Source organism: Halonatronomonas betaini (genome assembly GCF_015666175.1).
Taxonomy (GTDB): domain Bacteria; phylum Bacillota; class Halanaerobiia; order Halanaerobiales; family Halarsenatibacteraceae; genus Halonatronomonas; species Halonatronomonas betaini.
This window is the reverse complement of the sequence record NZ_JADPIE010000002.1, coordinates 403,700-461,370: the sequence shown is the minus strand read 5'-3', so window position 1 is coordinate 461,370 and position 57,671 is coordinate 403,700. Positions and strand designations below refer to the sequence as shown.

Annotated in this window: 53 protein-coding genes and 6 tRNA genes (2 of these 59 running past the window's edge); 44 read left to right on the top strand and 15 right to left on the bottom strand. The window is 38.8% G+C overall.

Features of this window, described 5'->3' with window-relative positions; all coding sequences use genetic code 11:
* From I0Q91_RS05305 to I0Q91_RS05205, 21 genes are all read left to right on the top strand, one after another.
* Positions 1–995: the final stretch of a valine--tRNA ligase gene (locus tag I0Q91_RS05305; RefSeq protein ID WP_270453367.1), read on the top strand. It extends 1,654 nt beyond the left edge of the window; the window shows 995 of its 2,649 coding nt (coding positions 1,655–2,649); the start codon falls outside the window, past its left edge; it ends in the stop codon at positions 993–995.
* A gap of 15 nt (positions 996–1,010) precedes the next feature.
* On the top strand, positions 1,011–1,499 hold the full coding sequence (nuoE, locus tag I0Q91_RS05300; RefSeq protein ID WP_270453366.1) for an NADH-quinone oxidoreductase subunit NuoE: 489 nt from the start codon (positions 1,011–1,013) through the stop codon (positions 1,497–1,499).
* A 45-nt stretch (positions 1,500–1,544) separates the two neighbouring features.
* Entirely contained in the window at positions 1,545–3,419 is a 1,875-nt protein-coding gene (gene nuoF / locus I0Q91_RS05295; RefSeq protein ID WP_345790939.1) for an NADH-quinone oxidoreductase subunit NuoF, read from the top strand.
* An 18-nt stretch (positions 3,420–3,437) separates the two neighbouring features.
* Positions 3,438–6,140 (top strand): formate dehydrogenase subunit alpha, encoded by a 2,703-nt coding sequence (gene fdhF, locus I0Q91_RS05290; protein ID WP_270453365.1) that lies wholly within the window; start codon positions 3,438–3,440, stop codon positions 6,138–6,140.
* Positions 6,141–6,370: 230 nt separating this feature from the next.
* Positions 6,371–7,222, top strand: a complete 852-nt coding sequence (gene panB, locus I0Q91_RS05285; protein WP_270453364.1) for a 3-methyl-2-oxobutanoate hydroxymethyltransferase — start codon at positions 6,371–6,373, stop codon at positions 7,220–7,222.
* A 32-nt stretch (positions 7,223–7,254) separates the two neighbouring features.
* Complete coding sequence (locus tag I0Q91_RS05280) at positions 7,255–8,205, top strand: hypothetical protein (RefSeq protein WP_270453363.1); 951 nt, start codon at positions 7,255–7,257, stop codon at positions 8,203–8,205.
* 63 nt (positions 8,206–8,268) lie between these two features.
* Positions 8,269–9,504, top strand: coding sequence for a Glu/Leu/Phe/Val family dehydrogenase (locus I0Q91_RS05275; protein ID WP_270453362.1), 1,236 nt, complete (start codon positions 8,269–8,271; stop codon positions 9,502–9,504).
* Positions 9,505–9,506: 2 nt separating this feature from the next.
* The gene (locus tag I0Q91_RS05270; protein WP_270453361.1) at positions 9,507–10,703 is read left to right on the top strand and encodes a M24 family metallopeptidase; all 1,197 of its coding nucleotides are present in this window, start codon (positions 9,507–9,509) and stop codon (positions 10,701–10,703) included.
* A gap of 89 nt (positions 10,704–10,792) precedes the next feature.
* Positions 10,793–11,479, top strand: coding sequence for a GntR family transcriptional regulator (locus I0Q91_RS05265; protein WP_270453360.1), 687 nt, complete (start codon positions 10,793–10,795; stop codon positions 11,477–11,479).
* 35 nt (positions 11,480–11,514) lie between these two features.
* On the top strand, positions 11,515–12,096 hold the full coding sequence (locus tag I0Q91_RS05260; protein ID WP_270453359.1) for a TRAP transporter small permease: 582 nt from the start codon (positions 11,515–11,517) through the stop codon (positions 12,094–12,096).
* Between the two features lie 33 nt (positions 12,097–12,129).
* Positions 12,130–13,416: a TRAP transporter large permease gene (locus I0Q91_RS05255; RefSeq protein ID WP_270453358.1), complete on the top strand. Its 1,287-nt coding sequence runs from the start codon at positions 12,130–12,132 to the stop codon at positions 13,414–13,416.
* 138 nt (positions 13,417–13,554) lie between these two features.
* Entirely contained in the window at positions 13,555–14,604 is a 1,050-nt protein-coding gene (gene dctP / locus I0Q91_RS05250; protein ID WP_270453357.1) for a TRAP transporter substrate-binding protein DctP, read from the top strand.
* Between the two features lie 106 nt (positions 14,605–14,710).
* A complete protein-coding gene (locus I0Q91_RS05245; RefSeq protein WP_270453356.1) occupies positions 14,711–15,883 on the top strand; it encodes a M24 family metallopeptidase in 1,173 nt (390 codons plus the stop codon).
* Positions 15,884–15,903: 20 nt separating this feature from the next.
* Positions 15,904–17,079 carry a M20 metallopeptidase family protein gene (locus I0Q91_RS05240; RefSeq protein WP_270453355.1) on the top strand — a complete coding sequence of 392 codons (1,176 nt, stop codon included), beginning with the start codon at positions 15,904–15,906 and terminating at the stop codon, positions 17,077–17,079.
* Positions 17,080–17,106: 27 nt separating this feature from the next.
* On the top strand, positions 17,107–18,372 hold the full coding sequence (locus tag I0Q91_RS05235) for a PLP-dependent aminotransferase family protein (protein WP_270453354.1): 1,266 nt from the start codon (positions 17,107–17,109) through the stop codon (positions 18,370–18,372).
* A 30-nt stretch (positions 18,373–18,402) separates the two neighbouring features.
* On the top strand, positions 18,403–19,284 hold the full coding sequence (locus tag I0Q91_RS05230; protein WP_270453353.1) for a DMT family transporter: 882 nt from the start codon (positions 18,403–18,405) through the stop codon (positions 19,282–19,284).
* A gap of 107 nt (positions 19,285–19,391) precedes the next feature.
* On the top strand, positions 19,392–20,078 hold the full coding sequence (locus I0Q91_RS05225) for an FMN-binding protein (protein WP_270453352.1): 687 nt from the start codon (positions 19,392–19,394) through the stop codon (positions 20,076–20,078).
* 191 nt (positions 20,079–20,269) lie between these two features.
* Positions 20,270–20,956, top strand: a complete 687-nt coding sequence (locus tag I0Q91_RS05220) for an FMN-binding protein (RefSeq protein ID WP_270453351.1) — start codon at positions 20,270–20,272, stop codon at positions 20,954–20,956.
* Between the two features lie 573 nt (positions 20,957–21,529).
* Entirely contained in the window at positions 21,530–24,637 is a 3,108-nt protein-coding gene (gene ileS / locus I0Q91_RS05215; protein ID WP_270453350.1) for an isoleucine--tRNA ligase, read from the top strand.
* A 130-nt stretch (positions 24,638–24,767) separates the two neighbouring features.
* Positions 24,768–25,664 (top strand): mechanosensitive ion channel family protein, encoded by an 897-nt coding sequence (locus I0Q91_RS05210; RefSeq protein ID WP_270453349.1) that lies wholly within the window; start codon positions 24,768–24,770, stop codon positions 25,662–25,664.
* A gap of 197 nt (positions 25,665–25,861) precedes the next feature.
* The gene (locus tag I0Q91_RS05205; RefSeq protein WP_270453348.1) at positions 25,862–26,062 is read left to right on the top strand and encodes a hypothetical protein; all 201 of its coding nucleotides are present in this window, start codon (positions 25,862–25,864) and stop codon (positions 26,060–26,062) included.
* A 76-nt stretch (positions 26,063–26,138) separates the two neighbouring features.
* Here I0Q91_RS05205 and I0Q91_RS05200 read toward each other — a convergent pair whose 3' ends face one another.
* The 3 genes from I0Q91_RS05200 to I0Q91_RS05190 all read right to left on the bottom strand — a co-directional run bounded on the left by I0Q91_RS05200 (position 26,139) and on the right by I0Q91_RS05190 (position 27,622).
* Positions 26,139–26,468, bottom strand: coding sequence for a tRNA-binding protein (locus I0Q91_RS05200; RefSeq protein ID WP_270453347.1), 330 nt, complete (start codon positions 26,466–26,468; stop codon positions 26,139–26,141).
* 123 nt (positions 26,469–26,591) lie between these two features.
* Positions 26,592–27,263: a DUF3159 domain-containing protein gene (locus tag I0Q91_RS05195; RefSeq protein WP_270453346.1), complete on the bottom strand. Its 672-nt coding sequence runs from the start codon at positions 27,261–27,263 to the stop codon at positions 26,592–26,594.
* Entirely contained in the window at positions 27,263–27,622 is a 360-nt protein-coding gene (locus I0Q91_RS05190; protein ID WP_270453345.1) for a DUF1475 family protein, read from the bottom strand. The genes I0Q91_RS05195 and I0Q91_RS05190 overlap by 1 nt, the downstream gene beginning before the upstream one ends.
* Before the next feature lie 123 nt (positions 27,623–27,745).
* Between I0Q91_RS05190 and gloA the strand changes: the two genes are divergently transcribed.
* From gloA to I0Q91_RS05175, 3 genes are all read left to right on the top strand, one after another.
* The gene (gene gloA, locus I0Q91_RS05185; protein ID WP_270453343.1) at positions 27,746–28,135 is read left to right on the top strand and encodes a lactoylglutathione lyase; all 390 of its coding nucleotides are present in this window, start codon (positions 27,746–27,748) and stop codon (positions 28,133–28,135) included.
* Positions 28,136–28,260: 125 nt separating this feature from the next.
* Positions 28,261–29,697 (top strand): TldD/PmbA family protein, encoded by a 1,437-nt coding sequence (locus tag I0Q91_RS05180; RefSeq protein WP_270453342.1) that lies wholly within the window; start codon positions 28,261–28,263, stop codon positions 29,695–29,697.
* Entirely contained in the window at positions 29,697–31,031 is a 1,335-nt protein-coding gene (locus tag I0Q91_RS05175) for a TldD/PmbA family protein (RefSeq protein ID WP_270453341.1), read from the top strand. Before I0Q91_RS05180 ends, I0Q91_RS05175 begins: the two co-directional genes overlap by 1 nt.
* Positions 31,032–31,065: 34 nt before the next feature.
* On the opposite strand, the gene I0Q91_RS05170 is transcribed toward I0Q91_RS05175, so the two are convergent.
* The 4 genes from I0Q91_RS05170 to I0Q91_RS05155 form a co-directional block, all read right to left on the bottom strand.
* The gene (locus I0Q91_RS05170) at positions 31,066–31,635 is read right to left on the bottom strand and encodes a permease (protein ID WP_270453340.1); all 570 of its coding nucleotides are present in this window, start codon (positions 31,633–31,635) and stop codon (positions 31,066–31,068) included.
* Positions 31,636–31,645: 10 nt separating this feature from the next.
* Complete coding sequence (locus tag I0Q91_RS05165) at positions 31,646–32,125, bottom strand: permease (RefSeq protein ID WP_270453339.1); 480 nt, start codon at positions 32,123–32,125, stop codon at positions 31,646–31,648.
* Positions 32,126–32,155: 30 nt separating this feature from the next.
* Positions 32,156–32,473: a cupin domain-containing protein gene (locus I0Q91_RS05160; RefSeq protein WP_270453338.1), complete on the bottom strand. Its 318-nt coding sequence runs from the start codon at positions 32,471–32,473 to the stop codon at positions 32,156–32,158.
* A 107-nt stretch (positions 32,474–32,580) separates the two neighbouring features.
* Positions 32,581–33,093, bottom strand: a complete 513-nt coding sequence (locus I0Q91_RS05155) for a cyclodeaminase/cyclohydrolase family protein (RefSeq protein WP_270453336.1) — start codon at positions 33,091–33,093, stop codon at positions 32,581–32,583.
* Between the two features lie 250 nt (positions 33,094–33,343).
* Between I0Q91_RS05155 and I0Q91_RS05150 the strand changes: the two genes are divergently transcribed.
* The 7 genes from I0Q91_RS05150 to I0Q91_RS05120 all read left to right on the top strand — a co-directional run bounded on the left by I0Q91_RS05150 (position 33,344) and on the right by I0Q91_RS05120 (position 40,744).
* Positions 33,344–34,516, top strand: coding sequence for an FprA family A-type flavoprotein (locus tag I0Q91_RS05150; protein ID WP_270453335.1), 1,173 nt, complete (start codon positions 33,344–33,346; stop codon positions 34,514–34,516).
* A 268-nt stretch (positions 34,517–34,784) separates the two neighbouring features.
* Entirely contained in the window at positions 34,785–37,019 is a 2,235-nt protein-coding gene (locus tag I0Q91_RS05145; protein ID WP_270453333.1) for an efflux RND transporter permease subunit, read from the top strand.
* A 5-nt stretch (positions 37,020–37,024) separates the two neighbouring features.
* Positions 37,025–37,798 carry an outer membrane lipoprotein-sorting protein gene (locus I0Q91_RS05140; protein ID WP_270453331.1) on the top strand — a complete coding sequence of 258 codons (774 nt, stop codon included), beginning with the start codon at positions 37,025–37,027 and terminating at the stop codon, positions 37,796–37,798.
* A gap of 3 nt (positions 37,799–37,801) precedes the next feature.
* Positions 37,802–38,935, top strand: coding sequence for a hypothetical protein (locus I0Q91_RS05135; protein WP_270453330.1), 1,134 nt, complete (start codon positions 37,802–37,804; stop codon positions 38,933–38,935).
* 74 nt (positions 38,936–39,009) lie between these two features.
* Positions 39,010–39,579 (top strand): TetR/AcrR family transcriptional regulator, encoded by a 570-nt coding sequence (locus tag I0Q91_RS05130; RefSeq protein ID WP_270453329.1) that lies wholly within the window; start codon positions 39,010–39,012, stop codon positions 39,577–39,579.
* An 88-nt stretch (positions 39,580–39,667) separates the two neighbouring features.
* The gene (locus I0Q91_RS05125; protein WP_270453327.1) at positions 39,668–40,057 is read left to right on the top strand and encodes an OsmC family protein; all 390 of its coding nucleotides are present in this window, start codon (positions 39,668–39,670) and stop codon (positions 40,055–40,057) included.
* Positions 40,058–40,120: 63 nt separating this feature from the next.
* Positions 40,121–40,744 carry a 4Fe-4S binding protein gene (locus tag I0Q91_RS05120; protein WP_270453325.1) on the top strand — a complete coding sequence of 208 codons (624 nt, stop codon included), beginning with the start codon at positions 40,121–40,123 and terminating at the stop codon, positions 40,742–40,744.
* Between the two features lie 47 nt (positions 40,745–40,791).
* On the opposite strand, the gene I0Q91_RS05115 is transcribed toward I0Q91_RS05120, so the two are convergent.
* On the bottom strand, positions 40,792–41,103 hold the full coding sequence (locus tag I0Q91_RS05115; protein ID WP_270453323.1) for a nitrous oxide-stimulated promoter family protein: 312 nt from the start codon (positions 41,101–41,103) through the stop codon (positions 40,792–40,794).
* A 213-nt stretch (positions 41,104–41,316) separates the two neighbouring features.
* Here I0Q91_RS05115 and I0Q91_RS05110 point away from each other — a divergent pair, with 213 nt between their 5' ends.
* Together I0Q91_RS05110 and I0Q91_RS05105 are read left to right on the top strand one after the other, a co-directional pair.
* The gene (locus I0Q91_RS05110) at positions 41,317–42,162 is read left to right on the top strand and encodes a VOC family protein (protein ID WP_270453321.1); all 846 of its coding nucleotides are present in this window, start codon (positions 41,317–41,319) and stop codon (positions 42,160–42,162) included.
* Positions 42,163–42,346: 184 nt separating this feature from the next.
* A complete protein-coding gene (locus I0Q91_RS05105; RefSeq protein ID WP_270453320.1) occupies positions 42,347–42,595 on the top strand; it encodes an AbrB/MazE/SpoVT family DNA-binding domain-containing protein in 249 nt (82 codons plus the stop codon).
* Positions 42,596–42,778: 183 nt separating this feature from the next.
* Here the strand turns inward: I0Q91_RS05105 and I0Q91_RS05100 are convergent.
* The 7 genes from I0Q91_RS05100 to I0Q91_RS05070 form a co-directional block, all read right to left on the bottom strand.
* A tRNA-Val gene (locus I0Q91_RS05100) sits at positions 42,779–42,855 on the bottom strand.
* A 28-nt stretch (positions 42,856–42,883) separates the two neighbouring features.
* Positions 42,884–42,972 (bottom strand) — tRNA-Leu (locus I0Q91_RS05095).
* Positions 42,973–42,997: 25 nt separating this feature from the next.
* A tRNA-Cys gene (locus tag I0Q91_RS05090) sits at positions 42,998–43,071 on the bottom strand.
* A 31-nt stretch (positions 43,072–43,102) separates the two neighbouring features.
* Positions 43,103–43,177, bottom strand: a tRNA-Gly gene (locus tag I0Q91_RS05085).
* A gap of 8 nt (positions 43,178–43,185) precedes the next feature.
* Positions 43,186–43,261, bottom strand: a tRNA-Phe gene (locus I0Q91_RS05080).
* A gap of 5 nt (positions 43,262–43,266) precedes the next feature.
* Positions 43,267–43,343: transfer RNA gene (locus I0Q91_RS05075), tRNA-Asp, on the bottom strand.
* A gap of 145 nt (positions 43,344–43,488) precedes the next feature.
* Complete coding sequence (locus I0Q91_RS05070) at positions 43,489–44,742, bottom strand: LCP family protein (RefSeq protein WP_270453318.1); 1,254 nt, start codon at positions 44,740–44,742, stop codon at positions 43,489–43,491.
* 167 nt (positions 44,743–44,909) lie between these two features.
* Here I0Q91_RS05070 and I0Q91_RS05065 point away from each other — a divergent pair, with 167 nt between their 5' ends.
* The 11 genes from I0Q91_RS05065 to I0Q91_RS05015 form a co-directional block, all read left to right on the top strand.
* A complete protein-coding gene (locus I0Q91_RS05065; protein WP_270453316.1) occupies positions 44,910–45,227 on the top strand; it encodes an ArsR/SmtB family transcription factor in 318 nt (105 codons plus the stop codon).
* Positions 45,228–45,241: 14 nt separating this feature from the next.
* Positions 45,242–46,426, top strand: coding sequence for a permease (locus I0Q91_RS05060; protein WP_270453314.1), 1,185 nt, complete (start codon positions 45,242–45,244; stop codon positions 46,424–46,426).
* Positions 46,427–46,450: 24 nt separating this feature from the next.
* Positions 46,451–46,681, top strand: coding sequence for a thioredoxin family protein (locus I0Q91_RS05055; RefSeq protein ID WP_270453312.1), 231 nt, complete (start codon positions 46,451–46,453; stop codon positions 46,679–46,681).
* A 343-nt stretch (positions 46,682–47,024) separates the two neighbouring features.
* The gene (locus I0Q91_RS05050; protein WP_270453310.1) at positions 47,025–49,037 is read left to right on the top strand and encodes a UvrD-helicase domain-containing protein; all 2,013 of its coding nucleotides are present in this window, start codon (positions 47,025–47,027) and stop codon (positions 49,035–49,037) included.
* Positions 49,038–49,052: 15 nt separating this feature from the next.
* Positions 49,053–51,368, top strand: a complete 2,316-nt coding sequence (locus tag I0Q91_RS05045) for an ATP-dependent helicase (RefSeq protein WP_270453308.1) — start codon at positions 49,053–49,055, stop codon at positions 51,366–51,368.
* On the top strand, positions 51,358–52,170 hold the full coding sequence (locus I0Q91_RS05040) for a PD-(D/E)XK nuclease family protein (RefSeq protein WP_270453307.1): 813 nt from the start codon (positions 51,358–51,360) through the stop codon (positions 52,168–52,170). Before I0Q91_RS05045 ends, I0Q91_RS05040 begins: the two co-directional genes overlap by 11 nt.
* A gap of 20 nt (positions 52,171–52,190) precedes the next feature.
* The gene (recJ, locus tag I0Q91_RS05035) at positions 52,191–54,518 is read left to right on the top strand and encodes a single-stranded-DNA-specific exonuclease RecJ (protein WP_270453305.1); all 2,328 of its coding nucleotides are present in this window, start codon (positions 52,191–52,193) and stop codon (positions 54,516–54,518) included.
* A gap of 20 nt (positions 54,519–54,538) precedes the next feature.
* Positions 54,539–55,771, top strand: a complete 1,233-nt coding sequence (locus tag I0Q91_RS05030) for a GNAT family N-acetyltransferase (RefSeq protein WP_270453303.1) — start codon at positions 54,539–54,541, stop codon at positions 55,769–55,771.
* A 13-nt stretch (positions 55,772–55,784) separates the two neighbouring features.
* Positions 55,785–56,669 (top strand): YegS/Rv2252/BmrU family lipid kinase, encoded by an 885-nt coding sequence (locus I0Q91_RS05025; RefSeq protein WP_270453302.1) that lies wholly within the window; start codon positions 55,785–55,787, stop codon positions 56,667–56,669.
* A 24-nt stretch (positions 56,670–56,693) separates the two neighbouring features.
* A complete protein-coding gene (gene deoD, locus I0Q91_RS05020; RefSeq protein ID WP_270453300.1) occupies positions 56,694–57,392 on the top strand; it encodes a purine-nucleoside phosphorylase in 699 nt (232 codons plus the stop codon).
* Between the two features lie 82 nt (positions 57,393–57,474).
* On the top strand, positions 57,475–57,671 hold the 5' portion of the coding sequence (locus I0Q91_RS05015) for a DUF4652 domain-containing protein (protein ID WP_270453299.1). The gene runs 433 nt beyond the window's last position; only the first 197 of its 630 coding nucleotides appear in the window; it begins with the start codon at positions 57,475–57,477; its stop codon lies off the right edge, out of view.

The window sequence follows — 57,671 nt, the reverse complement described above, 5'->3', positions numbered from 1 at the left end:
TGATTACAGGGAATACACCTGGTAATGACATGAGGTTTAGAGATGAGCGTTTAAATGCCAGCAGGAACTTTGCCAATAAGATCTGGAATGCTGCCCGTTTTATGTTAATGCATGTTAAAGAAGATGATGGGCTTGATATTGAAGAGTATTATAATGATTTAAACTTATCAGAAAATTGGATTTTAAGTCGACTCAATGATACAATTAAAAAAGTAGATGAAAATATGGAGAGATATCTTTTTGGTGAGGTAAGCAAACATCTTTATGATTTTATCTGGAGTGAATTCTGTGACTGGTACCTTGAACTTATTAAACCAGAGCTCTATGATGACGAGAATCCGGAAAGACAGAGGAAAGCTGCTAGAGTTGGACAGTATTTATTAAGCAGGATACTGCAATTATTACATCCAATTATGCCCTTTATTACTGAGGAAATCTGGAATAAGTTGCCTGGGACTGATGGGAGTATCATGTTAAGTGACTGGCCAGAGGTAACTGAAAACTATCATGATGAGGATTCTCTGATTCAGATGGGTAAAGTTCAGGAGATTATTAGAGAGATTCGGAATATCCGGAATGAATTTAAAGTAAATCCTGGAAAGAAGATTACAGCTATTTTTGAGACTGAGGATAAAAATGGCATCTTAACTGATGAATCAATCAGTTATATTAAAGATCTTGCTTCTGTTGAAAGTTTAGAAATTGAAGCCAGTGTTTCAGATAAGCCTGCTAAAGCTGCTTCTGCTGTAGTTGAAGATATTGATATTATCCTGCCTTTAGAGGGGATGATTGATATAGACAAAGAGATAAAAAGGCTGGAAAAAGAGGCTGATGAGATAAGAGCTGAAATTAAGCGTTCTGAAGGTAAACTGGCTAATGAGGGTTTTGTTAATCAAGCCCCTGAGAAATTAGTTCAGGCTGAAAGGGAGAAGTTGCCTCAGTTTGAGGAGAAATTGGAAAAAGTATTAAAGAGAATAGAAGAATTAAAAAATTAGTCAGGAGGAATATTTATGACATGTGCCTGTAATGGAGAGAAGACTGATGAGAAATTTTTTGAACCATTATATAAGGTCTTTGAAGAGTATGAAACTGATGAGAAAAATTTAATACCGGTTTTGCAGAATGCTCAGGATGCATATGGGTATCTCCCTGAGGAAGTCCTCAAGGAGATATCCTCCTATATGAAAATTCCACTATGTAAAGTTTATGGAGTTGTAACTTTTTATACTCAGTTTCACCTTGAACCTAGAGGGGATAATATTATCCGGGTCTGTATGGGAACTGCCTGTCATGTTCGTGGAGCCGGTGATGTTTATGATGTTATTCAGGAAGAGCTTGGAATTAATGATGGTGAGACTACTGAAGACCTAAAATTTACACTTGAAAGGGTAGCCTGTATCGGTGCCTGTGGACTTGCTCCAGTAATAATGGTGAATGATAATACACATGGAAGGTTAACCCCTGATAAAACCAGGGAGGTACTGGATACTTACAGGTAAATATTAATTTTAATTTCTTTGAATTTTAGAGGAGGGAAGAAATTTGTGAAATCTTTAGAAGAATTAAAAGAGATTAGGGATAAGTATAGAGATGAAATTCAGATAAGAAAGAAGGATTCGGGCAAAGAACATATTCATAAAGCCCATGTTATGGTCTGTACCGGTACAGGCTGTGTATCATCAGGGGCTAGAGATGTTGTTGATGAGTTTAATGAAGAGCTTGGAAGTAGAAATCTTAAAGATGAAGTTAAAGTGGTCGGGACAGGCTGTCATGGGCTCTGTGAACGGGGTCCACTGGTAATTGTTTATCCAGAGGGCACATTTTATTCTGAGATTACAAGAGATGATGTGGCTGAGATAGTTGAAGAACATATTATTGATGGTGAAATTGTTGAAAGATTATTATATGAAGATAAATCTGGCAAGAAGATTGCCGGATATAGTGATATTGATTTTTATAAGCAGCAGAAACGGATTGCTCTAAAAAACTGTGGTAAGATTGACCCTGAAAGCATAGAAGAATATTTTGCTGAAGGTGGATATGAAGCTTTAGGAAAAGTTATCAATGAGTTAAGTCCCGGGGAAGTTATTGAAATGGTAAAGGATTCTGGTCTCAGAGGACGAGGTGGCGGCGGTTTTCCGACTGGTTTGAAATGGTCATTTGCTGCTGAAGCTCCTGGTGATAAGAAGTATGTTATCTGTAATGCAGATGAAGGTGATCCTGGAGCTTTTATGGACCGGAGTGTTTTAGAAGGTGATCCCCATGGAATTATAGAAGGAATGGTAATCTCTGCTTATGCTATCGGTGCTGATGAAGGTTATATTTATGTCAGGGCTGAATATCCACTGGCTGTTAAGCGACTTAAAAAAGCGATAAAAGATGCTGAAGAATATGGAATTTTAGGAGATAATATATATGGTTCAGATTTCTCCTTTAAATTACATGTCAAAGAGGGTGCTGGAGCCTTTGTTTGTGGTGAAGAGACTGCTTTAATGGAGTCTATAGAAGGCAATAGGGGTATGCCTACACCTCGTCCTCCATATCCAGCGACAAAGGGTCTCTGGGGTAAACCTACTAATATAAATAATGTTGAGACTCTGGTTAATGTGCCCTATATAATATTAGAAGGTCCTGAGAAATTTGCTGAAGTCGGTACCGAGGGTAGCAAAGGAACTAAAGTATTTGCTTTAACTGGAAAAGTTAATAATACTGGTCTAGTTGAAATTGCAATGGGTACAACTTTAAGAGAAATTATATTTGATATTGGTGGCGGTGTTCAGGGTGGCAAGGAATTTAAAGCTGTCCAGACTGGTGGCCCATCAGGTGGTTGTGTTCCTAAAGAGCATCTTGATTTAAGTATTGATTATGAATCTTTATTAGATGTTGGCGCTATGATGGGTTCTGGTGGTATGGTTGTTATGGATGAAGATACCTGTATGGTTGATGTTGCAAGGTTCTTTTTAGATTTCACCCAGAGTGAATCCTGTGGAAAATGTACTCCCTGTAGAATAGGTACTAAAAGAATGTTACAGATTTTAGAGAGGATTACCCAGGGAGATGGCCAGGAAGGTGATATTGATCTGCTTCTTGAATTAGGAGATAGAATTAAAGAGACATCATTATGTGGATTGGGCCAGACAGCACCTAATCCTGTTTTAAGTACGATAAAATTCTTTAGAGATGAATATGAGGCTCATATAAATGATAATGTCTGTCCTACAGGGAGCTGTGATGATTTGGCTCTTCCTTATTGGATAGATAAAGATATTTGTATTGGTTGTACAGCCTGTGTAAATGAATGTCCTGTTGATGCTATTAGTGGTGAGAGAAAAGAACCCCATGTTATAGATGAAGATGTATGTATTTCATGTGGAGCATGCGCTGAGATCTGTCCAGTTGATGCTATTTTTCAAAAATAAATTTAAGGGGATGTGAATATGACCTTAATAAAAATAAATGGTAAAGAACATGAGGTGGAATCCGACCTTTCAATTCTTGAAGCTGTAAGGGGAGAAGGCTATGAGATTCCAACTTTATGTTATCATCCAGATTTAAGTATAAGTGGTGGCTGTAGATTATGTATTGTTGAAGATGTTGATTCAGGTCAATTAATAACTTCCTGCTCTACTGGTGTGACTGATGGTTTAAAGATTAAAACTGCCAGTGAAAGGGTTGAAAGGGCAAGAAAGAGTGTTGTTGATCTCTTATTAAGTGATCATCCTCTGGATTGTATGGTCTGTGAGGCTGATGGTAATTGTACTCTGCAGGATTTAGCATATAGATATGGGTTGCAGGAATCAACATTAGGCAGTAAAGTTGATCCAAGATTTGAAATTGAACATGATAATCCGTTTATAGTTCATGATCCAGATAAATGTATTTTATGTGGTCGATGTATCAGGGTTGATAATGAGATTCAGTGTTCTGATGCTATAGATTTTATTAATCGAGGGTTCACTACTAGAGTTGCTGCAGCATTAGAGAAAGATTTAGGTGATGATGATTCTAATTGTGTTTTTTGTGGCCAGTGTGTTGAAATGTGCCCGACTGGTGCATTAACATATAAACCTTCAATTGGTGAAGGAAGAGAATATAATTTTGAACATACTGAAACAACCTGTGGCTATTGTGGAGTTGGTTGTAAGTTAGATCTTAAAACTAGAGATAATAAGGTTGTTGAAGTTGGTTCAGTTTATAGAGATGGTCTTCCTAATCCAGTTGGTGAGGCCTGTGTTAAAGGCCGGTTTGGTTATGAATTTATTGATCATCCTGATCGCTTAAAGACTCCTTTAATAAAGGATAAAGAGACTGGTGAATTTAATGAAGTTGGCTGGGATGAAGCTCTAAGCTATATTGGCGATAAGTTTAATCAGATAAAAGAAGAGTCTGGTGGAGATGCTTTTGGAGCTTTATGTTCAGCTCGTTGCAGTAATGAAGATAATTATTTAATGCAGAAATTAATGAGAGCAGCTTTAGGAACTCATACTATTGATCACTGTGCTCGATTGTGACACTCCTCTACTGTGGCCGGTCTGGCCAAAAGTTTTGGTAGTGGAGCAATGACTAATTCAATTGCAGAGATAGACGATTTAGATGTTATTTTTGTTACTGGATCTAATCCAGTTGAAAACCATCCAGTAATTGGAAGCAGAATGAAAAAAGCGATTAGAAATGGTGCGAAATTGATTCTAGCTGATCCAAGAAAAATTGAAATGGCTGAAGAAGCTGATGTATTTATACAGCAAAAACCTGGTTCTGATATTGCTTTAATTAATGGTATGATGAATGTGATTTTAGAAGAGGGTTTACAGGATGATAAATTCATTAAAGAAAGAACAGAGAATTATGAAGCTGTAGAAGAGGTGGTCAGTCAGTATCCACCTGAGAGAGCTGAAGAGATTACAGGTGTTCCTGCTGATGATATTAGAAAGGCTGCAAGAATATTTGCTAAGGCTGAAAATGGTGCTATTTATTATGCTATGGGAATTACCCAGCATACCAGTGGTACTGCAAATGTAACATCACTGACTTCCCTTGCTTTATTAACAGGTAATGTTGGTAAAGAAGCAAGTGGAGTTAATCCGTTAAGAGGGCAGAGCAATGTTCAGGGAGCCTGTGATTTAGGTGGTTTACCTAATGTATTCCCAGGTTATCAGAAAGTTATTGATCCTGATATTAGAGATAAATTTGCTAAAGCCTGGAATGTGGATGGTTTTCCTGATGAGCCTGGCTATACTGTTGTCGAATTATTTAAAGCAGCTGAGAAAGGCGATGTTAGGGCATTATATATTATGGGAGAAAATCCTGTTATTTCTGATCCAGATCAGAAGCATATTATTGAAGCATTGGAAAAGACAGAGTTTACAATAGTGCAGGATATCTTCTTTAATGATACAGCAGAATATGCTGATGTTGTTCTGCCAGCTGCTTGCTTTGCTGAAAAAGAGGGCACATTTACGAATACTGAACGAAGAGTACAAAAGATAGAAAAAGCAGTTGAACCTCCAGGGGAAGCCTGGCCTGATTGGAAGATTATTGCTGAGATTTCTAAACAGGTTGGATATGATATGGATTATGATAATGTTGAAGAAATAATGGCAGAGATAGCTGAATTAACACCTATTTATGGTGGTATTTATTATGATCGATTAGGTGATCTGGGTTTGCAGTGGCCATGTACTGATAGAGATCACCCAGGCACTAAGTTTTTACATGATGGGGAATTTGCCAGGGGTAAAGGTAAATTTTATCCAGTTCATTATACTCCCCCAGTCGAAGAAATGGATGATGATTATCAATATATTATGATGACAGGAAGAATGTTATATCACTATCATTCAGGTACAATGACTAGAAATTCTGCAGCTATTGATGAATTTGAACCAGATGCTTATATTGAAATTAGTTATGAAGATGCAGAAAAACTGGGAGTTGAAGATGGTGATAGAGTTAAAGTTAAGTCAAGGCGTGGTGAGGTTGAAACCTATGCAAGAGTTGGGGATAGAGTTGTTTCAGGGTATCTATTTATGCCCTTCCACTATGCAGAAAGCCCGGCTAATCGTCTGACCCATGATGCTCTAGATCCTGAGGCAAAAATTCCTGAATACAAAGTTACTGCAGTTAGTATAGAAAAAGTTTAAATAAAATTAAGAATCCTGAGTTAACTATTATTATTGATATCCTAGTTAGCTCAGGATTATTTCTCTTTTTAATTATTAGATAATTAGAAAAAAACTAAAAATAATTTTAAATTTAAGCAGGAATATTAAGTTTGATGTTGAATAGATATATTAGAACAGAAATTGTCGACAATATACTAATGTTTTTTTAGGGTTTGCTGTCGACAATATACTAAAAGGAGGTAATAACTTTGCCAAAGAAAAAGAGTATTTTAGATTTTTACAAAATGAAAGAAGAGGGTGATAAGGTAGCCTGGATTACTGCCTATGACTTTCCGACAGCGCAGTTTGCTGAACAGGCAGGAATGGATATGATCTTAGTTGGAGATTCATTAGGAATGGTCGTTAAGGGCTATTCAGGTACAGTTCCAGTAACAATGGAAGACTGTATTTCCCACTGTCAGGATGTAAGAAGAGGAGCTCCTAATACTTACTGTATTGGGGATATGCCCTTTATGTCCTATCAGGTATCAAATGAGAAAGCTGTAGAAAATGCAGGTAGATTCTTAAAAGAAGCAGATATGGATGCCATTAAGCTAGAAGGCGGCCAGAGGGTCTGTGATCAGATAAGAGCTATAACTGATGCAGGTATAGTTGTCTTTGGACATATTGGACTTACACCCCAGAGTTCAGGACAGTTAGGCGGCTTTAAGGCTCAGGGATTACATGTAGATAGTGCCAGAGATTTAATCGATGATGCTATTGCTGTTCAGGAGGCTGGAGCAGAAGCATTATTACTAGAAGCAGTACCACCGGAGCTAACAGAATTTATAGCCAAAAAGTTAAAGATTCCGGTATATTCAATTGGTGCCGGGCTTCCATGTGACGGTCAGCTGCTTATCTGTGGCGATATGCTCGGAATGTTCCAGGCATTTACTCCTAAGTTTGTTAAGCAGTATGCTAATGTAGCTGAGATAGAGATAGCAGCCTTTGAAGAATATATCAAGGATGTTAAGGAAGAAAAGTTCCCTACAGACGACCATGTCTATAATGTTCAGGATCCAATTGAAGAGTTTGAGAAGTTGTTTGAAGAATATAATTGATTGTTTAAATAAAATTAAGGGGGAAGTTAAAAATGAGTTATAAAAAGATGAAAGAATATGTAGAGAAGGAATTTGGTTTTAGTGTCGGCGAACGTTATGATATGCCTGATTCTGAGCTTCGTTTTCCAGGTGGAGCCCACGCAAGAATGGAGATCTCTGGAATAGAAAACTGTGAGAATCTTAGACAGATGGTTGATGAAGCTGAAAAGAGAGATGTCACTGTACATAGGGTGATCTCTCTGGTAAAGGGAGCTACTCTACTTGATGATGCTGAATTAAAAGAATTTGCAACTATTGGTGCAGAAAATAATCTTGAGATTTTAGTAAATCCATGTGCCAGTCGTGGCTGGGATAATGGCCGTCAGTATATCACTGAAGAAGGTTATGTATCTGGTATGCGTCTAAGAGGTCATGATGCTATTAAGAATTATATCCATGAGATTTATCGCTGTATTGATATTGGTATCCGTGGATTTTTAATAACAGATGAAGGAATGCTTAGAGTGGTTAATTCTCTAAGGGATGAGGGTTTAATTCCTGAAAAGACTACCTTTAAGGTTTCTGTATTTGCCGGACATGGTACTGCAGCCGGAGGACAGTTATTGCAGAAATATGGTGCAGATAGCTTTAATCCTCTTGGTGATATGACTCTTCCTATGCTGTCATCAATTAGACAGGGTGGAGTAGATATTCCTCTAGATATTTATATGAGTCTTGTAGAGAGCATGGGTGGATTCCAGAGATTCCATAACTCTGCTGAGATAGCCCGTGTTGCTGCCCCTGTATATTATAAAATTGAGCCTGGTCCAAATGAAAAAGATATGTATAATACCTGGGCTGATTCTAGAAATCCAGAATTTGGTAATAGGTTAGCTAGAGATAGAGTAAAGTTAGCTCAAATAATAGAAGAATGGTTAGACCGTTCAGAATATGACATTGTAATGAATGATCATAAAGACGATCTTTGTGTGCCAGTGGTCTAAAACTATCCCTGTAGGGGCCGGTAGATTTTTAACCGGCCCCACATTATTCAAAGGAGTGAGAATATGGACAACGTATTTGAATCAGCTTTAGATGCTTTACATAAAGCTGGAAAAAAAGGCAATATTAATCCAAGAGTTTTAAAACTTTTATCAAGGCCAAAAAGAGTTAGTGATTTTGCTGTTACTTTAAAAAGAGATAATGGTGATTTTGAAGTATACGATGCTTATAGAGTCGCTTATAATGATGCATTAGGACCGACAAGAGATGGGACGAGATTTGTTCCTAATTTAAGTTTAGATGAGGTAAAAGCATTAGGTTTATTTATGACTATTAAACATGCTGTTTCTGGTGTGCCTGCTGGTGGAGGTAAGGGCGGAATTAAGGTTGATGCCTCTAAATTAAGTGATAGAGAATTAGAGAGTATTTCCAGATCGTTTATTAGAAACTTGAAGCCTAAGGGACCTGGGGTTGATGTACCTGGAGCAGATATTGGAACTGGTTATAAGACTCAGTCCTGGATGCTGGATGAATATGAACAGATTACTGGAGTTCATTGTCCTCAGGCTATTAATGATAAACCAGCAGCTGTTGGTGGAACTGTCGGAAGTGCTGAAGCTACCGGGCTTGGGATCTTTTATATAACTCAGGAAGCTGCTAGAGATCATGAGATTGAACTTGATGGAGCAGAAGTTGTAGTTCAGGGTTTTGGCCAGGTAGGAGCAACAATAGCTAATTATTTACATGAGATAGGGTCAAAAGTGATTGCGGTTAGTGATATTAGTGGAGGAATAATTGATAGAGATGGATTAGATATACCTGAGCTAGCCAAAAAAGTTGAGGCTGGTGCTTTATTAAAGGATCTTGAGGGATATGAGCAGGTAAGTAATGAAGAACTATTAGAACTTGATTGTGATTTATTGATACCTGCCGCAGTTCAGAATGTTATTAATAAGAATAATGCTGATGATATTAAAGCTGATCTAGTTGTAGAGGGCGCAAATGGTCCGACAACACCTGAAGCAGATGAGATATTAAAAGAAAAAGGTATTCCAGTAATACCTGACGTTGTAGCAAATGCAGGTGGAGCAATTGTCTGTCATTATGAGAGGATTCAGGGAATTACAGATGATTATTGGGATATTGAGGAAGTTGAAAAGAGACTTAAAAAACAGATAACTGGTGCTTACTCGGCTTCTTATGATGTATCTCAGGAACTTGACCTTTCAATGCGTCATTCAGCCTGGGTAGTAGCTTTAAAGAGAGTGAGTAAAGCAGTTGAAATGAGAGGATGGGTTTAATTATGGCTGGTGGAAAAAGAAAACATAAGCCTCTTTTTAAAGAAGAAGAGTATCAGCGAAGAGTGAAAAAAGTTAAGAAAATGATGAGCGACAGAGGTATAGATGTATTATTTGCCTCGCATCCAGCAAACATGAATTATTTGACAGGATATGATGGCTGGTCATTTTATGTTCATCAGGGAGTAATTGTTGCCCTTGATAAGGATGAGCCAATCTGGGTTGGTAGAGGTATGGATGCCAATGCTGCTCGAGTTACAACTTATTTAGATAATGTTGATATAAGAGAGTATGCTGATGATTATGTGCATTCTCCTATTGGTAAACATCCAATGCAATTTGTTGCCGATATTTTTAAAGCTGAAGGCTGGGATGATAAAAATATTGGTGTTGAAATGGACCAATTTTATTTCACCCATAAAAATTATCAGATCTTAAATGAAGAAATGCCAGCTGCCAGTTTTGCTGATGCAACTTTTTTAGTCGGTAAAGCAAGGAGAATTAAATCTGATGCAGAAATAGAAGTTATGGATAGAGCAGGTTTGATTGCTGAGAAAGTTATGAATAGAGCTCTGGAAGTTGTTGATGTTGGAGTCAGGGAATGTGATGCAGCTGCTGAAATTGCTAAGGCTCAATATGCTGGAACTGAAGACTTTGGTGGAGATTATCCGGCAATAGTGCCACTAATGCCTGCAGGAGAAGGTACCAATACTCCTCATTTGACCTGGACAGATACAGAATATAGTGATGATGAGGCAGTTATTCTTGAATTATCTGGATGTTATCATAAGTATCATGCTCCTATTGCAAGGACATTATATTTAGGTGAACCAGATAAAAAATTAAAAGAGACAGCTGATATTGTTATTGCTGGCCTAGAGGAAACACTTGAATTTATTCAGCCAGGTGTTACCTGTGAGGAAGTGGAGGCAAAATGGCGTGAGGCTATCTCTGGCAGTCATGTTGTTAAAGAATCTCGTCTTGGATATGCTTTTGGTTTGAATTATCCACCTGACTGGGGAGAACAGACAGCAAGCATGAGGCCTAATGATACTACAGAGTTAAAGCCAAATATGACATTTCATGTTATTCCAGGAATCTGGTTTGATGATTATGGGTTTGAAATCAGTGAAGCTATCCAGATAACTGAAGATGGCTGTAGATCATTTTACGAATTTCCAAGAAAGTTATTTACAAAATAATGGCTTAAGAAATTTCCATCCTGGTAGTTTTCTTTAGTCCCATTACTATATATATTATTTTAAAATAAGATAATATGGGGGATAAATTTATGAATAAGCAGTTTAAGCATCAGAGTTTAAGTGATAAGGTAGCAGAGCATTTAAAGAGAGAGATATTTCTGGAGAATTATCAGGGTGGAGATCATATTCTTGAGGCCAAAGTAGCAAAGGAGCTTGATGTCAGCAGAGCCCCAGTTAGAGAGGCAATTAAAGAGCTTGAAAAAGAAGGATTAATTGAAACTATACCTAGAAAAGGCAGTTTTGTTGCATCCTTTAATGAAGAAGATATTAGAGAAGTTTTTGAGATCAGAATTATTCTGGAAAGCAGAATGATGGAGATAATAATTAATAATGATCTATTAAATGAAGAAGATTTTAACCACCTTGAAAATCTAATTGAAGAGATGCTGGTTATTGTTAAAAAAGAGATTCCTGAAGATGAAAAAGTAGTTGAATTGAATGAGAAAGATATTGCATTTCATAAATATTTATGGGAAAAGACTAATCGGAAATTTACCCAGAGAATTCTAAAGATGATTCATAATCAATTAAAACTGGCAATGATAATTGATGCCAGGAAAGAAGACAGTTTAGAAGAATCTGCCAGGGAGCATTATTCAATACTTGAAAATTTAAAGAATAAAGATTTAAGTGGATTACAGCAATCATTGATTGATCATATAGTTTCGTATAATGAAAAATTAATGAGTAGGAAAGAAATTTATCCTAATTTTTAATAAGAGTAGAATGAGTAGTTGCCAGGAGGTGCGAAATGTTTGCGATAATAAGAAAGATAAATGCAGGGATGAAAAAAATTGAAGAATTTATTGTTGGTTACGGGACGATTGCGCTGGCAGTGTTAATAATTGCAAATGTAATAGGTAGAAATGTTTTTGGGTATAGTTTATATTTTGTGGAAGAGACTAATACATTTTTGATCATATTTATTACATTTGTTGGAACCAGTTATGCTGCCAGGAATGGCAGGCATATCAGGATGTCTGCTTTATCAGATTTAGTTCCAAAGAGATTTGAAAAAGCTATGATTTATATTATGACAATAGGTACTGCATTTTTTATGGGCTGGATAACCTGGATTTCAGCCAGGTATATCTATGATATCTTTACCAGTGGCAGGCAGAGCAGTCTGCTCCAGGTTCCTCTCTGGAGGGTCTGGATTATTGTACCGATCGGTTTAGGGTTAACAACGATTCATTATTTAATGGCATTTCTAAAGAATATTAAAGAGGATGAGGTCTGGATATCCTTTGATGAAAAATCAGAATATGGTGAAGTGGAGCAGATAATTGATTTAGTAGAAGAATCAGAAGATGATGTAAAAAATACAGATTAAACAGTTGAGCATAGCTAGAAGGGAGAGAAGATAATGCTTCAATTGATGGTTGGTATAATGTTTTTGCTCTTATTTTTAGGTTTTCCAATGATGGTTCCTTTAATTGCTGCACCTTTAATTATTATGAATATATATTATCCCCATTTAGGTCAAACAATTATGGCACAACAGATGATCAGGGGTATTCTACCGCCTTCATTATTAGCTGTACCGATGTTTATTCTGGCAGCTGATATTATGACTGCCGGATCAACAGCCAGAAGATTAGTGGACTTTGTTAGAGATATAATTGGACATGTCAATGGTGGAATGGCTATTACTACTTCAATAACCTGTACTTTATTTGGCGCAGTTTCAGGTTCTACTCAGGCAACAGTTGTTGCTATTGGTGGGACAATGAGACCTTATCTTTTAGAAGATGGTTATGATGATTCATTTACGACTGCACTTATTATTAATTCCAGTGATATTGCATTATTGATTCCACCAAGTATTGGTATGATTATTTATGGTGTTGTAAGTGGTAGCTCTATTGGTGAGTTGTTTATTGCCGGTATAGGTCCTGGAATTCTAATAATGATTCTTTTCAGTGCATATTGTTACATATATGCCAAAAAAGAGGGCATACCTGTTAGAGAAAAGAAAAGTTGGGGGCAGAGACTTGAGAGCTTTAAAAGGGCATTATTGGCCTTTGGATTTCCTATTATAATAATCGGTGGTATTTACAGTGGTTTATTTAGTCCGACTGAAGCTTCGGCAGTTTCTGTATTATATGCTTTTATCCTGGAAGTATTAATATATAGGAATGTTCATTTAAATCAGATTAAAGATATAGCTTTATCAACAGGAATGATCACAGCAGTTGTCTTTATTCTGGTTGGAGTCGGTAATGCTTTCTCCTGGTTAATTTCTTTTGCTAGAATTCCTCAGATGGTTTTGCCGCCAATAATTGGTGATGATCCGACCCAGGTCTGGGTTCTATTTATAATTGCAGTTGCCTTCTTTATTGGCTGTATGTTTGTTGATCCAATTGTTGTCATAATGGTACTTACCCCATTATTTCAGCCTTATGTTGACCTTTTAGGAATCGATCCGATTCTGGTTGGGACGGTGGTTACATTGCAGGCTGCAATTGGCTCGGCGACGCCGCCCTTTGGGTGTGATATATTTACTGCAATTGCTGTCTTTAGGCGACCTTATCTTGAGGTTATCAGAAAGACACCGGTATTTATTGCCATCTTATTATTTGCATCAGCGCTATTAATTTTCTTCCCGCAGATAGCTTTATTCTTAAGAGATTTAGCATTTGGTTATATGTAAAGAATAGAGTTATGATGCTGGAAGTATAATTTAATAGATAAATAATTTTATTAAGGGGGGTGAAACGGACAGAAAAGTCTGTATATTTATTTTGTTCTAAAGATTTTGGATCACCTAATAAAAAGGAGGAAATTAATTATGAGAAGTATGAGTAGAAATATTCTTATCGGTATTATTGCTTTAGCAATGGTTCTTTCATTTTCTTCATTTGAACAGGTTGAGGCTCAGGAGACATGGAGTATAGCACTTGAGGAGATTGAAGGTAGTGTACAGGATGCCTGGGCACAGGAATTTAAAAGAAGAATTGAAGATGCCACTGATGGTGAGATAGAAGTTGTAGTATATCCTTATGGTCAGTTAGGTACCGGTATGGGTGACCTGGCTGAAGCAGCTCAGATGGGTATGGTTGAATTTTCAATGACCAGTCCCTCTGTTGTATCCGGTTTAGTTCCTGAAGCCAGACTATTTTCATTACATTATATCTGGCCAGATAGCTTAGAGTTAACAGCTGAGGTACTTGCTAATAGTTCAGCTATTCATGATCACCTTGCAGGAGCCTTTCAGGAGAGGCAATTACATCTATTAAGTTTATTCCCTGAAGGCTGGCAGGTCTGGACAACAAATCAAGAGATTAGAAGTCCTGAAGATATGGATGGGTTACAGATAAGAGTTATGCCTGACCCAATGTTATCAGCCCAGTATAGAAATTATGGAGCAGACCCTGTTCAGATGGATTATGCTGAGGTTTATAGTGGTCTTCAGCTTGGTATGATCGATGCACAGGTGAATCCGGTATTTGCTATTGAAGAGATGGCATTTTATGAGCAACAGGAATATATGATCTGGGGTGGAACTGTACCATATGTTGGTGGGGTTTCAGCTGGTCTTAATTTCTGGGAAGGTTTAGATCCAGAAATGCAGGAGTTAGTATCTGAGATTGCTACTGATTTAAACCAGTATATCTATGAGATGCAGGATGAGTATAATACTGACCGTTTAGACATTATATTAGAGAATGAGCCGGATATAAACATTATTGAGCTTGATGAAGATGAGAGAGCAGAATTTAGAGCTCTTGCTGAGCCTGTCTGGGATGAGTTTGTAGATGATGTTGGCGAGATTGGTCAGACTATGCTTGATATTATTCTAGAAGATATTGAGAATTTAAGAGGGGATTATGGTCTGTAATATATACCAGGGAAAACCACTATTTGCTGGTAAGTAAAATATAAATATTTTTAGGTCGGTGGCAGTTATGCTGCCGGCCTGAATTTATGATAATGGAGTGGTTTAATTGAAATTACCTTTTGATAAAAAAGAATATTTAAGCCGTTTGAAACAGGTCAAGGAGAGTATGGATAGATCTGGCATTAGGGTATTGATAGTTAATCATCCAGCCAATATGAATTATTTAACCGGTTATGACGGCTGGTCATTTTATGTACCCCAGGGAGTTATAGTATTTATCGATAAAGATGAGCCTGTCTGGTATGGCAGGGAACAGGATAGCAATGGCGCCAGGTTAACTACCTGGTTATCAGAGAAGAATATTTATGGTTATCAGGATGATTATGTGCAATCTTTAGTTAAACATCCGATTAGTTTTGCAGTGGAAATTATTAACGAGATTGAACCCAAACCCTATAAAATAGGGGTTGAGATGGATAGCTATTATTTTAATCCAAGATCATATAATCTCTTGCAAGAGGAAGTTGTTAATGCTGAGGTGGTTGATGCCACACGGTTAGTGCCCCTGGTCAGGCAGATTAAATCAGATACAGAACTAGAATATATGAAAGATGCTGCCAGGATTGTTGAAAAGGTAATGGATAAAGCTATGGAGAATATAAAACCCGGGATTAGAGAAGGTGATGCAGCAGCAGAAGTTTATAGAGCTCAAATTAAAGGTACAGATGAATTTACTGGAGATTATCCGGCAATAGCTCCGATAATGCCCTCAGGTAAGAGAACTTCTACAGCACATCTAACCTGGGCTGATAGAGAATATGAGCAGGGCGATGTTGTTTTGTTAGAGCTGGCAGGCTGTAGATATAAGTATCATGCGCCATTATCAAGAACAGTATATATTGGAGAACCTCCTGAGGATTTAGTTGAAATTTCAAAAGTTGTTATTGCAGGAGTAGAAAAAGTTTTAGATTTTATAGAACCTGGGAAAACCTGTGAAGAAGTTGAAGCTTACTGGAGGGAAGCTATTTCCGGGAGTAAAGTGGTTAAAGAATCCAGGGTTGGTTATTCCTATGGTTTAAATTATCCTCCAGATTGGGGAGAGCAGACTGCAAGTTTGAGACCTGGTGATAAGACAGTCTTAAAGCCGAATATGACCTTTCATTTTATGCCAGGAATCTGGCTGGATGATTATGGCTTTGAAAATAGTGAGCCAATTTATATAACTGAGGATGGCTGTGAATGTTTTGTTGATTTTCCAAGAAAGTTATTTACTATTTAATAGAGGCTGGAGTGAAATATATGAATATAAAAGAGGAAATAAAAGAATTAGAACCTGAATTAATAAATCTTAGAAGAGATTTTCATAAACATCCTGAATTAGGCTGGGAAGAAGTCAGGACTGCTGGAATTGTAGCTGAATACTTAAGGGATTTAGGCCTTGAAGTTACTGAAGGTGTTTCCAAAACTGGAGTTGTTGGCCTTTTAAAAGGCGATAAGCCTGGCAGAACTTTATTATTAAGGGCTGATATGGATGCTCTGCCTGTTGAAGAGGAGAATGATTTTGAATATAAATCTCAGAATGAGGGCTTAATGCATGCCTGTGGTCATGATGGTCATACAGCAATGTTACTGGTTGCGGCTAAAATATTGAGTAGAAAGAAAAAAGAGCTGGCCGGTAATATTAAGTTTGTTTTTCAGCCAAATGAGGAGACAGAGGCTGCCAGATTTATGATAGAAGAAGGGGTAATGGAGAATCCTAAAGTTGATGCGGCTATGGGGATTCATCTCTGGACACCGCTTCCAAGCGGAAAGATTGGACTTGCTCCTGAAGCTGTTATGGGTGGTTTATATGAATTTGAAATAATTATTAAAGGAAAGGGTGGCCATACTTCTGCGCCCCATTTTTCAAAGGATCCGATAATGGCTGGAACCAATATAATTCAGCAGGCCCAGATGATACAGACAAGGGAGATAGACCCGATGAAGTCTACCACTATCGTTTTTGGTCAGTTTCAGGCTGGTAATGCGACAAATATTATTCCAGAGAAAGCGCATTTAAAGGGGACTATCAGGTATCTTTACCAGGGCGGCAGAAATACTGATGAGAAGCCAAGAAGAAGACTAGAGAGAATAGTTGCTGGAGTTTGTAATACATTTGATCTTGAATATGAGATTAAATACCCTGCAACCAGCTCTCCGGTATATAATGATCCAGAATTGGTTTTAGATTTAGAGGAGATAGCTGCTAAAGTTGCAGGTGGAACTGAGAATTTAACTGAGTATCGCTGCCTGGCCGGTGAAGATTTTGGGGAGTTCTCCGCTTATGTGCCTTCAGTATTTTACTTTGTTGGTACCGGAAATGCCAAGAAGGGAACTGATTATCCTCATCATCATCCTAAGTTTGATATAGATGAAGATACATTAAAGACTGGTGTAGAGATGCATGTCCGTTCAGCCCTTAATTATCTAAAATAAATTGTATGAATTCAGGAGGAACTATTTATGGTGAAAATGAATAATACTAAGGATTTAGAAAAATTACACGAGAAACATTTACAATATAGAAGCAGATGCTTAAATTTGATAGCTTCAGAGAATTACAGTACTCCCAAGGTTAGAAGTTATTTAGCAAGTGATTTTGGCAATAGGTATGGCTGTTATGAGACTTTAAAGCCTGAAGAGAGAGAATATACTGGAAACCGCTATATCCATGAATTTGAGATGGCAACCCATGACCTGGTCAGAGATGTGTTTAAGGCTGATTATGTTGATTTAAGACCGATAGGTGGCCATATGGCCGGGATGGCGACAGTGCTGGGGCTGACTGATCCAGGGGATTTAGTTTTTGAGGTTTCGATGGCAGATTGGGGCCACGGGCTGGTTGGTCCGATGAGAACTATTGAGCATTTAGAGAAGACGATCAGGGTTAAGAATCTGCCCTATGATCATAATCAGAAATTAGAAGTAGAAAAGGCTGTTGAAATGATTGATGCCTATAAGCCGAGATTAATAATCTTTGGCGGTTCTGGTACGTTATTTGCAGATCCGATTAAGGAGATAATGAATAGGACAAGACATCTCGATGAGACATTCTTTGCCTATGATGCTTCCCATGTTACCGGTCTAATTGCCGGTGGTGTCTTTAAGAATCCGTTAGATCAGGGAGTAGATATTGTCTTTGGCAGTACCCATAAATCTTTTCCTGGGCCCCAGGGCGGGATGATTTTATCCAGGAAAGAAAAGCCCTTCAGACTGGTAGGTGATGCATTATCGCCAGCTTTAGTTACCAGCCATCATTTAAATAGATTGCCGGCTTTTGCTGCCTCTTTGCTTGAAATGAAGGAGTACGGTCATGATTATAGTAAGCAGGTAATCCGGAATGCCAGGAGATTAGGAGCCGAACTGGATAAAAGAGGAATTAAAGTTATAGCAGCCGAGGAGGGTTATACTGATTCTCATATTCTATTAATAGATGTTGATGAATTTGGAAGTTCCAGAGAAATTTCGACTGGTCTTGAAGAGGATAATATCTTGCTCTCAGATGATTTCGGGCAATCTGGCAGAGAAATAAGACTGGGCACACCTGAGATAACGAGACGGGGTATGAAAGAGAATGATATGGTTGCTGTAGCTGATATTTTAGCTAAAGGAATCAAAGGTGAGATTTCTGGAGAAGAATTAAGAGAAAGAGTTGCTGAGCTGGTTGGGAAGTTTGACAGTTTTGAATATGGATTTCCTGGTAGGGCATCTGAGGATTTTTCTGGTTAAATAAGTTGATTTTGTATAGGTGGTTATAATATGTTAGAACAATTTAAAAAGGAATATCTATATGGCTCCCTGGCTGCCTTTTTATCTGCAGTTGGCTTTGGGAGCCTGCCTATCTTTGCTGTTAATGCCTATGATGCCGGGGTTAATGTTATATCTTTATTAACTTTTAGGTTTGTAATATCAGCAATAATTTTAGGAATATTAAATTTTAAGAAATTTGATATAAAAGAGATTGTTGATTATAATTTTTCTGGTTTAATCTTAATAGGGATTACCTATGCTATTTTTAATTTTTCATATTTTACAGCTTTTAATCTGATTCCGACTTCGCTAGCAGCCTTGATTTTTTATACATATCCAATCCTTGTTGCTTTACTGGCCTGGTTACTAGGTCAGGAAGTTATTGGCTTAAGAAAGGGAGTAGCAGTATTTATTGCCTTTACAGGGATATATCTGGTTTATTCTGATTTTCAGATAGTTGCCTCAGGAATTGGACTAATGATGGCTGTGATGGCTTCATTATTTTATGCTTTTTATATTTTAGGTGGTAATTATTTATTGGCGGATACCCAATTTTTACATATTATTTTTGTGACCTGTTTTATATCAGCTATTTTATTTGCCGGGACTGGTCTGGTTAGAGGAGAACTAGGATATATGCATGGTCCAAATGCATTTATCTATTTAAGTTTGATTACTATTATATCTTTAATCAGTCTGATTTTATTTTTATACGGGGTTAAATATACAACTCCGACTGTGGCCTCAGTCGTCAGTATGGCCGAGCCAGTTGTTACAGTTTTATTATCATTTATCCTGCTGGCAGAAAGCTTTTCGATTATTCAGTATGGCGGTGCCTTGATGATATTGCTGGCTTCTCTTTATATTGTTCTGGCCGGGCAGATAAAATAATAAAATTAATTAAAATAACTCTTGACATTTATATCACGAATGTAGTACTATAGGTATAGTGAATTATTTCATAAAAATATTTTTACTTAATTAAAGGGGGAAAAAGAATGAGAAAATTGATGGTGTTTGGTCTGGCTTTAGCAGTGGTTTTAGGATTGGGAGTTAATGTAATGGCAGATGGTCATATGGAAGATGGAGAATTTACAGGGTATAGCTCAGCATCTGACAGGGCATTTGTTGAAGCTAATGTAACTATTGAAGATGGCCATATTGTTGATGTAAAACTAACTGAATGGACTAATGTTAATGAAGCCAAAGATGAAGATTATGGCTGGGATGAGTTCCATGAAGCAATGGAAGTTCTTCCTGAGAGATTTATAGAAGCTAACTCAGCTGATGTTGATATTATTACTGGGGCTACAACTACTAGTGAAATGGCAATGGAGGCTGTTGCAATGGCTTTAGCTAAAGCTGAAGGTGTTGAACATTTTGACGGTAGATTTTTAGGCTTCTCATCAGTTAGTGACCGTGGTGGCTTAGGAGTAGCCTGGGTAACAATAGAAGATGGTGAAATTGTTGATGTTAGATTAGAAGAAGTTCAGGAAGATGACGGTGAAAGAGTTCTAAAAGATGATGATTATAACTGGGATGAGTTCCATGAAGCCAGAGAAGAAATGCCTGAATGGTTTATAGAAGCAAATTCAGCTGATGTTGATATTTATACTGGTGCAACTGGTAGTGCTGAAATGTGGATGGAAGCTGTAGCAGATGCCATGTCAAAAGCTGGATATTAATAAATTAATAAAATGCATTTGTTTTTATGATTGAGCCCTTAATTGGGCTCTTTTTTTGTTTCATAATATTTTCATATGTTATGATATTTTTTTAACGCAACCTCTTGACAAAAATGTAACAAGGATGTATTATAGTAAATGTGAGTGTTAAATACTTTACAAAACCAATTTGAAAAGGGGAGATTTAATTAATGAAGAAATTATTTGTGGCAGTTCTTGCACTAGCTTTTGTTGTCAGTTTTTCAGCAGCAGGTATGGCGGATGGTCATTTAGAAGATGGAGATTATGTGGGTTTTAGTGAGGCCAATGATAGAGGTTATGTTGAAGCCCATGTTACTGTCGAAGGGCATGAAATTATCTCTGTAGAATTAATTGAGATTATAGATACTGGTGAAGCTAAAGGTGAAGATTATGGCTATGATACCTGGCATGAGGCCATTGAGGTTTTACCTGAAAGATTTGTAGAGGCTAATTCAGCTGATATTGATGTTGTTTCTGGCGCTACCAGTACTAGTGAGAAATCTATGGAAGCTGTTGAAATGGCCCTAGCTAAAGCTGAAGGTCAGGAAGTTTTTGATGGTACTTTCCTTGGATATTCAGAATTTAGCGATAGAGGTGGCAGAGGTCTTGCCTGGGTAACTGTTGAAGCTGGCGAGATTGTAGATGTTAGACTTGAAGAGCTTCAAGATGATGATGGTGAATTAGTTTATAAAGATTCAGATTATAGTTATGATGTATATCATGATGCTCAGGAAGAAATGCCTTCTCGTTTTGTAGAAGCTAATTCAGCTGATGTTGATGTGTTCTCTGGTGCTACCAGCAGTTCAGGTATGTGGTCAGAAGCAGTCACTAATGCTTTAAATAAAGCTGGGCTATAATATATTTCACTAAATAAAACCTTTAATTAAGTATTATATATATCTAGGGGCAGGGAGACCTGCTCCTATTTTGATTTTAAGCTGGTTAAATTAAATCCACTGTTAAAGTCGGTTTAGGTTAATTAGAGGTCAGGGCTGTTTATGGAGCAGACCTGGAGCAAGGCCGGAGCGGTCCCGGAGCATTCCCGGAGGAGTCCTGGAGCAATCCTGGAGCAGAACTGGATAAATTATGGTTGAAATATTAATATATTTAGCAGAAATCCAGGCAGTTTGTTAATTTTAAATTATTAAAGTGATTTTCTCTTTAAAACTTGACAATAGGCTATAAATAATTTATTATTAAAGAGAATATGAATTATATATTTAAATGGCTGTGAAGGGAATATCATCCTGGAGCTGGATTTCTGAAATAATAGTAGGTAATCTCGTATTGCTGGCGTTAACAGTTAATTGAGTGACAGGTTTTGATGCCTGTAATATGGGTGGTACCGCGATGTATATTTCGTCCCTGGGTAATATTTTATTACTCAGGGATTTTATTATTTTAAATAATTTTAGGAGTGTGATCAATAAATGTCTAAAGAAGTATTTAAACCTATTTCTGATCAGGAACAGTCAGAGAAGGAACAGGAGTTATCAAATTACTGGGAAGAGATTGATTTACTTAATGCGACAATTGAGAACAGAGAAGATGCAGAGCCATTTGTTTTCTATGAGGGGCCACCGACTGCTAATGGTAGACCTGGTATCCATCATGTTATCAGTAGAACTTTAAAGGATACTGTCTGTAGATATCAGACCATGCAGGGGCATCTTGTCAGGAGAAAAGCTGGCTGGGATACCCATGGGTTGCCAGTTGAGATTGAAGTAGAGAAGAAGCTGGATTTGAATAGTAAGCAGGAGATAGAGGATTATGGTATAGATAAGTTTAACAAGAAATGTAGAGAGTCTGTCTTTGAATATGAAGGTTTATGGCGGGAAATGACCGAGCGGATGGGCTATATGATCGATCTTGATGATCCCTATATTACCCTGGAAAATGATTATATAGAATCTGTCTGGTCGATCTTGAATAAGTTTTTTGAGGAAGATTATATTTATGAAGGCCATAAGATTCTGCCATATTGTGCCCGTTGTGGGACTGGCCTGGCCTCCCATGAGGTTGCCCAGGGTTATGAAGAGATTACCAGTAGGACGGTTTATGTACGGTTTAAGAGGAAAGATAAAGATGAGTACTTCTTAGTCTGGACAACAACTCCCTGGACATTAGCTGCCAATGTGGCTTTAACAGTTAGTCCAGAGATGACTTATTTTAAAGTTAGATATCGTGAAGACTTATATTATTTAGAAGAAGGGTTAGTTGAAGAGGTATTTGGCGATGAATATGAGGTTGTTGATAAAGTAAAGGGTGCTGAATTAGAAGGTATAGAATATGAACAGTTTATGCCCTTTGTTAAGACTGATAAAAAGGCATTTTTTGTAACTGTTGCTGATTATGTAACTGCTGAAGAGGGTACTGGAATAGTCCATACTGCCCCGGCTTTTGGTGAGGATGATTATCAGACCGGTGTAAAATATGACCTGCCAGTCTTGCAGCCTGTTGATGAAGATGGCAAATATACGACAACTCCCTGGGAAGGGCAGTTTGTGATGGATGCCAATGAGGATATTGTTGAATGGTTGATTGAGAATGATAAACTGGTTAGAAGCCAGAAGATGGATCATAATTACCCTCATTGCTGGCGTTGTGATACTCCGTTGCTCTATTATGCCCGGGGCAGCTGGTATATTGAGATGACTAAATTAAAGGATAAGTTGATTGAAAATAATAATGGAGTTGACTGGTATCCAGATTATGTTGGCGAGAAGAGGTTTGGTAACTGGCTTGATAACCTAAAGGACTGGGCTATTTCCAGGAATAGATACTGGGGTACGCCATTAAATATCTGGAAATGTGACTGTGGTGAGCTGGCATCTGTTGGTTCAATTGCTGAGCTTCAGGAGAAGGCAATTGAGGATGTTGCTGATGATATCGAGCTGCACAGGCCGTATGTTGATGATATTCATCTTGAATGTCCTAACTGTAGTGGCAAAATGACCAGGGTTGAAGAGGTTATTGATTGCTGGTTTGATAGTGGTTCGATGCCATTTGCCCAGCAGCATTATCCTTTTGAGAATCAGGAGAGATTTGAAGAGCAGTTCCCGGCTGACTTTATCTGTGAGGGGATTGATCAGACCAGAGGCTGGTTCTATTCTTTGCTGGCAATCTCAACCTTTGTAACCGGTAAGTCGCCATATAAGAGAGTGCTGGTTAATGATTTAATCCTTGATGCTGAAGGCAAGAAAATGTCAAAATCCAAGGGGAATACAGTTGATCCCTTTGAATTATTTGATGAATATGGTGCTGATATTCTCCGCTGGTATTTACTCCATGTTTCGCCACCGTGGACACCGACCAGGTTTGATATTGAGGGCCTCCATGAAGTGGATAGTAAGTTTTACAGGACTTTAAAGAATGTTTATTATTTCTTCCAGCTTTATGCCAATACTGATGAGATCGATCCTAGAGGCTTTGAAATACCAGTTGAAGATAGGAGCAGAATTGATCGCTGGGTACTTTCTAGATATAATAATATGATTGCCCAGGTTGAGGCTGAGATGGAGAATTATGATCTAACCAGTGCTGTTAGATTAATTCAGAGCTTTGTTGATGAGGATTTATCTAACTGGTATATCCGCCGTTCAAGGCGCCGTTTCTGGGCTGATGAGAAGGATACTGATAAAAAATCAGTTTATCTAACGACCTATGAAGTGTTGACTGGACTGACTAAATTGATTGCTCCATTTGTTCCCTATTTATCTGAGGAGCTTTATCAGCTATTGACTGATGGCAAGTCTGTCCATCTTGAGGATTATCCTGAGGCTGATCATGATTTAGTTGATAGTCACCTGGAAGAGAAGATGGGGCTTGTTAGAGAGCTGGTCACATTAGGCAGATCGGCCAGAGAGACCGAGGAACTCAAGGTCAGACAGCCAATTGCCCAGGTGCTGGTGGATGGCCGGCACGAGGAATTAATTTCTGATCTGGTGCCGCTGATGAAAGAGGAGTTAAATGTTAAAGAGGTCGTCTTTACCGATGAACTAGGTGAGTATATGGAATATAGCTTAAAGCCTAATTTCCAGCTGGTTGGCCCTAAACTCAGGGATAAGGTCAAGGTATTTGCCTCTAAATTACAGGAGCTTGATGCCAGTGAAACTGCCAAGGCTTTAGAGGATGGCGAAGAGATTACTGTTGATCTTGACGGTGAAGATTTTACTTTCTCTGAAGAGGATGTAATTATTAATATCAGTAATCTTGAGGGCTTTACTGTTGGCATGGAGAATAATGCCTTTATAATCCTTGATACCAGGCTAACCCCAGAGCTTAAAGCTGAAGGCTTTGCCAGGGAGTTTGTCTCTAAAGTTCAGCAGATGAGAAAGGCCAACGATTATGAGATGCTGGACAGGATTGAGATTGAATATGATAGCGATCAAGAGATCCAGTCTGCTGTGGCTGATTTTGAGGATTATATAAAGGATGAGACCCTTGCTGACAGTATTGAGTATGTTGAGGGACTGGATGCCGGTGAGGATTATGATTTAAATGATCATGCTGCTAAAATTAAAGTTAGAAAGATATAATTAATATAAAAGAGATGGAAGGGGGCTTAACTGCCCTCTTTTGTTTTACCTATTTAAAAATTGTAAATATTATGATACAATTTAGTTAGTTAAAATAAGAAAATGATTATTTTTATAGAGGAGGGGTTTAATGCAGGCATCTAATCTTGTTGAATTAATTTCATTTTATGGTTTGAGATTTATCTTTGCGGTTATTTTGTTCTTTGTTGGTTGGTTTTTAATTAAGCTGGCTGTAAAGATGGCTGAAAAAGGTCTGGAGAATAAGTTTGAACCGACTCTAACAAGGTTTACTATTTCATTATTAAAGGCTATTTTAATTGTTCTACTGGTGATAACTGCTGCTTCAACTGTCGGCATTGAAATGACTTCATTTGTGGCAATTCTAGGTGCTGCCGGTTTTGCTGTTGGTTTTGCTCTCCAGGGAAGTCTGGCAAACTTTGCCGGTGGAGTTCTCTTATTAATTTTTCACCCATTTAAGGTAGGAGATTTTATTGATACAGGTAGTCACCTGGGTAAAGTTATTGAGATTCAATTGCTCTATACTATTATGAATACCCCGGACAATAAGCGGGTTTATATTCCTAATGGCTCTCTGGCAAATAATAGTATAACTAATTTTAGTGCAAATTCTGAAAGAAGAGTTGACATGGTATTTGGGATCGGTTATGATGACGATTTTGAAGAGGCAAAGGCTATTATTAAAGAGATTATTGCCAGTAATGAGAAGATCCTCTCTGAACCGGAACCAATTGTCAGGGTTAGCGAGCATGCTGACAGTTCAGTTAATATAACAACCAGGGTCTGGGTAAATACTAAAGATGCAATTACTGTCAACTTTGATATGCATGAAGATGTCAAAAGGAGATTTGATGAGGCTGGAATTGGAATTCCTTATCCACAGATGGATATCCATTTCGACCCTCAGGTCTCAGATGGCTTTGCCTCCAGGAAAGAGCAGCTAATCTTAAATAAGAAGCTGGCTAAGGAAAAGAAATTAGAGGTTAAGCCTGAGACTGAGATCGAATAAGATTATGAAAATAAGCTGAGATTAATTTGGAGTAATATAAAGGCTGGCTGTTAAGTTGCCAGTCTTTTTTAATTTTCACAATTCTTCCCCGGTTATTTTAATATTACTCTATGAAAAATCCATATATATTACATAATTATAATCTATACTAGTATTATAATAAAGAATTACAAAAAACAGATGGGGAGGTGTAAATGATGACTAAATTACAGAAAGCTGTTGCATTTAGTCTTATAATGGTACTGGTTGTATTTGCTGTTGCAGCCTGTGGTGTGCCAGATGAGGAAGACTTTGAAGAAATGGATGATGATTTTGGTTATCAGTTAGAGGTCGAAGAAAGTTTTGCTCAGATCGACTTTGAAATAGCTGAAGCACCTGCTCTTAATGTTATTCTATAGCAGAAACAGATAAAAGAGATAAATTTTGTAATTAAGATTTAGTTTTTATACCCCGCCTGAACTGGCGGGGATTTTTTTATCCCAGTTTATCACCTTTTTTGGCTTCCTTATCAGGAGTAATTAAGATTACTCCATCTTCAGAATAGGTTCCTAAGACCAGGACTTCAGAGATGAAATTTGCTATCTGTTTTGGTGGGAAATTAATTACTGCCAGTACCTGCTTGCCGATAAGATCAGCTGGTTGATAATGTTCCGTGATCTGAGCGCTGGACTGTTTTTTACCTATTTCCTGGCCGAAATCGATTTCCAGTTTATAGGCAGGGTCATGGGCCTCTTCAAAATTTTCTGCTGAAATAATTTCACCAACTCTGATATCAAGCTTTAAAAAGTCTTTGAATTTAGCCATTATGATCATCAACTCCTGTAAAGTTAAGTTATTATTAAGGTTTTATTTTTTAGTGAACAATTTTATAAGTGAATAAACATATTAAATATAGATTCAAGATATTTACCCGGGGCTAGAAATTTTTTAGAAGCCCTTTTTCTGGCCCTCCCAGGGCGGTTCTTTGCCTTCCCTGAATTCATCAACTCCTGGCCCTCCTAGCTTTTTTAGTCTCCAGATACCATAGATATAACTTAAAATTAAAACAGAAATTGTGACTGGCCAGCCTAATATAGTATTGGCCCAGGCAAGTCTGGTGGCATCTCCTGCTCTAAATAAAATAAGCTGGACTGTTAAGCGGACTGCGAATAAGACTGCCCAGAAGATGGTGACTTCCTGGTAGGCCGGTTTGATGTCATCTCGCCAGAACCATTCCAGGGGCCAGCCTCTGGTTAGATGACTGGCCCAGGCAGCCAGTGGCTTTTTAAGGATTAAGCTAATCAGGGCTATTATAAGAATTAGGATGCTGGTTATAATACCAGGGATAAAATAACCTGTGGCAGTCCTTGAGATGAGGGCAAGGCCGGCAGCCAGGCCTGTACCAAGCAGGCCGCCCAGGGCATAAAACCAGTTTTCACCTTTAATAAACCTGCGGATGGCTAGAATTGCTGCTAAACTTAATGCTATGATTGCAGCGATGTTTAGATTGAAGAGGTTATTGGTAAAGACAAAAACTAAGGGGGGCAAAACTGCATCAAAGGTTCTGCCTGAAATTACTGATTTTAGTTCATCGATTATTTCCTGAGAGTTTATAGCCATTATTTAACCGCCTGTTCTGAGTTGATTAGAGAATCTTTTCTTGCACCTAAGAAAAATTTAAGCCAGTTGCCTTCGCTCTTATAAGCAGTTATTAAGGTATAAAGGCTGGCAGTTAGAAAGCCGAATACCATCATTAAGGCAATCCAGATAATCTTTGCCTGAATAGTTTTTTCTCTGAAAGCTATCCAGAGTGAAAAGATGATAAAGCCGACATAGAGATCGACCAGGGAGACTATTCCCCAGGGATTGGCAAGGAGTTCGCCGCCATCTTCTGTAAAGCTACCATTGATAAAGCCATTTGAGATTACTAATACCATTGCAATTAGTCCCAGCCAGGAAACAATTTTTGTTATTTTCATTAGTTACCTCCAATTATCTGTTTTATGTTATTATTATAGCTTTATTTAGTAATTTATTCAATCTTTTAATAGATTGAATTGAATTAATATCAGTGTTATAATTTAAAAGAGGAGAGTGATAAAATGAGTCAGGATTATAAAATAGTTCATGGATGTATTCGGGTGCTTGATCTGGAGAAGTCGATTGAATTTTATGAAGATGCCCTGAATTTTGAAGTTGCCAGGCGGAGTGATTATCCTGAAGATGAGTTTACATTAGTTTTTTTAAAGGGGCCAGATAGTGACTTTGAGATAGAGCTTACCTATAATTATGACCGGGAAGAGCCTTACGAGATTGGCGATGGTTTTAGCCATTTTGCTGTTGTTGTTGATGATATTGAAGAGGCTCATCAGGAACATAAAGAATCCGGTTATGAGGTTACTGATATTTATACTGTTGGTGACGAAGCCGATGGAGGCCTGTATTTTATAAGTGATCCAGATGGATATGAGGTAGAGATTATCCAGAAATAATAAATATTGAATTTTCCTGCCACCTATAAATTTATAGGTGGTTTTTTTCATGGCTTTGCAGGTATATTTTTAAGTATCTTGAATATTATTTAGTGGAAGGATTATTATATCTGGGAGGGATAGATTTGGAGAAAATATTAAAGGAATTGATCGATTATGCCCTGGAGCAGGGGGCTGATTATGCTGATATAAGACATATTGAACTTGAAGAAGAGGAGATAAGGACAGAGGATCAGGAAGTTCAGTCGATTAATAATAAGTCTGACAAGGGAGCAGGTATCAGGGTTTTAGTTAATGGAGCCTGGGGTTTTGCTGCCACTTCTGATCTTGATAATTTAGAACAGACTGCCTTAAAGGCTATCAGGATTGCAGTTGCAAGCAGTAAGGTTAATAGAAATCCAGTGGATCTGGCCGAAAAAGAGGTAATGGATGATTTTTATGAGACACCAATTGAGAGAGATCCCTTTGAAGTTCCTCTGGATGAAAAAATAGAGCTATTATTAGATGCTGAGGAGAAAATGGTTGAAGCGGCTGAATTATTTCAGACTGGCGGCTCTCTTTCTTTTAGAAAAGAGAAGAAGATTTATTGTGATTCTGAGGGGAGCTATCTTGTTCAGAAATTATATGAATCTGGAGGAGGTATTACAGCCAAGGCAGTTGGAGATGATCTCCAGGTCAGGAATTATCCCTGTGGCTTTGGCGGTAATTACAGCAAGGCTGGATATGAGTTTATTGAAGAACTTGACCTTTTAGGTCATGCTGAGGAGATTGCCAGGGAGGCTGAGGCCCTGACTGAAGCCGAGGAGATTCCTGCTGGCAAGTATGATCTGGTGATAGATAGTTCTCAGATGACCCTGCAGATACATGAAAGTATCGGCCATCCGATTGAGCTGGACAGGGTCTTTGGTTCAGAGGCGGCCTTTGCCGGGACCAGCTTTTTAGAGACTGAAATGGCAGGTGAGTTTCAGTATGGCTCAGAAAAGGTTAATGTTGTAGCTGATGCTACCTGCCCCGGAGGTTTAGGGAGCTTTGGTTATGATGATGAAGGTGTGCCGGCCCAGAAGGTTAAGATTATTGAGGATGGTATTTTAAAGAATTTCCTGACTTCAAGGGAGACTGCCTTTGAATTAGATGAGAGTTCTGGCGGGGCGGCTCTGGCTGATGGCTGGAGTAAGTTGCCTTTAATTAGAATGACTAATATTAATTTAGAACCTGGAGATTATGAGTTTGCTGAATTAATTGCCGGGATTGATTATGGATTTTATTTAAAGAATAATCGGAGCTGGAGTATAGATGATTTGAGGTTGAATTTTCAGTTTGGCTGTGAGATTGCCTATGAGATTAAAGATGGTGAATTAACTGGCAGGATTTTTAAGAATCCAGTCTATACCGGGAGTACGCCAGAGTTCTGGAGGAGCTGTGATGGGATTGCCGGTGAAGAGGACTGGCAGTTATATGGGGTGCCAAATTGTGGTAAAGGTGAGCCGATGCAGTCTGGCCATGTCGGTCATGGTTCTGCTCCAGCCAGATTTAAAAATGTGCAGATAGGGGTTGATAAGTAATGCTAAAGAAATCTGGAGCTTATATGGTACTGGACAGGATTTTAAGTACTGCTGGCAGCCTTGATATGCAGGTGATCTTAAAGGGTGAGAACCAGGAGTTGACAAGGTTTGCTGGTTCTGAAATTCATCAGAATGTTGCCAGTGATGAGCTGGAAGCTGAGATAACTCTGCATAAAGATGGCCGGGAGTTGAAGGTGACTACTAATGATTTTGATAATGACTCTTTGCGGAAATTAGTTAAAGAGGCCGGGCAGAGGTTAATGGAGCTGCCTGAGAGTGAGAGGGTTAAAAGTTTTATTTCGGAGCCGGCTGATATCAGTTCTGACAATTATTTTAAGGAGTTAGAGAGGGAATTTAATATTGAAAATAGGGCCCAAAAACTGAAAGCTGCTTTTGGGGAGCTTGATTCAGATTTAAATGCTGCTGGAAGTCTGGAATTGAATCAGAATTTTATGGCTTTAGGAAATACCAATGGAATAACCAGGTATTCCAGGCTGGATAAGGTTGATTTTAAGACGGTAATTACTGAGCAGTCAGGGGCTACCGGTTATGCAGCTGCTATATCCAATAGGGCTGAAGATATTGATATTGGCAAAGAATTTAAGCGGGCTGCTGATAAGGCAAGGGATTCAAGGGATGCTATTGAGATTGAGCCTGGAGAGTATGATGTTATCCTGGAACCGGCTGCAGTTGGAGGGTTGATTAGTTATCTCTCCTATATTGGCTTTAGCGGGAGATCTGTCCAGGAAGGGATGAGTTTTCTAGCAGATAGGCTTGGTGAACAGGTATTCGGCGATAATATTACTCTGGTTGATGATTGTCAGGATCCGAATACAATTGATTTTCCCTTTGATTTTCAGGGGGCCAAAAGACAGAAATTGAATATAATTGAAAATGGGGTAGCGAAAGAGCTGGCCTATGACCTTGAATCAGCCAGAAAGGCTGGGGTAGAGACTACCGGCCATTCTGTTGGCGATCCCTCTGTTGGAGGATTTCCATTGCATTTAGTAATGGCTAATGGTGAGGCTGAGCTTGGGGAGATGATAGCCGGTACCGAGAAGGGTCTATTGATTACAAGGTTCCATTATATTAATGTGATTAATCCCCGTAAGGCTATTCTGACTGGTTTGACCAGAGATGGAACCTTCCTGATTGAGAATGGCAGGGTTAAGGCGCCAGTCAAGAATCTCCGCTTTACCCAGAATATTGTTGAAAGTTTAAATCAGGTTGAGGCGATTAGTTCCAGCCGGGAAAAGGTCGGTGGATTTTATGGTTATATGTATCTCCCGGCATTAAAGGTGAATGGTTTTAATTTTACCGGGGTTAGTAAATAATTTATATTCAGGCAGGTTACCAGGTTGGATTTATTTAGTGGCCAGGGCCTGCCTGGTTTATTTCTCTTTGCTGTTTCTGTGGATTTGTTAAGAGTGAAGTTAGAAAGCCAATGGCTATGATCCCGGCAAGGGTGAGCATTACCCGGTAGAAGGCAAATTCTAGGCCTAAGAAATGGATCTCGACTCCAATCTGGGTTAGCTTTAGTGAACCCCAGGCTCCTAGCAGGACAACAACATTCATGATGCTTGCTCCTTTTTTTAGTAATTGTGAAGCCAGAGGGAAGGCGATAAAAACCGGGCCGGTAGGCAGGGTTCCCATGAAAATAGAGAGTAATAAGCCTTTAAGGCCAGAATTATTGCCTAAATATTTTTCTACTTTATCCTGGGGAATCCAGACATCGGCCAGCCCCATCAGGACCAGGACAGCAGGGAAGATCAGGACTATTTCTTTTAAATAGTTGAAGGATATTTCTCTGCCTGTAGCTGATTTTTCAGGATATAAAATTGTTAGCAGGGAAAAAACTATAATAATTGCTGCAAAAATGATTAATAGTTTTTTAAATTTATTTTTTGGGTCTGGTTTATTTTGTTCTTTCTTTTTCATGGCAGCCTCCTTACATTAAAATACCGATAAAGATTGAAATGATAATAGCAAAGGTGAAAGCAAAAAGATTGCGCCATAATGTTACCTTTTTGCCTAGAGTCTTTATTTCTAAAGGCATGGTGACAAAACCGACCATTGTTAGAGTTGTGTAAAAGGCTGCAATTGTTGTGTAGGATGCCCCGGAATCTATCAATGAGCCAGATAATGGGAGGGAGATAAGGCTTGGGATCATACTGATTGTGCCGACAAGGGCAGCCAGAACGACCTGGCTAATCCGCATATCGCCTCCTAAATAATACTCAATAGTCTCCGGGGGAATAAAGGTTAGAAGCAACCCGATCCCAAAGATGATTGCTATGATCCAGGGGCCTAAAGAGAGAGCCTTCATAAAAGCAATTTTTAATGATTTCCTGGTTTTCTCTTTAGATTTAGTTAGTGAATAGATCACAAGCAGAATCGTGATCAGGTTAATTGAAATTGCTATAATCACTTTGCTCCCTACCTTTTAGTGGCTTTTTATTTATAGACTTGGGGTTTTTACATTAATAACAATAAATTCCTGGTCCTGGTCTGCTTTCAGGCTCATTTCAGTGTTTGGTGGGCAGGGGATAATATCTGTTGCCTCGACAACCTTTTCTTCGTCACCGATCTGTAAAGTGCCCTTACCTGAAACGATATAGAAGAAGACATTAACTGGAACTGCATGGGCAGGGACTACATCCCCTGGCTGTAAGATCAGGTTCATTAGCTGGACATCTTCGTTTTTATGGAGCTGTTTTGAGGTTACACCTCTTTTATTTGTACTACCTTCGATTTCATTCATTTTAATTACTTTCATTGTTTTTTCCTCCTTAAAATTTTAGTAGAATTTCAGTGAATTGCAATTCATTCAAGTCCGACATTTATGATTATAAAACTAAAGATTTGAGATTACAGTGAGATTTGTCACAGTTTAGATATTTTATCTCTGATATCTTTTAAATCGGTTAATGGGAGGTCGAAGTAATCTAGATTAAGCTTATAGATATCGATTGCTATCCAGGTGCTATTTTTGATGATTGAATAACCTGCCTGGAAGTCTGCAGTGACCTGACCGGTAATCTTATCTTTGATTTGATTGAGTTTTTCCAGGATAACGATTAATTTTTCTGCAAGTTGAGAGGGTGTATTGATTAAGAGATCTTTATTAAAGGTTTTAGTTTCCTGGTCCCAGGACTGGCAGTCTTTAGCGGCCAGCTGGTATAATTCCTTTTTGTATTCAGGGATCTGCTTAAAAAATTTATTTAAATCCTGGTCGGCTTTATTATTCAGGGCGACTTTAATTGCCAGTTCGGCCAGGGCCAGGCCATTAATTGAATTTAGGGCTGCAGTTGAGATGGCAGCCGGTACAGGAGATTCTGTCGAACTGATTAAATCTGTTATCTTTTGGTGAGTTAAGTCGGAAAAATCAGGTGTCATTTGCAAATAAACCTCCTTTATTTTATTTCATTAGTATTATATAGTTATATTATATCTAATATTTTAGAGTTTTGCTATTGGTAAAATTATTGCTGCTGGTTAAATTATACCTGAGCTGCCCTGCTTCTGCTATGAGAATAATCACTAAGGGAAAATATTAATGTGACATAAATCAAATACAGTTAGGCTTTTTTATGTAATAATGAAAGCAGAGTAAAAAACTAAACTTTAAAATAATAAGGAGTGAATTATGATGGCAATTCGTAAATTGGTAAAAGATATTCATTCAGTCGGGGTGATTGATTGGGACAGGCATTTATTTGATGAGTTGATTCCACTGCCAGGAGGAACCAGTTATAATGCTTATTTTATTGAAGGCAAGGAGATTAATGTTTTAATTGATACTGTTGAAGAACATTATGGAGAGAAATTACTGGACAATCTGGCCGAGCTTAATGTTGAAAGAATTGATTATGTGATTTCAAATCATTCAGAGCAGGACCATTCCGGGGCAATTCCTGCAGTTTTAGATAGTTATCCTGAGGCCACTGTTTTAACAACAAAAAAGGGTAAGGATATGCTGGAGAAACTGCTCCATCTAGATGATGACAGGGTTGAGGTTGTAGCAGATGGCGATACTTTATCACTAGGTGATAGGACTCTTAGATTTATTGAAACACCATGGGTCCACTGGCCAGAGACTATGTCGACTTATCTTGTCGAGGACGAGATTTTATTCTCATGTGATTTCTTTGGCTCTCATTTTGCAACCAGTGATTTATTTGTTGAAGATAAAGATGAGGTCTATAAGGCTGCCAAGCGGTATTATGCCCAGATAATGATGCCCTTTAGAAAGATTATAACTAAAAACCTTGACAAGGTTGAAGAGTTGGAGCTTGATATGATTGCCCCCAGTCATGGGCCGGTTTATCAGGAACCTGACTTTATCTTTGATGCCTACCGGGACTGGGTTGATGGACCGGTTAAGCCAGAGGTTGTCGTTCCCTATATTTCAATGCATGGCAGTACCGGTGAACTGGTAGATTACTTTGTTGATAGTTTGATGGAAAAGGGGATAAAGGTGACCCCCTTTAATTTAAGGGATGTTGAATTAGGTCAGCTGGCGATGGCTTTAGTTGATGCCGCTGTCGTTGTTGTCGGTTCGCCGACTGTACTGACTGCTGCCCATCCAAATGTCTCCTATGCTGTTAGCCTGGCCAATGCTTTAAATCCTAAGGTTGAGTATGCATCAATCATTGGTTCTGAAGGCTGGGGCGGCAAGATGGTCGATGATATTGTCGGCTCTTTAGGTAAACTTGATCTTGAATTATTTGATCCTGTTATTTCTAAGGGTAAAGGATTAGAAGATGATTTTGCTGAGGTTGACAGGTTAGTTGCTGAGATTGAAAAAGCAATTGGGTAATAGAGAATTTAACGGAGGTGGTAACCGGCAGGTAACTGTCAGGTTACCATTTTTTTATTTGAAATAGTGGGAGGATTAATTAAAAAGTTTTTTGATTTGGACTTGACAGGCTGAAATCTTTATGTTAAATTTATAAATGAATCATCATTCACTTGAATTTAACCCCGGGATAAAATTTATAATATAAAGGGCAGTTGTAGAGACTGCTTTTTATTTTAGCTTATAGTGAATGGTGATTCACCATTATAGTTTGCTGGAGGTAATGTTTATGAAGAGGTTAGCTGATTTTTCTGTTAAACATCCGCTTATAGTTGTGATTACAGTAATATTGATTACATTTGTGGCAGTCTATTTTGCCAGAGGTGTAACGATGACGACTGATATTAAAGATTTTTTTCCTGAAGATGATCCCAGGGTAATGACCTATGATCATGTAGAAGAGATTTATGGCAGTGGTGAGTATATTATGGTTGCCCTGGAGACGGATGATGTTTTTAATCAGAGGACTTTAGAGAATATTGACCGCTTGAGCAGGGAGTTCGAGGAATTTCAGGGGGTAAGTTCGGTGCAGAGTCTGACGGCAATTGATGATATCAAGGGGGTTGATGGCGATCTCAAAATTGAACCCCTGGTTGATGAAATACCTGAAGATGAAGTAAGTATGCAGAGGTTAAAGGATGATGTTCTTGGCGATAGGATGTATGGGGGCTTTATTGTATCTGAGGATAGTCAGGCAACGTTGATTATTAGTGAGGTAAATCCTGATTATGATTCCCTGGCTGTGGCTGATGAAATAGGAGAGATAGTTGCCGGGTATGAAGGCCATGAGCGGATTTACCTGACTGGTACCCCGGTTTTAAATAACGTTCTGGCTGAGTCGATGCAGGCAGACCTTAAGTTTTTAGTGCCACTGGTATTGGTGATGATCGGATTAATTTTATGGTTTGTATTTAAATCTTTTAGGGGGATATTATTACCCTTTGCCTCAGTTGGGTTTAGTTTAGTCTGGACTGTCGGTTTTATGGGGTTATTAAATAAAGATTTTTCCCCTTTAAATGCTGTGATGCCGGTTATTTTGATCAGCCTTGGAACTGCCTTTGGTATCTTTATTTTAAAGAGGTATTATGAAGAGATGGGCTCTGGACTTAAGAGTGAGGTGGCAGTTATTGCTTCTATAACTTCTGTTGGTGTTGCTGTTTTAATGGCCGGGGGAACGACTGCTGCTGGTTTTGCTTCGAATCTTTTGAGCGATATTACTCTAATCCAGGAGTTTGGACTCTTTACCGGTTTTGGGGTTCTGGCTGCATTATTTATCTCTCTAACTTTTATTCCAGCAGTGATTTCATTGCTAGGAGAAGGGAAGACCAGGGAGTTTAATGAGAGGTCAAAGATCGGGGAGATGCTTATAAAAGCAATCGATAGGCCTAAATTGATTATTGGTTTAACTGCTATAATTTTAATTCTGTCACTGGCAGGACTGCCACGGATAGAAATAGATAGTAATTTCTTTAATTTCTTTGCTGAAGACTCTGAGCCGAGGATTGCCTATGATTTTGTCAGGGATAAATTTAGTGGTTCAGAATCAGTTGAGATAATTATTGAAGGTTATGATGTTACTGAACCAGAGATTCTACAGTCTATGGAAGCCTTTCAGAAGGAGCTTTATGAGACTGGAATGGTTGGAAGGCCAACTTCTCTGACTGATATAATTTCTAAGACCAATCTGGCCCTCCAGACTGGAGAAGGAGATAATTATTATGTGCCTGATAGTGGCAATCTTATCTCCCAGTATCTGCTCTTAATTGAAATGAATGATAGTGATTATCTGGAGAGATTTCTAACCTTTGAGGAGGATGGGGCCAGAATACAGGCACTGGTCCAGGATACTTCAGGCTCTGAGATTGACAGGTTGATGAGTAAGATTGATGATTTAGGGGCAAAACATTTTGGCGACCAGCCTGTGGAGATCACTTCGACTGGGATTATAGTCTTAATTGATGCCCTGGCTGAGATGATTATTGAGGGCCAGCTGAGCAGTATTATTACAGCTTTAATTGCTGTTTTCTTTATAGTTTATCTTCTGCTGAAATCCTGGCAGGGCAGTATTCTATCAGTTGTGCTAGTCGGGTTTTTGACTGTATTAAACTTTGGAATTATGGGCTGGGCTGGAATCAAGCTTGATGTTGTAACTGTCTTGATTTCCAGTATTGGAATTGGAGTTGGTGTTGATTATGCAATTATGGTTTATGCAAGGTATTTAGAGGAAAAAAAGAAAGGTTTGCAGGTTAGAGAGGCCGTTGTTAGAACAGTTGAGACGATCGGTTCGGCTATTATGAGCAATGCAATAGCTGTAATTAGTGGTTTTATAATTTTGATATTTTCTTATTTCCCACCATTCAGGTTTTTTGGAATACTGGTGACGACTTTAATGCTGGCTGCAGCAGTTGGTTCAATTCTGGTAATGCCGGCAGTAATATTACAAATAGAAAAAATTAGGAGGTAGTAAAAATGAGAAAGAGATTGATTGTGATGATGTTGGTTGCAGCGATGGTATTTGCTGGAGGATTATTTAATCAGCTAAATGCCATGACCGGTCAGGAGGTTTTAGAAAATATGGATGAGACAATGAGGGTTGATAATAAATATATGGAACAGGAGATGGTCCTTGTTTCATCCAGAGGGAGCGAGAGGAGTAGAGAGATTGCAACCTGGAGTAGAGTTGAAGCCGGGAACGAGCAGATGCTGGTTAGGTTTTTAGCTCCAGCTGATGTTGCCGGGACTGGACTATTAATGGAAGATGATGATATGTGGTTATATCTACCTGAGTTAAATAATACCAGACGGATTGCTGGCTCGGCCAAACAGGGAGATTTTATGGGAAGTGATTTAAGTTATGAAGATATGGAGGCTTTAGGTACTGCCGGGTTTGGCAATGATTATCAGGCTGAATTAGTTGAAGTAGTTGAATTTGAGGGTCATGAAGCCTATAAATTAGATCTGATACCGGTAAATGACGGGGTTGCTTACAGTAATCTGGAGGTAAAAGTTGATAGTGAATTCTGGCTGCCTCTCAAGATTGATTACTATGAAGCCGGGGAATTGGTCAAGACTTTACTGACCTTTGATCATGCCGAACTTTATGGACGCTGGACTGCTCAGATGCTGGAAATGACTGATCATGAAAGTGGCAGTCAGACCAGGTTGATTTTGAATGAGGTTGATTATAATACTGAGATAGATCCAGGAGTCTTTACAACGAGAAATCTTGAGAGGGGGCTATAAATAATGATTAAGAACATGGTGGTAGTTTTAGTTTTAGGTTTACTCTTAATTCAGGGTGCTGCTGTTGAAGCTGTTGATATTGGCGGTGAATTTGAATTAGGCAGTAGTTATGATATAGAGGGGGATGACTCAGCCAGAGTTGTCTCTGATCTGGAACTAGGTATTGGTCGGTCGACTTTTTCTGAGGCATTTCAGGTTAATTTAGGGTTTATGACTGAATGGCCAGATGGTGAGACTGTTTTTGAGATCAGGGATGCCTACTTTGATTATTATGGTGCTGATTTTGACCTGAGAGCCGGTAAACAGCTGGTAGCCTGGGGTACTGCAACTGGTTATAATCCGACTGATAATATTAATCCAGTTAATTTTGATGATCCAGCTGGTGATAAGGATTCCAGGCTTCTTTTGAAAGGGGATTATTTTATTGACCGGAATTATCGTCTGACCGGTGTTATTGCACCATTCCATGATAGTCCCTTTGCTGATGAGCTAACTGTGCCGGAAACTGGTATTGTTCTGCCAGTAGAAGAGGTTGATAATGAATTAGGAAATGTTGAGTATGGTCTGAAGTTTTCAGGTCGAGGAGTGGAGGGCTTTGATTTCTCTCTTAGTTTAACCTCTGGCCACGAGCAGGTTCCGACTATTTCCTATCAGGAGACACCGATGGGGCCTGTGCCTGAATCGGCTTATTTTAGGGAATATCTGGTTTTAGGTGCAGATATGGCTACCTCTTATCAGGGTTTTGGGATCTGGGCAGAAGGGGCTTTGATGATGCCAGATGCTGGCGATAATTATGGCAGCCTGGTTTTAGGTGCTGACTACAATCTTGAGTCCGGTCAGCTGATTTTAGGTCAGTTAATTTATAATCGGGGCAGGTTGAGCCAGGATGACAATTATATTCTTCAGCAGGCAGTAGAGGGCTCCTTTGCTGATTATCATAGCTATAGGCTGGCCAGTTTCTATAATCTATCAACTGATGGCTATTTAGTAAGGCCTGGACTTGAATTTTCTCTGTCTGATGCTATTAGCCTGGAGTTTGAGTATATCTATCAGAAAGGGGAGGTTATGAGCCAGGGGCTTGATTTAGGCAGCCAGGACAGAAATCAGCTATCTGCCTCGATCTCATACTCGTTCTAGGATAGAATTGCTTTAATTGAGTTGGATTTATGATATAATAATTATCAAATATATAAATTGGTAGGTGGAAGAAGATGGCCGGTAATAAAAAAGAATTAATTCTTGATTCTGCTATTAAGGTGATGGCGGAAGAAGGTTATTATTTTACTAAGATGAGCTGGATTGCGGACCGGGCAGGAATTGCTGTTGGGACTATTTACAATTATTTTAGCAGCAAAGAAGAGGTGTTAGAAGAAATTTTTGCCAGGGAATTTAAGAAACGGCTTGATCTGCTGGCAGAATTGGAAGAAAGCCCGGAACTCTCGGTGGTCAGTAAACTTGAACTCTTTCTGGTGAGACATTTTGAGGAGATTAAGAAAAACCCTGATCTAGGTAATATACTGGTTAGAGAGAAGGAATTTCCTAAAAAAGAAGGCTCAATAAATCAATACTTAAATCAGATTCCTCAGTCTATTAAAAAACTACTGGAAAAAGGTGATGAGAAAGGCGAACTTGAAATTAATAAGCCTGAGCTAATGGCTGCTATTATTTTTGGCAGTATTCAGGGGGTAGTTGAGCAGGCAATCAAGCTTGAAAATTATGAAATGCTAGACGATGCTAGCGATGAAATTATAAGGTTTGTCGAGATGAAGGCAGTTAAATAATTGTGAGATTCTGTGAGATATATCACTGTAATTTATGAAATTTAGTTGTATTATTAGAATTGTTGTAATTGAGAAAGGAGGGATTGATTTGAAGACTAAAATTAGCTGGCAGGAGGGACCTACCTATAAGGCCAGCCTTTCAAATGGAGAACATTTTATCAGTGGTGATAAAGATCGGGATGGAGCTATGAATCCACCTGAAATGATTCTGGCCAGTCTGGCTGTCTGTGCAGGGCTCTTTTTAAAGCCTGAACTTAAAAAGCTTAAGACTGACTGGGAGGAACTGGATATAACTGCTGAAGCGGTAAAGGCAGAAGCCCCTGATTTATTTGCTGAGATAACGTTAAATTATGAGATTAAGACTGAGCTTGATGTTAAAGAATTGGAACAGGCTATATTAAAGTCCCATGATAATTGTCTGGTTAGCAATTCTTTAGACCCTGAGATACCGATAAAGTATAATATCGAGTATAAATAGAAAGGCAAAAATTTTTGGCATTGGTGAATGACAATTCATTCATTGGCTTTTGGGGGGATTAATTTGAGTAATAGTAAGAAAAGAACTATAAGCCAGATTTTATTTATTGGCCTGTTTTTCTTCCTGTTGTTCAGGGGTAATCTGCAGATATGGGTTGCTTTCTGGGCGCTGGGGATAGTGGTTTCTTTGATTTTTGATAGAGTTTATTGTGGCTGGGCCTGTCCCATGGGGACACTACTTAGGTTCCAGAGCTGGATTTATGATAAGTTTAATCTTACAAGAGAGAAAGTTAGCTCCAGGCTTATTTTAAATAGTTTTAGGGTTATATTGATCCTGGGATTTCTAGCTGGAATGATAGCAGTTAGAAGATTTGGCTATAGGTTAAATATTATACTGATTCTGGTTGTCGGTGCCCTGGTGATATCACTCTTCTTTGAAGAGAGCTTCTGGCACAGGATCTGTCCCCATGGAACGGTTTTGAGTATTAGTAATAAATTTTCCAAATACAGAATGGAGATCTCAGAAGATGACTGTACAGACTGTGGCCTCTGCGAGCAGGCCTGTCCTAATAATACAATTTATCAGGTTGGAGATAGTAAGGTTAGAGAAATAGATAGCAAGGAATGCCTGGTCTGTTTTGAATGTCAGAAGGCATGTCCAGCAGATGCAATAAGCTATCAAAGTTAAATTAGTAAATTATTCGATCCTGCAGGTGGTTTTTCTGCAGGATCTTTTTAATTTAGGAGCTTTGATCTGATAATATGTTTGATGGCAGTCAGTGGGCGATGAAAGATCATTCTTGGGCCTGAATATTTCATTACTTTTTTAATTTGATTTTGCATTTCTTGATTATAACAGTGGATCTCGCAATTTCCACAGGTTGTATTACTGTCTAAATTAGGGCATTTTTCGATTTTGTTGTGGCCGTATGCTATTAGTTCTCTACAGGATTTGCAGGGGGTATTCGGGCTGCTATGGTGGTTTTTGCAGTAGAGATTTATCATAAAGCTAACTGTAGATTTTTTCTTTTCTATTTTTGGGTTCATTGGGCTACCTCCTCTGATAATTATATATTATTTATTTGTGGGTTTAAAGTTGGTGGTGTTTGCTGGAGCAGTTAATTTGAATTCATTTGATTAGGTTTGCAAATAATTGATTACATATAAAAAAATTAAATTATGATATAATGTCTATAAATAGCAAAGGGTTTATAAAGTCAGATCTGATTGGAAAAAATAAAATGAAAGTGGTGATACGTTATGGCTGGTAGTGGTCAAAAGATTATTAAAGTTGATCAGGTGGCATTGAAGGTCAGTGATTTGAGTAGATCTACTGCTTTTTATGAAGAGGTGATTGGTCTGAGAGTGAGAAAAAGGGATAACAGGAGTGTTTATTTATCAGCAGATGGTGTGAATGATCTTTTAGTGCTTCGCCAGTTAGAAAATTCTGTTGACCCGCCTCCTGGGGCTACCGGGTTATTCCATAGCGCTTTGTTGTTGCCAGACCGGGCGGACTTAGCCGATTTTTGGATGCATCTGCAAAATCATCGCCAGTGGCTGAAAGGGGCATCGGATCATTCTGTCAGTGAGGCTATTTATCTGGAAGATCCAGATGGTATTGGTATTGAAATATATTCTGATCGAGAAGCTGTCCAGGTTGAAGCCATGGGAACAGAAGGGTTGGATGTGGAAGATCTATTACAGCATGCCACCAATGTATCCTGGGAAGGTGTACCGGAAAGAACAGTTATGGGCCATGTTCACCTGAAAGTAAGTGATTTAGAGGAATCTATTGAATTTTATCGTGATGTTATTGGGCTTCAATTGATGATGCAGCAGGGCGAGAGTGCCGCTTTTATGGCTACTGGAGGTTATCATCACCATATGGGGCTTAATACCTGGGAAAGCCAGGGAGGCTCGGCACCACCGGAAGAAGCTACAGGTATTGAATATGTTCTGATCTCGGTACCGGATCAAGACATCCTGGAGTTGATTATTAATGCTGCCAGGGAAGTTACCAGAGTTGAAAAGTCAGAAGAGGGAGATTTTATTGTGAGAGATCCTTCTGGTATTGCTTTGAGGTTTAAGGTGAGAGCTGAGGTTTAAGAGGACTCTGGATTTTTATTATTATATTGTCTCAATTTTTTGTAGATTGGGTAAAAAATGGCTGATATAAGTTAGGTTTTGCTTTATAATTTATTTCACAAAATTTTAAAATACCCTTGTATTTGATGTGATTTTATGATTAAATTACAATTGATGGAAATAAATATAAAATGGAGGGAATAAAATGAAATCTACAGGAATTGTGAGAGAAGTTGATAATCTTGGTAGACTTGTTCTTCCAAAAGAGTTAAGAACTACAATGAAATTAGATTTTAATGATCCAATGGAGTTTTATAAAGATGGCGATAATATAATTTTAAGAAAATTTAATTCAGGCTGTTCAGGCTGTCATTTTTGTGGCAGTATGGAGAATAGAACTTTTTTTAAGGGCAAATTTGTCTGTGAGTCATGCATTGAAGAATTAAAGGATTAATCAATAGACTTGCAGGTTTAGTTTAATATTGAGTAGATTATTTACATATTTAGACTGGTATTTAAACATTTATTATAATATCTGGCTTAAAACTTTTTGGCTCCGCTATGGCTCTGTTTTGGGATAAATTGTATATCTAGAAATTAAAAAAAGACCATCAAAAATGGTCTCAAAATAAAAAAATGGTGAGGATAAGTGGATTCGAACCACTGGCCTCCACGATGTCAACGTGGCGCTCTGACCAACTGAGCTATACCCTCACAGTGCAGAAAACTGCTTTAAAAAAAATGGTGCCGGGGATCGGGCTCGAACCGATACGGGAAAAAATTCCCACCGGATTTTAAGTCCGATGCGTCTGCCAATTCCGCCACCCCGGCATATATGTTTTTACTTCATCTTTTTTGGAGGCGGCGGGCGGATTTGAACCGCCGATAAAGGATTTGCAGTCCTCTGCCTTACCACTTGGCGACGCCGCCAGATACCAAATGGATTGGTTTAAAATTCTAATGGAGCGGGAAACGGGATTTGAACCCGCGACATTCACGTTGGCAACGTGACGCTCTACCGCTGAGCTATTCCCGCAAGAAAAATGGTGGTGAGAGGCAGAATCGAACTGCCGACACGTGGATTTTCAATCCACTGCTCTACCGACTGAGCTATCTCACCAAAAGTGGCGAGGACGACGGGATTTGAACCCGCGATCTTCGGCGTGACAGGCCGACGCGTTAAACCACTTCGCTACGTCCCCAGTTTTGTAAAAGCGACAACATTTTCGCCGCCAGCAATAAATAGTATACATAAAAGTCGGTTTTAAGTCAACAGTTATAAGGCTTATGAGGGCTGATAAGGACTTTTATACTCCATTATACAGCTAATTTCTCCTTTATGCGCCATTAATCGTTAAAAATACTATATTTTATTGATAGCTGATCAAGTTGCCTTATATATCTAATTGTATTCCTTATAAGCTCCTGATCGATATCAGTATCGACTGCTTCTTTTTCATTTATTAGGTGATTATAATGGCCAGGTAGTCTCAAAATATTTTCAAGTCTCAGGCTTTTATGATAGATTTTATCGATAACTTCCTGCTGGCGATTAATTCTGCTCCTTTCGCCATTGTCAGGGTTATAAAATCTTGCGTAATTTAAAGCTTCAGCGCCATCGAGATAGTTATTGCCTTGAGTTAATTCAAGTTCTAAGTCAGGGATTATAAAATCATCGGCAAGTTCTAGTTCAATCCCACCGATCTCATCTACATAATACTGGAACCCGCTGTAATCAAGAACTAGCTCATAATCAATCTCTAAACCAGTAATTTCAGAGATAATTGCAGTAAGTTCCTGACGGGAAAGGGTTCTAATTTCTTGATCTTCATATGTATAACGGGATGGGATGATTTTAAACTCTATCTCTAAATCTTCAGCATTAAATGAGATTAGTCCGATAAAGTCGAAGCTTAGTTCCTGTTGATCTGATAAATCATCAATTCCTAGAACGACAAGGTTTTTACTTGCAAGTTGAATAGGTGAATCTGCCTGCTCAAGTTCTTCTTCAGTTATTTCCTCGAGGTCGTCTATATCATTGATATCTTCAATTTCTTCAATATCATCTATGTCATCAATTGCGATATCTTCAGGGTCTTCCTCTCTAAATGGCTCGGAGAGAAAGGATATGATCCGATCAATAATTCCATCGTTTTCATCTTCAGTTACTGCAGGCTCTTCTGCAATTTCAGGATCATGCTCTGGATCTTCGCCATCATCGACAGCTGTCCGGTCATCATCTAAATCAGGGGAATCAGCAGGGCTGTCCTGGATGTCCTGATCATCTATATGGGATGTAGAATCATCTGGATCATCAGTTTGATCGTCTGTTTCATCATCTGTTCGAGTTGTTTCGGTATCTAAATCATCAACATCTACACTGGTCGTATCTTCAGGTTCTTCATCAAGTTCGCCTTCAGGTTCGTCGTTAGGTTCATCTTCAGATTCGTCTTCAAGTAATTCTAGTTCTTCTTCATTCATTGGCTCGGCAAATTCGCTTTCATCTAAGTTCATTGTAAAATAAAAAATGCCTGCCCCAACAAAGATTAATAGAAGTAATACAGTTAAAATTTTACGGTTTGAATTTTTATTATCACTCATAATATCTCCTCCAGCCAGCAAAATAATCCAGCAAAATAGTTTCTCTATTTATTAATTCTTGGCATATCGGCTAACTCCTGCTTTATATAGGTAATTATACATAAAAAAATTGGACTTGACAACTATATCTCAATATTGTAATATAGTTATGGAAAGAGGTGAACTTGATGACCACTAAAAAATTATTTCAGGCAAGGGCTGAGGTTGCTAAAGCATTATCTCATCCATTAAGGCTTGAGATTGTTGATATTTTACAGAATAAAGAGCATTGTGTTAGTGAACTTGAGGAGATGCTTGCTGATGCCAGCCAATCTGTTATTTCCAGACATTTAAGCATTTTAAAACAGGCTGGATTGATCAAAGCTAGAAAGGATGGCTTAAATAATTATTATTCACTGAGGGTTCCCTGTGTGACAGGATTCTTTAGCTGTCTTGATCAGGTATTGGAGAAGGATTTAGAGGAAAAACAGAAAGGTCTTATTTAAGTGGAGGTGCTAGTTTGACTAAGAAAAAGAAGCTTGGAATATTTATAATTGGATTTGCTTTTATATATTTTCTGCCTTTAGAGAGTGCTGATTTGCAGGAGGCAATTATTGAAGGATTTCATATGCTTCAGTATTATGCCAGGAATCATGTATTATATAGCCTGGTACCGGCCTTTTTTGTTGCCGGGGCAATAGCCAACTTTATGTCTAAACAGGCTGTAATTAAGTATTTTGGGGCCGGGGCCAAAAAATGGGTATCTTATTCAGTGGCCTCTGTTTCCGGGGCAATTTTATCGGTCTGTTCCTGTACTGTTCTGCCCCTTTTTGCCGGGATTTACAAACGAGGTGCCGGGATTGGACCGGCGACTGCCTTTTTGTATTCAGGGCCGGCGATTAATGTGCTGGCAATTATTCTTACTGCCAGGGTTTTAGGCTGGCAGTTAGGACTGGCCAGGATTGTCTTTGCTGTTATTTTTGCCCTGATTGTTGGTGTAATGATGGGCTTGATTTTTGATAGAGGTGGTGACGAGGAATCTGAGGCTGCTGCAGCTGCCAGGAGAGCTGCTGCTAATGGCGATGATGAAGATAGGACTACTGTTCAGAACCTGATATATTTTCTGGTGATGATTTTGATTTTGATTTTTGCTGCCTGGGCAGAACCGTCAGAGACAGTTGGATTTGGCCAGTTTATCTATGAAATTAAATGGCCGGTAACCTTTGGATTGCTGGCGGTGCTGGCTATTATCTTAGTTAAATGGTTTAAAAAAGATGAGTTAAAGAGCTGGGTCGATGAATCCTGGAGCTTTACTGAACAGATTCTGCCGTTACTCTTTGCCGGTGTTTTAGTTGCTGGAATATTGATGGGGCGGCCAGGGACTGAGGCCGGGTTGATTCCCCAGGAGTGGATTACCAGGTTTGTCGGGGCCAATGATTTAAGTTCTAACCTATTTGCCTCGATAATTGCTGCCTTTATGTATTTTGCAACCCTGACAGAGATTCCAATTCTTCAGGGCTTGATGGGATTAGGGATGGCTGAAGGCCCGGCTTTATCGTTACTGTTGGCCGGTCCTGCTCTGAGTTTGCCGAATATGCTGGTTATTCACAGCGTGCTTGGTTTAAAGAAGACATCGGTATTTATTCTTTTAGTTGTAATTATGTCGACGATTGCCGGTATGGTCTATGGCAATATTATTATATAATAATTTACAGGGAGGATGATTAATATGGAGATAGTTGTTTATGGTTCAGGCTGCAAGAATTGTGACACTACAGAACAGAGGATTAGAGAGGTTGTTGAGGAATTAGGTGTTGATGCCAGTGTAACCCATGATCATGATATTAATTCTGCTGCTGAAAAAGGGATTATGCTAACACCTGGAGTGACTATTGATGGCGAAATTGTAAGTGAAGGCAGTGTTCCCACCAGAGATGAAATTAAAAAATGGCTAAAATAATTTCTGCTTTGCATCATTCTATTATCATTTTATTATAGACTGAAAAATTTTTCTGGTATGATTTAGTCAGGATATGGTTGGTTTTAATATCCTGTTATACTGGCGCAGTCTATTGTAGTGATAGGACCTGTCCCGGAGCAATCCTGGAGGAAAGCCGGAGCAATCCTGGAGCAGGTATTAATCATATCTGGATTTAAATTGATGAATAATTATATTGGATAGGGTGATATTATAGGCCTGATCGGTCTGATGCCGGTCAGGTTTTTTCTTGTTTATATATAAGGAAATATTTGATATACTAAATATGTTAGAATATAAAATATGCAGGTAAAAGAGGCAGGAGGTGGGGCAGATTTTAAAAATTTATAAAGGTCCAGCTGGTTCCGGGAAGACTACGATTTTAAAAGATAAATATCAGGAGCTGGCCAGAGAGGTCGGGACTGATAGAATTATGGTGCTGCTCCAGAATGCCCCCAGTGTCCGGGATTGGAAGAATAACCTTCAGCTTAAAAAGTCCGGGCCGTTAAATATTTTTACTTTTTTTGGGCTGGCCCAGGATCAGGTCAGGACCTACTGGCCTGAGGTTTATGATATTGAGGGGCTGCCTGTTGATCCATATTTTATGAATGTCGAGACGGCTCATTACATAATGACCAGGATCGTTGAGCAGCGGAGGGATAAGAAGGATTACTTTGTTAATCTTAATTCGACTTCAAATAGTATTGCGGTTCAGTTGATTGATAATTTGAATCAGGCTGCTTTAAATCTGCTGAATATGGCCGAGCTGGAAGCAAGGCTGCTGGACTGGGCGGCAGATGATACTGACAAGGGGAAAATTTTTAAAGAGGCTATTTTATTGATGAATCAGTATCGGGAGAGCTGTCATGATCATTTTGTTATAGATTATTCGTTATTGATTAAGTTGTTTTTTAGGTTATTAAAGACTGATAGATATTTAAAGAGGCTTGAAGAGAGCTATGATTACTTAATTGTTGATGAACTTGAATTGACTCCACCGGCGGCTCAGAAATTGATAGAGTATATGCTTTCGGTAACTCAGGATTCTTTTATGGCCTATAATCCAGAAGGAAAAATCAACAGGTTTTTTGGTGGAAACCCAAAACTGGCTGAAAAGAAGTTCTTCCATCAGGCTGAGATTGAAGAGTTGACAGAGTTTTATGGTGCCTCCCAGGAGGCTGTTGATTTTGCTGAGAGAATTAAAGGCAGGGTCAAGGCCAGTTCCGGTATTCATAGGTCAGGGGCCAGGAATCTGGAAGGATCTCAGAAGTTAGCTGACAGCAGTGAGTATATTGAGGGGCGGATAAGTTCTGAATTTAGAGGTGATATGCTAGGCAAGGTAGCTGATGAGGTTATCCGACTGGTTGAGACCGGGGTTGAGCCTGGAGATATTGGGGTGATTGCTCCCCATTTAGATAAGGTGCTGGAATTTACTTTTACTGAGAAGCTGGCCAGGGAAGGACTGGATATTTTTAATCTGCTCAGGTCAAAAAGGTTGATAGATATTCCATATTCTCAGGCCCTTTTGACCCTGGCCCAGCTGGTTTATCCTGCTTGGAAGCTCAGGCCTGATTTTACATCACTGCAGCAGACCTTTGTCTTGTTGCTGGATTTAGACCCGGTCAGAGGAGCGATCCTGGCGGAGAGGGTTATTGCTAATGAATATAGATTGCCTGAGATTGATCAGCAGGAATTAAGGGAGAGACTTGGTTTTAAGCGGTTTGAGGAATATAATAAGCTTCAGGCCTGGATAGCAGAAAAGATTGAAGCTGAGATTGAGGTTAGAGATTTTTTCCAGCAGGTTTTCGTTGAGTTTTTGGCGCCACTATCTCCTGATGAGGAGGAGATTATTGCCTGCAGGCAGATAATTAAGTCATTTCATAAATTTGCTGAGATTATTGAGGCTTATAATATTACTGATGGTAATCGGATTGGCAAATATTTTATCAGTATGATTAATAAGGGGACTCTGGCTGCTGAAATTTTAAATGAGCCAGGGCAAAAGATTAGAGATAAGGTGATTGTTTCGACTCCTTATAAATTTATTACATCGACTCTGGTTGATTCAGTCGAGTATCTATTTTTACTTGATACTGGCAGCCAGTTCTGGTTTTCCGGGATTACCAAGGAGTTGCTTAATCCCTATGTGCTTTCGCCACAGTGGAATCAGCAGGCTAACTGGGATGATCGGATCGATAGAAGTTTAAAGCAGGACCAGCTTTTAGATAATATCCTCTCGCTGATTAGAAAGAGTAGCAAGGGGATCTATCTGGCCACCAGTCTTTTTGACAGCCGGGGGATTGAGCAGGAAGGGGAGCTGGTAGATTGGTTTATTTAGAAAGGATGGAATTTTATGATTAAATTGAGGCCAGGTCAGGAGGAGGTTGCTGAATATCAGGGAGGATATCTCTCAGTTTCTGCTGTGCCTGGTGCCGGCAAGACTACTATTCTGGCCTATCTGGCAGCTGAGTTGATTTCAGAGGGGTTTGTTGATGATAGCAAAATTCTGATCGTTACCTATATGAATTCAGCTGTCTATAATTTCAGGAAGAAGATCAATGATTTTTTAGATAGATCTGGTTATCTTAATGCTAACTTTGAGGTTAAGACGATTCATTCTCTGGCCCATGGGATTATTAATGAGCGGCCAGATGAGATTTTAGTAACTGATGATTTTGAGGTTATTGATGATGGCGAGCAGCATCGGATTTTGAATCAGATTTTAAAGAGGCTGGATTTTGGCAGGAATGAGCTTCTCCAGTTTCTTGATTATGAAGATGGAGATTACGGATATGATAAAGCTGTTAAGAAATGGCTGGGCAAGGACCTGCCTGGATTTATTAAATCGATGATCTCTGATTTTAAATATAAGGATATAAGTATAGACCAGGCCAGTAAGCTCCTGGAAGCCTGCAGTAATAAGGATCAGTATCTTAACTGGTCACTTCTTACATATATTGAATACCAGAAATATTTAAACCGGGCCGGAATGCTTGATTATACTGACCTGATCGTTAAGGCCAGTAAATTGCTGGATAAAGATCAGGAGTTATTAGCAAGGCTTCAGTCTAAATATAGATATATCTTTGAAGATGAGGCCCAGGATTCTAATCTGGTTCAGAACAGGATACTTTTAAAGCTGGCTGCTGATAGCAGGAATTTAATTAAAGTTGGGGACCCTAATCAGTCGATTATGTCAACCTTTACTCTGGCTGACCCTGAAGTTTTCAGAAAATATAATAATAAGGACCAGGTTAAGGTTAATTATATGCTGGAATCCAGCAGAAGTACCGAGGAGATTATTGAGCTGGCCAATTATTTTGTTAAATGGATTGTTAATGAGTTTCCTGCAGAGAGCTGCCGGCAGGCTGTTGAAGAGAAATATATTAAGCCAGTCTATGAGGATGGCGTGCTGGTTAATCCTGAGACTGACGGGTATACGATTGGTTCTTATACCTTTAAAGATTCTGAAGAGGAGCTGGATAAGATTGTTGCCCAGGCTATCCGTCAGACTGAGAATAATCCTGAAAAGACTCTGGCTATTTTAGTTCCTTACAATTATATGCTTTTAAAGATTGCTGATAAGTTAAAGAGTAAGGGTGTAGATTATCAGAATACTGGCAGCTTTATTGGTGAAGAGATTTTAATTATTGAGAAGTTTCATCGTCTGTTGAATTTTATTGCCAGTCCCCAGTCTGAGGAGTATTTTACTGAACTTGTTTATAATTTATTTTTGCCTGAGTTTATTGATAGGGAAAATAAATCTGGCAATGGTGAGTCTGACCGGGCTGATGGCTATAAAAACCAGGGCCAGACTGATAGTATTAATGAGAATGGTGAGCAGGACGTTAAGTTACAGGAAGATAAGATCAGGGAGTTTTTTAAGGCCAATAAGCCAGAAGAGGTGTTGTATCCTCTTGGTGGTGACGGGGTTTTAGACCGGGAGTTAAAGGGTTTAAATAGCCGGTCCAGGGAGTTTTTAAAGGAGACGATCAGGCTTTTAAAGAACTGGCTTAAGGCCAGTCAGGCTCTGCCTCCAGATGAACTGGTTTTGATGCTGGCTGAGGATGTAGAACTTGCCGGTGAAGAGCTGGCCTTAGCCCAGAATATTGCCCTTCACTTTAAATCTGAGTTGAATAAGCGGCCAGGAATTAAGCTGGCTGAACTTTTAGAGGATTTTAATCAGTTTACTGATCAATATCAGCAGTTTGCTAAAAAGATTGCCGACCGGAAAGGCTTTAACCCTGAGGCAGGAATGATAACAATCAGTACCCTGCATCAGGCCAAAGGGCTGGAATGGTATACAGTCTTTATTACTGGACTGACTGCTGAGAATTTTCCTGCAAGTTTTACTGATAGTTTCCGATCTGAATATTATTATTTAAAGGATAAGGCCAGTAATCCAGTGGCTTTAGCCAGGGCAAGCCTGGAGGAATATTTAAATAAAAAGGAAAAAGGAGATCCTTTAAAAGAGGCGAAGATAGATATTATCTCGGAAAAATTGAGGCTATTATATGTCGGAATAACTAGAGCTAAATCGAATCTACTTTTGACATCCCATAAGAAGATCATCTATGATAGTGGTTATTCCAGAAATGTCAGGCCGGCACTGGCCTTTGAGGTTTTGAGTGAATTTATCAGGGAGGCAGGTGAGACAGATGGCAGTTAAGGAACTTGAAAAGTTTTATTTCAGTCAGACAGCGATTAAGACCTATCTGACCTGTCCTTTGGATTTTAGAAGTCGGTATATCGATAAATTAATCTGGCCATCAGGTTATAATAAGACTGAAAAGCAGCAGGCACAGATTGAGCGGGGGCAGGTATTTCATACTCTGGCCAACAGGTATTTTCTTGGAATCGGCTCCCAGGAGAAGGTTGAAGCTGGTTCTGAAGCCAGAGACTATCTGGAGAGGCTTAAGGATTATCTGCCAGTGGAGGCTGGGATTAGATATCTCCCTGAATATGAGCTCCGTTACAATCAGGACGGAGTTCGCTTAATGGCCAAGTTTGATTTATTATATATAGATAGTGAGAATGGCGAGGTTATTATCTATGACTGGAAGACTGGAGATAATCAGCCAGAGACCAGTTATTATCAAAAGGATATCCAGACTATTCTCTATCAGTTTATCCTGGTTGAGGTCGGTGAAAGGTATTTACCAGCTGATTTTAAGCCTGGAGATTTAAAGATGATTTACTGGAATCCTAATTATCCTGAGATTGAAGTGGAAATTGAGTATTCAAAGAAGCAACATCAGGAAAATAAGAATTATCTTTATAATATTATTGAGGAGATTTTAGAGCTGGAATACGCTGAATATGCTGAGTTAACTCCTGGGGACAAATGTTATCGCTGTAATTACAGGCCTATCTGTGAAGGTGAGCAGCCTGAGGAGAGCCCGGTTGTTGAAGATGACCTGGATTTAGATCTTGACTGGGAGATGCTGGAGGAGATCAAGTTTTATAATTAAGTTAGCTGGAGGCAGGCTTTATGGAGATAAAATACAGGTATCAGTCTGACAGAAAAATACCGGACTGGCTCCTAGAGGAGACCGGTGGCGATAGGCTGCTGGCTAAACTTCTTCTGGCCAGGAATATTGATACTCAGGGGGATGTCAGGGCTTTTTTAGGAAATAAGGAGTTTGAGCTGACTGATCCCAGGGAGATGCCTGCTTTAAAGGAGGCTGTCAGGCTATTTTTAAAGACTGTTCGGGAGAGGAAGTCAATCCTGATTTATGGTGATTATGATGTTGATGGGATTGCAGCAACGACTATGCTGGTTGATCTCTGCAATAGTTTAGGGGCTGATCTGGATTTTTATATTCCTGACAGGATTTCCGAGGGCTATGGTTTAAATAAGGAGATAATTGAAAGGGTCAGGAATAAGGTTGATCTGATTATTACCTGTGATCTGGGCATCTCTGATGCTGAAGAGATTGAGCTGGCCAGGAGTTATGGCCTTGATGTGATTGTGATTGATCATCATGCCCTGCCTGAAGAGGAACCGGCTGCTAATTTTATTGTTACGACCAGGAGGTTGCCAGAGAATCATCAGGCCTATAATTTAACTGGAGCTGGCCTGGTTTATTATTTTGTTAGAGAGACTTTAAGGAGTTTAAATAGACTGGAGGAACTGGAAGATTATCTGGATTTAGTAGCTTTAGCAACTGTGGCTGATCCAGTGCCTCTAACTGGCGAGAATCGCTATCTTTTAAAGCAGGCACAGAGGAAATTGATTGAGTCCAGGCGGAAAGGGCTTAAAGCTCTGATGGCTGAGATAGAGCCTGGGACGGCTGAGACAGGAGCTGGATTTGATAGGAATAATTTTAATGAGCTAGCCGGTGAGTTAATTCCTCTGATTGATAGTGCCGGGAGAGTTGCCCGGGCCATGAAGGTTGTTGAGCTTTTTAAATTTGAAGTTTCTGGAAATTTAAAGGAACTGGCTGAAAAACTTATTACTTATAAAGAGGAATTAGCTGAACTGGAAGAGGAGATGCTGACTGAAGCCAGAGAGATTATTGGAGATAAGAGGGTTAATGATCCAATAATTATCTATCAAAAAGACTGGCATCAGGGGGTTTCTGGTAAACTTGCTGAAAGACTGGTTGAGATTTATCAGCTTCCTGTAATTGTAATGACCTACAATCAGGAACAGGAGGTTATTGCTGGCTCGGCCAGGGCTATATCCAGGGTTGATATCTATAATGCCCTGAGTAAGGCAAAGGATCTCTTGATTGATTTTGGCGGTAATTCTGAGGCGGCAGGCTTCAGACTGAAGGAGAAGTTTTTAAAGTTTTTTAATAAGAAGATAGAGGTTATTTTGAATGAGAAATTAAATCTTGTAGCTGATGAGCAGGTTATTGAGGTTGATCTGGAACTGGATTTTTCCAGGGTTAATAGTCAGAGCCTTAAAAGTATTAAGCAACTGGAACCCACTGGTAGAGGCAATCCTGAACCTACTTTTTTGACCAGGGATTGTCTGCTTGTTAATAAGCGGAAGCTTAGTGAATCAGAATCTTTCTATCTGGTGATTGAAAAATCTGGAATCAGGAAAAAGGCAGTTATTTATCAGGACAGCTTTGAGATTCCTGAGGGAAGTAAGCTTGATCTTATATATAATCTTGAGCAGGCAGATTATAATGGCCAGAATAATATTAGATTGAAGGTGCTGGAGTATAGAGAAGTTGAGTCTGATTCAAAAGGTGATGATATTTCTAAAAGCACCGGCAAGGGAATTGATTTGATTGACTGGCGGGGCAGGGATCGGAATAAGCTAAAATTTGATTCTGAAGATAAAGTAGTTTATTATAGAGAAGGATTTGGCCAGATAGAGTTAGAACCTGTTATAGACAGGTATCAACACAGGGCGGCTGATAAGTTTGTTATTCTGACATTGCCGCCATCATTTGAAATATTTAAGGAAATGATCTCGGTAACTGGTGCTACCCAGGTATATCTTGCTTACTCCAGGGCTGAGCAGCGCCGGGAGAAGAAGTTTATTCAGCAGCTTGCTGGAATTTTAAAGGGGAGCTTAAATAAGGATGGCCGGGCCAGAATAGATTTATTTAGGTTAACTGTTTTGACTGTTCAGCTAGAAGAGACTGTTGAGCTTGGCTTGAGGTATTTAGAGAGCAAAGGTTATATTGATATCTTTAGCAGTGATAGACGTTATTACTGGATTCGACCTGGCCAGGCTGCTGATAGTAATTCTGAGGAAAAATATAAAGATAATCTGATGGATTTATTGGATGAGAAGCGGGCTTTTTCCAGGTTTATGACTGAAGAATCAGTGAAACATATTCAGGATTTAGTTAACTGAGATAGAAAGGTGGTTTTCAGATGATAAGAAAAGGTACTGGAGAACAGGATTTCAAGAAAATAGTTGAGCTCTGGTTTGAAATTGGCTGGTTAAAGAGCAAGGGTTTAGAGGATAATTCAGGTTTAAAAGATATGCTGAAGTCCAGTGATTGTTGGGTTTATGAGGAAAATGGAAAAATTGAAGCTACTGCTTTTGGAATACCTGGAGAGATAAATTATTTAAACGAGAAGTTATCTTTTCACGGGCTTTCAGGAGTTGTTGTCAGTCCAGTTGCCAGAAAAGAAGGGCTGGCTAGCAGGCTGGTGACTCAATCTATTACTGAGAGTTATCATCAGGGAACTGCCGTTTCTGGACTTTTAATGTTTGAACAGGGTTATTATAACTATCTTGGCTATGGTACAGGGAGTTATGATCATGTCTTTACTTTTGATCCATCATATTTAAATGTCGATCTAAATCCAGATAGACCATCAAGGATTTCAAAAGATGACTGGAAAGAGGTTCATAGAGCTCTCTTAAATAGAAAACCATACCATGGGGCAGTTAGCCTGCTTCCTGCCAGAATCTCTAAGGATAAGCTGGCCTGGTCCGATCAGGCCTATGGTCTTGGTTATTATAATGAGGATGGTGAACTAACTCATTTTTTATGGCTGGATCGGGATAAGGGTTCTAGCCACGGTCCCTTAAGAGTTGAATTTATGGCATTTGAAAACCATAAGCAGTTCCTTGAATTACTGGCAGTATTAAAAAATTTAAGTGATCAGATTTATGCTGTCAGAATGAAAGAACCTGCTGATATTCAGCTCCAGGATTATATTAAATATCCCAGGAAACAGAATAAGAGGTCTGATAGCAAGTTTGGTTATAATTCAAGGGTGTTTGCTGACTGGCAGATTAGAATTTTAAATCTGGAAAAAGCAATTGGAGCTTCCAGGTTTACTGGTAGTCCTTTAAAGTTTAATTTAGAACTCTATGATCCTCTGGAGAGATATCTTGAAGGGTCTGACTGGCAGGGGTTATCAGGTAATTATCAGCTTGAGTTAGGGGAACAATCTTTAATTAAAGATGTTAGAAATAGCGAGTTACCAACACTAAGAGCCGATATCAATTCATTTTCCAGGTTATGGTTAGGAGTCTTGAAGCCGTCTGTTCTAGCTCTTAATCAAGAACTTTCAGCACCTAAAGAGCTGTTAGATGATCTGGATAGAAAATTTGTGACTATCCCAAAACCTTCAATGGAGTGGGAATTCTAAATGAGGTGATTTATTGAAGAATATATTATTAATTTATAATCCGAAATCAGGTGATGGTAATTTTAGATTTGAGCTGGATAATGTAATCAGTTATTTTCAGAATGAGGCAGTTTTTACTCTTATCAGACTTGATGATTTTAGTCTTGCTGAAAGACTTAGTTTAATGGCAATGGATAGATATGATATAATAATGATAGCCGGTGGCGATGGAACTGTCAGCTGGGTTATTGAGAGTATGCTTATTAATGAGATTGATATACCTTTTTATATAATTCCAGTGGGAACCTCTAATGACTTTGCTGAATATATGCAGCTTTCTGCTGAAGCCAGCAAAATATATGATATAATTAATAATGGTAGAATTATTCCTGTTGATGCAGGAAAGGCCGATGGCAGTTATTTTATAAATGTCTGTGCCGGCGGGTTTTTGACAAATGTCCCCCATAGTACTGATGATGACATGAAAAATAGGCTTGGAAACTTAGCCTATTATATTAGAGGTATTCAGGAGTTACCTAAGATTAATCCTCTAGCCTTAAGGGTTGATACAGGCCAGGATCTATTTGAGGAAGATTTATTTTTATTTTTGATTATTAATAGTGGTCGAGCCGGTGGTTTTAATGAGCTTTCGCCATTGACTGAAATTAGTGATGGTAAATTTGAGTTTATAGCAATAAAATATGGGAAGTTATATGAGATGTTCAATGCATTAATTGAGGTTTTTATAAATAAAAACCTCAATGGAGATAATATTATTCATCTCCAGTCAGATTATTTTTATATAGAAAATACTGGAGATAATGTAGAACAGCATACTGATATTGATGGTGAAAGAGGGCCTGATTATCCAGTAGAGATTAGTTCAGTTCATAATTCATTAAGGTTGATTGTTGAATAAAATATTTTCAAGGAGGAAGATAATATGACAGTTCATATTGGTGCAAAAAAAGGAGATATTGCAGAGACAGTATTATTACCTGGAGATCCATTGAGGGCAAAATATATCGCTGAGAATTATTTTGATGATGTAGAATGTTATAATGAGGTTAGAGGAATGTATGGTTATACCGGTTATTATAAAGGCAAGAGGGTTTCGGCCCAGGGTTCAGGAATGGGAATGCCATCATTATCAATTTATGTAAATGAACTGGTTCAGGAATATGGTGTTAAGAAGATAATGCGGGTTGGTTCCTGTGGTGCTATCAGCGAACGGGTTAATGTTAGAGATGTTATTCTGGCAATTGGCGCCTGCAGTAATTCAAAGATGAATGATATCCGCTTTGATGGTCAGAGTTATTCACCAACTGCTACCTATGAGCTTCTTCAGGCAGCCTATCAGACTGCTGAAGCCAATGGTGTTGATGTTGAAGTCGGCAATATTTATAGTTCTGATATGTTTTATCAGGACGATAGAAACTGGTATGAAGTCTGGAAGGAATATGGTGTGCTGGCTGTAGAGATGGAGACCGCTGAATTATATACTTTAGCTGCCAGGCATAATATTGAGGCTTTATCGATTTTAACTGTTAGTGACTCTTTAGTAACAGGAGAAGAGACAACATCTGAAGAAAGGGAGAAAACCTTTACTGATATGATGGAGATAGCATTAGAGATAGCTTAACTTTAAAGCTTTAATTGCTTTATTCTCTTACCCCTGATAAAATTATATCAGGGGTTTAAACTTTATATTCAGGGGGAGTTTTATGAAGTCACAGATTAAAAAGGTTATTCTGGCTTTACTTATATTTTTTATTATGTTTGGGGCAGGTTTTTATCTGGCCTATTATCATTTTGATGATCTGACAGAAACTGGTCCTATTTCAGCTGATATGATCGATTATGAGGAAGATTCTTTTTTAAGGCTTGAAAGGGAGACAGGCGTTGAAACCTTATCAGAGGA

Bases quoted from the DNA above. Each gene is read 5' to 3' on its own strand.
- dctP (WP_270453357.1), top strand. From the start codon at position 13,555: ATGAGAAGTATGAGTAGAAATATTCTTATCGGTATTATTGCTTTAGCA.
- I0Q91_RS05160 (WP_270453338.1), bottom strand. From the start codon at position 32,473: ATGAAAGTAATTAAAATGAATGAAATCGAAGGTAGTACAAATAAAAGA.
- I0Q91_RS05115 (WP_270453323.1), bottom strand. From the start codon at position 41,103: ATGAACCCAAAAATAGAAAAGAAAAAATCTACAGTTAGCTTTATGATA.
- recJ (WP_270453305.1), top strand. From the start codon at position 52,191: ATGGAGATAAAATACAGGTATCAGTCTGACAGAAAAATACCGGACTGG.
- deoD (WP_270453300.1), top strand. From the start codon at position 56,694: ATGACAGTTCATATTGGTGCAAAAAAAGGAGATATTGCAGAGACAGTA.
- nuoE (WP_270453366.1), top strand. From the start codon at position 1,011: ATGACATGTGCCTGTAATGGAGAGAAGACTGATGAGAAATTTTTTGAA.
- I0Q91_RS05275 (WP_270453362.1), top strand. From the start codon at position 8,269: ATGGACAACGTATTTGAATCAGCTTTAGATGCTTTACATAAAGCTGGA.
- I0Q91_RS05265 (WP_270453360.1), top strand. From the start codon at position 10,793: ATGAATAAGCAGTTTAAGCATCAGAGTTTAAGTGATAAGGTAGCAGAG.
- I0Q91_RS05055 (WP_270453312.1), top strand. From the start codon at position 46,451: ATGGAGATAGTTGTTTATGGTTCAGGCTGCAAGAATTGTGACACTACA.
- I0Q91_RS05170 (WP_270453340.1), bottom strand. From the start codon at position 31,635: ATGAAAAAGAAAGAACAAAATAAACCAGACCCAAAAAATAAATTTAAA.
- I0Q91_RS05175 (WP_270453341.1), top strand. From the start codon at position 29,697: ATGCTAAAGAAATCTGGAGCTTATATGGTACTGGACAGGATTTTAAGT.
- I0Q91_RS05150 (WP_270453335.1), top strand. From the start codon at position 33,344: ATGATGGCAATTCGTAAATTGGTAAAAGATATTCATTCAGTCGGGGTG.
- I0Q91_RS05145 (WP_270453333.1), top strand. From the start codon at position 34,785: ATGAAGAGGTTAGCTGATTTTTCTGTTAAACATCCGCTTATAGTTGTG.
- I0Q91_RS05225 (WP_270453352.1), top strand. From the start codon at position 19,392: ATGAGAAAATTGATGGTGTTTGGTCTGGCTTTAGCAGTGGTTTTAGGA.
- I0Q91_RS05280 (WP_270453363.1), top strand. From the start codon at position 7,255: ATGAGTTATAAAAAGATGAAAGAATATGTAGAGAAGGAATTTGGTTTT.
- I0Q91_RS05130 (WP_270453329.1), top strand. From the start codon at position 39,010: ATGGCCGGTAATAAAAAAGAATTAATTCTTGATTCTGCTATTAAGGTG.
- I0Q91_RS05200 (WP_270453347.1), bottom strand. From the start codon at position 26,468: ATGGCTAAATTCAAAGACTTTTTAAAGCTTGATATCAGAGTTGGTGAA.
- I0Q91_RS05040 (WP_270453307.1), top strand. From the start codon at position 51,358: ATGGCAGTTAAGGAACTTGAAAAGTTTTATTTCAGTCAGACAGCGATT.
- I0Q91_RS05030 (WP_270453303.1), top strand. From the start codon at position 54,539: ATGATAAGAAAAGGTACTGGAGAACAGGATTTCAAGAAAATAGTTGAG.
- I0Q91_RS05235 (WP_270453354.1), top strand. From the start codon at position 17,107: ATGGTGAAAATGAATAATACTAAGGATTTAGAAAAATTACACGAGAAA.
- I0Q91_RS05140 (WP_270453331.1), top strand. From the start codon at position 37,025: ATGAGAAAGAGATTGATTGTGATGATGTTGGTTGCAGCGATGGTATTT.
- I0Q91_RS05230 (WP_270453353.1), top strand. From the start codon at position 18,403: ATGTTAGAACAATTTAAAAAGGAATATCTATATGGCTCCCTGGCTGCC.
- I0Q91_RS05195 (WP_270453346.1), bottom strand. From the start codon at position 27,263: ATGGCTATAAACTCTCAGGAAATAATCGATGAACTAAAATCAGTAATT.
- I0Q91_RS05045 (WP_270453308.1), top strand. From the start codon at position 49,053: ATGATTAAATTGAGGCCAGGTCAGGAGGAGGTTGCTGAATATCAGGGA.
- I0Q91_RS05155 (WP_270453336.1), bottom strand. From the start codon at position 33,093: ATGACACCTGATTTTTCCGACTTAACTCACCAAAAGATAACAGATTTA.
- I0Q91_RS05240 (WP_270453355.1), top strand. From the start codon at position 15,904: ATGAATATAAAAGAGGAAATAAAAGAATTAGAACCTGAATTAATAAAT.
- gloA (WP_270453343.1), top strand. From the start codon at position 27,746: ATGAGTCAGGATTATAAAATAGTTCATGGATGTATTCGGGTGCTTGAT.
- I0Q91_RS05070 (WP_270453318.1), bottom strand. From the start codon at position 44,742: ATGAGTGATAATAAAAATTCAAACCGTAAAATTTTAACTGTATTACTT.
- I0Q91_RS05135 (WP_270453330.1), top strand. From the start codon at position 37,802: ATGATTAAGAACATGGTGGTAGTTTTAGTTTTAGGTTTACTCTTAATT.
- I0Q91_RS05220 (WP_270453351.1), top strand. From the start codon at position 20,270: ATGAAGAAATTATTTGTGGCAGTTCTTGCACTAGCTTTTGTTGTCAGT.
- I0Q91_RS05065 (WP_270453316.1), top strand. From the start codon at position 44,910: ATGACCACTAAAAAATTATTTCAGGCAAGGGCTGAGGTTGCTAAAGCA.
- I0Q91_RS05260 (WP_270453359.1), top strand. From the start codon at position 11,515: ATGTTTGCGATAATAAGAAAGATAAATGCAGGGATGAAAAAAATTGAA.
- I0Q91_RS05110 (WP_270453321.1), top strand. From the start codon at position 41,317: ATGGCTGGTAGTGGTCAAAAGATTATTAAAGTTGATCAGGTGGCATTG.
- I0Q91_RS05205 (WP_270453348.1), top strand. From the start codon at position 25,862: ATGACTAAATTACAGAAAGCTGTTGCATTTAGTCTTATAATGGTACTG.
- I0Q91_RS05190 (WP_270453345.1), bottom strand. From the start codon at position 27,622: ATGAAAATAACAAAAATTGTTTCCTGGCTGGGACTAATTGCAATGGTA.
- I0Q91_RS05210 (WP_270453349.1), top strand. From the start codon at position 24,768: ATGCAGGCATCTAATCTTGTTGAATTAATTTCATTTTATGGTTTGAGA.
- I0Q91_RS05270 (WP_270453361.1), top strand. From the start codon at position 9,507: ATGGCTGGTGGAAAAAGAAAACATAAGCCTCTTTTTAAAGAAGAAGAG.
- ileS (WP_270453350.1), top strand. From the start codon at position 21,530: ATGTCTAAAGAAGTATTTAAACCTATTTCTGATCAGGAACAGTCAGAG.
- I0Q91_RS05105 (WP_270453320.1), top strand. From the start codon at position 42,347: ATGAAATCTACAGGAATTGTGAGAGAAGTTGATAATCTTGGTAGACTT.
- I0Q91_RS05255 (WP_270453358.1), top strand. From the start codon at position 12,130: ATGCTTCAATTGATGGTTGGTATAATGTTTTTGCTCTTATTTTTAGGT.